The organism is Rothia sp. HMSC062H08 (assembly GCF_001810775.1).
Taxonomy (GTDB): Bacteria; Actinomycetota; Actinomycetes; order Actinomycetales; family Micrococcaceae; genus Rothia.
Window position 1 is genome coordinate 298,421 of record NZ_KV802651.1, and the last position, 57,671, is coordinate 356,091.

51 protein-coding genes and 1 pseudogene (1 of these 52 cut by a window edge) are annotated in these 57,671 nt (G+C 60.6%); 28 read left to right on the forward strand and 24 right to left on the reverse strand.

Features of this window, described 5'->3' with window-relative positions; genetic code table 11:
• The 3 genes and pseudogenes from HMPREF2765_RS01595 to HMPREF2765_RS01600 all read left to right on the forward strand — a co-directional run.
• Window positions 1-501: hypothetical protein (locus HMPREF2765_RS01595; protein ID WP_168163556.1), on the forward strand; the 501-nt coding region annotated here is incomplete at its 5' end.
• Window positions 502-586: 85 nt separating this feature from the next.
• A pseudogene (locus tag HMPREF2765_RS09025) lies at window positions 587-790 on the forward strand (DUF933 domain-containing protein); the annotation flags it as partial.
• A 269-nt stretch (window positions 791-1,059) separates the two neighbouring features.
• Entirely contained in the window at window positions 1,060-2,238 is a 1,179-nt protein-coding gene (locus HMPREF2765_RS01600; RefSeq protein WP_049341835.1) for a hypothetical protein, read from the forward strand.
• Between the two features lie 144 nt (window positions 2,239-2,382).
• Here the strand turns inward: HMPREF2765_RS01600 and HMPREF2765_RS01605 are convergent, their stop codons facing one another.
• On the reverse strand, window positions 2,383-2,595 hold the full coding sequence (locus HMPREF2765_RS01605; RefSeq protein ID WP_005505155.1) for a TOBE domain-containing protein: 213 nt from the start codon (window positions 2,593-2,595) through the stop codon (window positions 2,383-2,385).
• A gap of 339 nt (window positions 2,596-2,934) precedes the next feature.
• Here HMPREF2765_RS01605 and HMPREF2765_RS01610 point away from each other — a divergent pair, with 339 nt between their 5' ends.
• Entirely contained in the window at window positions 2,935-3,303 is a 369-nt protein-coding gene (locus HMPREF2765_RS01610; RefSeq protein WP_012903124.1) for a zinc ribbon domain-containing protein YjdM, read from the forward strand.
• 163 nt (window positions 3,304-3,466) lie between these two features.
• Here the strand turns inward: HMPREF2765_RS01610 and HMPREF2765_RS01615 are convergent, their stop codons facing one another.
• From HMPREF2765_RS01615 to HMPREF2765_RS01625, 3 genes are all read right to left on the reverse strand, one after another.
• Window positions 3,467-3,724 carry a GlsB/YeaQ/YmgE family stress response membrane protein gene (locus HMPREF2765_RS01615; protein ID WP_044150247.1) on the reverse strand — a complete coding sequence of 86 codons (258 nt, stop codon included), beginning with the start codon at window positions 3,722-3,724 and terminating at the stop codon, window positions 3,467-3,469.
• Between the two features lie 199 nt (window positions 3,725-3,923).
• Window positions 3,924-4,316: a DoxX family protein gene (locus tag HMPREF2765_RS01620; protein ID WP_005508469.1), complete on the reverse strand. Its 393-nt coding sequence runs from the start codon at window positions 4,314-4,316 to the stop codon at window positions 3,924-3,926.
• Window positions 4,317-4,780: 464 nt separating this feature from the next.
• Window positions 4,781-5,557 (reverse strand): LppP/LprE family lipoprotein, encoded by a 777-nt coding sequence (locus HMPREF2765_RS01625; RefSeq protein WP_005508470.1) that lies wholly within the window; start codon window positions 5,555-5,557, stop codon window positions 4,781-4,783.
• Window positions 5,558-5,835: 278 nt separating this feature from the next.
• Here HMPREF2765_RS01625 and tpx point away from each other — a divergent pair, with 278 nt between their 5' ends.
• Window positions 5,836-6,336, forward strand: coding sequence for a thiol peroxidase (gene tpx / locus HMPREF2765_RS01630; protein ID WP_049327611.1), 501 nt, complete (start codon window positions 5,836-5,838; stop codon window positions 6,334-6,336).
• Between the two features lie 232 nt (window positions 6,337-6,568).
• On the opposite strand, the gene HMPREF2765_RS01635 is transcribed toward tpx, so the two are convergent.
• From HMPREF2765_RS01635 to HMPREF2765_RS01645, 3 genes are all read right to left on the reverse strand, one after another.
• Window positions 6,569-7,525, reverse strand: coding sequence for an AzlC family ABC transporter permease (locus HMPREF2765_RS01635; protein WP_070604101.1), 957 nt, complete (start codon window positions 7,523-7,525; stop codon window positions 6,569-6,571).
• 9 nt (window positions 7,526-7,534) lie between these two features.
• Entirely contained in the window at window positions 7,535-7,870 is a 336-nt protein-coding gene (locus HMPREF2765_RS01640) for a branched-chain amino acid transporter permease (protein ID WP_005505182.1), read from the reverse strand.
• Between the two features lie 517 nt (window positions 7,871-8,387).
• A complete protein-coding gene (locus HMPREF2765_RS01645; RefSeq protein WP_070604102.1) occupies window positions 8,388-9,215 on the reverse strand; it encodes an AzlC family ABC transporter permease in 828 nt (275 codons plus the stop codon).
• Between the two features lie 223 nt (window positions 9,216-9,438).
• Here HMPREF2765_RS01645 and HMPREF2765_RS01650 point away from each other — a divergent pair, with 223 nt between their 5' ends.
• Window positions 9,439-9,951 (forward strand): OsmC family protein, encoded by a 513-nt coding sequence (locus tag HMPREF2765_RS01650; RefSeq protein ID WP_210390860.1) that lies wholly within the window; start codon window positions 9,439-9,441, stop codon window positions 9,949-9,951.
• A gap of 308 nt (window positions 9,952-10,259) precedes the next feature.
• Window positions 10,260-11,753, forward strand: a complete 1,494-nt coding sequence (locus HMPREF2765_RS01655; protein ID WP_005508477.1) for an amino acid permease — start codon at window positions 10,260-10,262, stop codon at window positions 11,751-11,753.
• 138 nt (window positions 11,754-11,891) lie between these two features.
• On the opposite strand, the gene HMPREF2765_RS01660 is transcribed toward HMPREF2765_RS01655, so the two are convergent.
• Window positions 11,892-13,577, reverse strand: coding sequence for a hypothetical protein (locus HMPREF2765_RS01660; RefSeq protein ID WP_070604103.1), 1,686 nt, complete (start codon window positions 13,575-13,577; stop codon window positions 11,892-11,894).
• A 251-nt stretch (window positions 13,578-13,828) separates the two neighbouring features.
• Between HMPREF2765_RS01660 and HMPREF2765_RS01665 the strand changes: the two genes are divergently transcribed.
• From HMPREF2765_RS01665 to HMPREF2765_RS01675, 3 genes are all read left to right on the forward strand, one after another.
• A complete protein-coding gene (locus tag HMPREF2765_RS01665; RefSeq protein WP_210390862.1) occupies window positions 13,829-14,380 on the forward strand; it encodes an NUDIX hydrolase in 552 nt (183 codons plus the stop codon).
• Window positions 14,381-14,545: 165 nt separating this feature from the next.
• Entirely contained in the window at window positions 14,546-15,148 is a 603-nt protein-coding gene (locus HMPREF2765_RS01670; protein WP_070604104.1) for an LOG family protein, read from the forward strand.
• Window positions 15,149-15,174: 26 nt separating this feature from the next.
• Window positions 15,175-15,879 carry a pyroglutamyl-peptidase I gene (locus HMPREF2765_RS01675; protein WP_070604105.1) on the forward strand — a complete coding sequence of 235 codons (705 nt, stop codon included), beginning with the start codon at window positions 15,175-15,177 and terminating at the stop codon, window positions 15,877-15,879.
• A gap of 129 nt (window positions 15,880-16,008) precedes the next feature.
• On the opposite strand, the gene pgi is transcribed toward HMPREF2765_RS01675, so the two are convergent.
• Complete coding sequence (pgi, locus tag HMPREF2765_RS01680; protein ID WP_049353317.1) at window positions 16,009-17,685, reverse strand: glucose-6-phosphate isomerase; 1,677 nt, start codon at window positions 17,683-17,685, stop codon at window positions 16,009-16,011.
• Window positions 17,686-18,080: 395 nt separating this feature from the next.
• Here pgi and HMPREF2765_RS01685 point away from each other — a divergent pair, with 395 nt between their 5' ends.
• The 6 genes from HMPREF2765_RS01685 (at window position 18,081) to dapC (ending at window position 27,211) form a co-directional block, all read left to right on the forward strand.
• Window positions 18,081-20,252, forward strand: coding sequence for an acyltransferase family protein (locus tag HMPREF2765_RS01685; protein ID WP_070604106.1), 2,172 nt, complete (start codon window positions 18,081-18,083; stop codon window positions 20,250-20,252).
• A 219-nt stretch (window positions 20,253-20,471) separates the two neighbouring features.
• Window positions 20,472-21,404, forward strand: a complete 933-nt coding sequence (locus tag HMPREF2765_RS01690) for an NAD(+) diphosphatase (protein WP_070604107.1) — start codon at window positions 20,472-20,474, stop codon at window positions 21,402-21,404.
• A 210-nt stretch (window positions 21,405-21,614) separates the two neighbouring features.
• Complete coding sequence (gene typA, locus HMPREF2765_RS01695; protein ID WP_070604108.1) at window positions 21,615-23,525, forward strand: translational GTPase TypA; 1,911 nt, start codon at window positions 21,615-21,617, stop codon at window positions 23,523-23,525.
• A 267-nt stretch (window positions 23,526-23,792) separates the two neighbouring features.
• Window positions 23,793-25,181 (forward strand): PIG-L family deacetylase, encoded by a 1,389-nt coding sequence (locus tag HMPREF2765_RS01700; protein ID WP_070604109.1) that lies wholly within the window; start codon window positions 23,793-23,795, stop codon window positions 25,179-25,181.
• 363 nt (window positions 25,182-25,544) lie between these two features.
• A complete protein-coding gene (gene fdxA, locus HMPREF2765_RS01705) occupies window positions 25,545-25,865 on the forward strand; it encodes a ferredoxin (RefSeq protein WP_049332074.1) in 321 nt (106 codons plus the stop codon).
• A 206-nt stretch (window positions 25,866-26,071) separates the two neighbouring features.
• Window positions 26,072-27,211 carry a succinyldiaminopimelate transaminase gene (gene dapC, locus HMPREF2765_RS01710; RefSeq protein ID WP_070604110.1) on the forward strand — a complete coding sequence of 380 codons (1,140 nt, stop codon included), beginning with the start codon at window positions 26,072-26,074 and terminating at the stop codon, window positions 27,209-27,211.
• Window positions 27,212-27,345: 134 nt separating this feature from the next.
• On the opposite strand, the gene HMPREF2765_RS01715 is transcribed toward dapC, so the two are convergent.
• The 6 genes from HMPREF2765_RS01715 to dapD form a co-directional block, all read right to left on the reverse strand.
• Window positions 27,346-28,284 carry an amino acid ABC transporter permease gene (locus tag HMPREF2765_RS01715; protein ID WP_070604111.1) on the reverse strand — a complete coding sequence of 313 codons (939 nt, stop codon included), beginning with the start codon at window positions 28,282-28,284 and terminating at the stop codon, window positions 27,346-27,348.
• Entirely contained in the window at window positions 28,281-28,964 is a 684-nt protein-coding gene (locus tag HMPREF2765_RS01720) for an amino acid ABC transporter permease (protein WP_005505219.1), read from the reverse strand. The genes HMPREF2765_RS01715 and HMPREF2765_RS01720 overlap by 4 nt, the downstream gene beginning before the upstream one ends.
• 20 nt (window positions 28,965-28,984) lie before the next feature.
• The gene (locus tag HMPREF2765_RS01725) at window positions 28,985-29,815 is read right to left on the reverse strand and encodes a glutamate ABC transporter substrate-binding protein (protein ID WP_070604112.1); all 831 of its coding nucleotides are present in this window, start codon (window positions 29,813-29,815) and stop codon (window positions 28,985-28,987) included.
• 15 nt (window positions 29,816-29,830) lie between these two features.
• Window positions 29,831-30,595, reverse strand: coding sequence for an amino acid ABC transporter ATP-binding protein (locus HMPREF2765_RS01730; RefSeq protein WP_070604113.1), 765 nt, complete (start codon window positions 30,593-30,595; stop codon window positions 29,831-29,833).
• Between the two features lie 376 nt (window positions 30,596-30,971).
• Window positions 30,972-31,985, reverse strand: coding sequence for a UDP-glucose 4-epimerase GalE (galE, locus tag HMPREF2765_RS01735; RefSeq protein WP_070604114.1), 1,014 nt, complete (start codon window positions 31,983-31,985; stop codon window positions 30,972-30,974).
• 302 nt (window positions 31,986-32,287) lie between these two features.
• A complete protein-coding gene (dapD, locus tag HMPREF2765_RS01740; protein WP_070604115.1) occupies window positions 32,288-33,253 on the reverse strand; it encodes a 2,3,4,5-tetrahydropyridine-2,6-dicarboxylate N-succinyltransferase in 966 nt (321 codons plus the stop codon).
• 105 nt (window positions 33,254-33,358) lie between these two features.
• On the opposite strand from dapD, the gene dapE reads away from it, so the two are divergent.
• From dapE to HMPREF2765_RS01760, 4 genes are all read left to right on the forward strand, one after another.
• Entirely contained in the window at window positions 33,359-34,513 is a 1,155-nt protein-coding gene (gene dapE / locus HMPREF2765_RS01745; protein WP_070604116.1) for a succinyl-diaminopimelate desuccinylase, read from the forward strand.
• Window positions 34,514-34,722: 209 nt separating this feature from the next.
• Entirely contained in the window at window positions 34,723-35,106 is a 384-nt protein-coding gene (locus HMPREF2765_RS01750) for a hypothetical protein (protein WP_070604117.1), read from the forward strand.
• Window positions 35,103-36,470, forward strand: coding sequence for a hypothetical protein (locus tag HMPREF2765_RS01755; protein ID WP_070604118.1), 1,368 nt, complete (start codon window positions 35,103-35,105; stop codon window positions 36,468-36,470). The genes HMPREF2765_RS01750 and HMPREF2765_RS01755 overlap by 4 nt, the downstream gene beginning before the upstream one ends.
• A gap of 267 nt (window positions 36,471-36,737) precedes the next feature.
• A complete protein-coding gene (locus tag HMPREF2765_RS01760; protein WP_049332091.1) occupies window positions 36,738-37,115 on the forward strand; it encodes a twin-arginine translocase TatA/TatE family subunit in 378 nt (125 codons plus the stop codon).
• A gap of 77 nt (window positions 37,116-37,192) precedes the next feature.
• Here the strand turns inward: HMPREF2765_RS01760 and HMPREF2765_RS01765 are convergent, their stop codons facing one another.
• From HMPREF2765_RS01765 to HMPREF2765_RS01775, 3 genes are read right to left on the reverse strand one after another with little or no spacing between them, the layout of a single operon-like run.
• Window positions 37,193-38,395: a P-loop NTPase gene (locus tag HMPREF2765_RS01765; RefSeq protein WP_070604119.1), complete on the reverse strand. Its 1,203-nt coding sequence runs from the start codon at window positions 38,393-38,395 to the stop codon at window positions 37,193-37,195.
• Complete coding sequence (locus tag HMPREF2765_RS01770; RefSeq protein WP_070604120.1) at window positions 38,385-39,317, reverse strand: DUF1003 domain-containing protein; 933 nt, start codon at window positions 39,315-39,317, stop codon at window positions 38,385-38,387. Before HMPREF2765_RS01770 ends, HMPREF2765_RS01765 begins: the two co-directional genes overlap by 11 nt.
• On the reverse strand, window positions 39,310-40,638 hold the full coding sequence (locus HMPREF2765_RS01775; protein WP_070541581.1) for a magnesium transporter MgtE N-terminal domain-containing protein: 1,329 nt from the start codon (window positions 40,636-40,638) through the stop codon (window positions 39,310-39,312). The genes HMPREF2765_RS01770 and HMPREF2765_RS01775 overlap by 8 nt, the downstream gene beginning before the upstream one ends.
• Before the next feature lie 130 nt (window positions 40,639-40,768).
• Between HMPREF2765_RS01775 and HMPREF2765_RS01780 the strand changes: the two genes are divergently transcribed.
• Complete coding sequence (locus HMPREF2765_RS01780) at window positions 40,769-41,764, forward strand: hypothetical protein (RefSeq protein ID WP_070604121.1); 996 nt, start codon at window positions 40,769-40,771, stop codon at window positions 41,762-41,764.
• A gap of 147 nt (window positions 41,765-41,911) precedes the next feature.
• Here HMPREF2765_RS01780 and HMPREF2765_RS01785 read toward each other — a convergent pair whose 3' ends face one another.
• A complete protein-coding gene (locus HMPREF2765_RS01785) occupies window positions 41,912-43,441 on the reverse strand; it encodes an aminopeptidase P family protein (RefSeq protein WP_070604122.1) in 1,530 nt (509 codons plus the stop codon).
• Between the two features lie 216 nt (window positions 43,442-43,657).
• On the opposite strand from HMPREF2765_RS01785, the gene HMPREF2765_RS01790 reads away from it, so the two are divergent.
• The gene (locus tag HMPREF2765_RS01790) at window positions 43,658-44,626 is read left to right on the forward strand and encodes a PHP domain-containing protein (RefSeq protein WP_083303600.1); all 969 of its coding nucleotides are present in this window, start codon (window positions 43,658-43,660) and stop codon (window positions 44,624-44,626) included.
• 180 nt (window positions 44,627-44,806) lie between these two features.
• On the forward strand, window positions 44,807-45,634 hold the full coding sequence (locus HMPREF2765_RS01795) for an S-layer homology domain-containing protein (protein ID WP_246823834.1): 828 nt from the start codon (window positions 44,807-44,809) through the stop codon (window positions 45,632-45,634).
• 53 nt (window positions 45,635-45,687) lie between these two features.
• Here the strand turns inward: HMPREF2765_RS01795 and HMPREF2765_RS09335 are convergent, their stop codons facing one another.
• Window positions 45,688-46,134 carry a hypothetical protein gene (locus tag HMPREF2765_RS09335; RefSeq protein ID WP_246824795.1) on the reverse strand — a complete coding sequence of 149 codons (447 nt, stop codon included), beginning with the start codon at window positions 46,132-46,134 and terminating at the stop codon, window positions 45,688-45,690.
• Between the two features lie 129 nt (window positions 46,135-46,263).
• Here HMPREF2765_RS09335 and HMPREF2765_RS01805 point away from each other — a divergent pair, with 129 nt between their 5' ends.
• Window positions 46,264-47,103, forward strand: coding sequence for an S-layer homology domain-containing protein (locus HMPREF2765_RS01805; protein WP_246824794.1), 840 nt, complete (start codon window positions 46,264-46,266; stop codon window positions 47,101-47,103).
• Between the two features lie 133 nt (window positions 47,104-47,236).
• Here the strand turns inward: HMPREF2765_RS01805 and HMPREF2765_RS01810 are convergent, their stop codons facing one another.
• From HMPREF2765_RS01810 to HMPREF2765_RS01825, 4 genes are all read right to left on the reverse strand, one after another.
• Window positions 47,237-48,508, reverse strand: coding sequence for a DNA-methyltransferase (locus HMPREF2765_RS01810; RefSeq protein WP_070604124.1), 1,272 nt, complete (start codon window positions 48,506-48,508; stop codon window positions 47,237-47,239).
• Between the two features lie 8 nt (window positions 48,509-48,516).
• Window positions 48,517-50,253: a DEAD/DEAH box helicase gene (locus HMPREF2765_RS01815; RefSeq protein ID WP_070604125.1), complete on the reverse strand. Its 1,737-nt coding sequence runs from the start codon at window positions 50,251-50,253 to the stop codon at window positions 48,517-48,519.
• Between the two features lie 503 nt (window positions 50,254-50,756).
• The gene (locus tag HMPREF2765_RS01820; protein ID WP_005505268.1) at window positions 50,757-50,984 is read right to left on the reverse strand and encodes a DUF3107 domain-containing protein; all 228 of its coding nucleotides are present in this window, start codon (window positions 50,982-50,984) and stop codon (window positions 50,757-50,759) included.
• 298 nt (window positions 50,985-51,282) lie between these two features.
• Window positions 51,283-52,545: a glutamyl-tRNA reductase gene (locus HMPREF2765_RS01825; protein ID WP_070604126.1), complete on the reverse strand. Its 1,263-nt coding sequence runs from the start codon at window positions 52,543-52,545 to the stop codon at window positions 51,283-51,285.
• 222 nt (window positions 52,546-52,767) lie between these two features.
• Between HMPREF2765_RS01825 and hemE the strand changes: the two genes are divergently transcribed.
• The 4 genes from hemE to HMPREF2765_RS01845 all read left to right on the forward strand — a co-directional run.
• Complete coding sequence (gene hemE, locus HMPREF2765_RS01830) at window positions 52,768-53,967, forward strand: uroporphyrinogen decarboxylase (RefSeq protein WP_070604127.1); 1,200 nt, start codon at window positions 52,768-52,770, stop codon at window positions 53,965-53,967.
• A gap of 149 nt (window positions 53,968-54,116) precedes the next feature.
• Window positions 54,117-55,667 (forward strand): protoporphyrinogen oxidase, encoded by a 1,551-nt coding sequence (gene hemG / locus HMPREF2765_RS01835; protein WP_070604128.1) that lies wholly within the window; start codon window positions 54,117-54,119, stop codon window positions 55,665-55,667.
• 117 nt (window positions 55,668-55,784) lie between these two features.
• Window positions 55,785-56,606 (forward strand): hydrogen peroxide-dependent heme synthase, encoded by an 822-nt coding sequence (gene hemQ / locus HMPREF2765_RS01840; protein ID WP_070604129.1) that lies wholly within the window; start codon window positions 55,785-55,787, stop codon window positions 56,604-56,606.
• Window positions 56,603-57,671: the 5' portion of a ferrochelatase gene (locus tag HMPREF2765_RS01845; protein WP_070604130.1), read on the forward strand. Its footprint extends 383 nt past the window's final position; the window shows 1,069 of its 1,452 coding nt (coding positions 1-1,069); its start codon is at window positions 56,603-56,605; its stop codon lies off the right edge, out of view. The genes hemQ and HMPREF2765_RS01845 overlap by 4 nt, the downstream gene beginning before the upstream one ends.

Below are 57,671 nucleotides of genomic sequence, written 5' to 3' on the forward strand. Positions count from 1 at the left end.
GAATGGACTCAAGGGGGGATTAGCCAGATGGAGTCTCAGGGAATTGATGTTTTGCACTTTCCAATGGAACTGTTAGTCGACTCATTTCGGGTCGAAAATATAGACTTTTGGTTTGATGAGAAGACATCTGCGGACCATATGGCGGCTCAAGTTAAGCGTTGGGCGTCGATTGGGGAGGCGGGGCAACAAAATGTTATTTTGTCCCTTCGTGAGAATGCTGAAAATCAATTTAGTAATTTTGCTGGACGATTGCGAGAGCATCTATCCCGTAAAATTGACAGCATATTTATTCTTCCCCTGTATGGCGTAAATTATGTTGCTCAGAATCTTGATGAAGCTCTTGGATTTCTCGCAAGAATGAAAAACTCTAAAGGGATGCCTGATGATCTTAAATTTACGCGGGTCGAGATTCAGATTAGATATTCTAACTCAACTGACATAAATGCATCATTCAATTCGTACATGGAGGCGATTGCCTGGTTGCGACAAAATTATATGTAATAGTAAATGTGGTTTAGATAGTTTCTGGCGTTAGTCTTGTAAAAAAATACCTTTACTGTAGTTGATATGAAGCGAAGGAAAAATCCAGGGTGATACTGCGCCGCAGGCTGCCGGCGTGATTCACTCTGATTTTGAGCGTGGCTTCATTAAGGCTGAGGTTGTGTCTTTCAAGGATCTGGATGAGGCTGGCTCCATGGCGGAGGCGAAAGCTCGCGGTAAGGTCCGTATGGAGGGCAAGGACTACATCATGCAGGACGGCGACGTGGTGGAGTTCCGCTTCAACGTCTAATCTGACGGGTCGATAGGACTTTGAGAATCCGGTGACGGAGGGATGACGAAATTCATCTCACTGTCACCGGATTTTTTGTACCCTTAATGCGTAATGTAAGCCGCTATATCAAAAAGAGATTGTAAAAATTATCGTCAATACATTACTACAACTCGTCGTGCGGGGGAATATCTCACACCTCCGCCGGCAGAAGTAACTGAGGAAACGCAGAATATTGCTGATGCATGATGACTTGGTTGAGCTCGGCTTCAGTGTTTAGGAGGCAAGAAATGATAATCGACTGGTGGAATTCTCTTTCAGCTAAATTGGCGTGGGACGACCCGATGTTTCTCGTGGGCTTAGCGGCCCTCATAATCCCTGTTGTGTTATGGGCGCTAGGATTACGGCAATCAAAACGTGACAGCAAGTCGCAAGCCAAACAAGCAAGACGTGACAGTGAGTTGCAAGCCAAATTCCTCGAGAGTCAAACGTTAGTTTCTCAACGCCAGCGACGCGATGAGCTACCGGGGATTATTAATCGAGCCACAGAACCCCCGCATCTGGTGACGTTATGGGAGGAAGTTAGTGGGTATAAGAAAGAGGACCGGGAATTCCTTCTCACTCTTCTTCGCGACAATCCTGCTCTTCCGCTTCCTGGATCGTCCGACGGCGTGAAGGTGCAAGATAACCTAACTGATGCTGTTGTGAGCCATTATGTTGACGGGTTCGAGCGCCGTTATGCAGAAAGTGACGGACACCAACCCTATCCCGGATTGCTCGAATTTATTAAGGAAGCAATAAGACAGGGAGCAACGATTGAGGACTCGCGTATCGTCGCGCTTGTTACGGGACCGACGGCAGAAAAGCAACGTCCAGGTCACTCCTTCTACCGGGATCTGGTTAATCTCCATCCCCCTGTAGCAAGCGGTCTTCTTGAAGCGGTTGAGAGGATTGATTCCCAGGCTCCTGGAGGTCTTAAACTGAATGTTCTGACAGGTACCCTCCTGGCAGTCAGAGATTTGGAACCGCGGTGCCAAGACGGGAGGTTATTTGAGGAAGAGGTAAGGGCGCTGAAATATGGAATTGCTACAGCTCTTGCTTCTCTGCTACGTCAAGGTGCCCTATGCTCGTTTGATGAGTGGGAACTTGAAGGAGCGACTGAGCGCGTGACTGCTACAGCCGCCTGGCTCATCAGAGCGGTTGGATGGGTTGCCGATGTCGATGACCTTCAATCGAAGTGGATGATTGAGAATCTAGCTTCCGCAATTGAATCGGATTGCATAAGGGACTGGGGAATTGATGACGCCGATGTCCGCCAGGGATTCGAGTGGATCAGTGAAAAGTGCCCCAAATTGTGGGAAACCTATGGGGAAGGGCTGGAAAAGGCAGCCACGGAAATTGGACCCTGGAATGGGGCCTCTCCTCGTAGGTTATCGCTTACCACCCTGAAACGTCGAGTTACACCGTGACGTGGTGGAGTTCCGCTTCAATGTCTAAGCGATAAAAGCATAAAAGCGGAGCCCCGCACTGTACACACAGTGCGGGGCTCCGCCCTATTAACCCTCGCGCGCCGAATAATACAGTCGCCCGGATATAAGTCTTATCGACCGGGATTAGTGGTCAGCACCAACCATAACGTTAGACGCCTTGATGACTGCGTAAGCAGTCTCGCCCACCTTCAGACCCAGTTCCTTGATGGACTCGTTGGTGATGGAAGCAGAGATAACAACCTCCGGGGCAATCTCAATCTTAACGATGCCGTTGGTTGCACCCTCAGTAATCTCAACAACCTTGCCAGCGAACTGGTTACGTGCAGAAAGCTTCATGAAGCCGTGCCTTTCACTCAATAAACGTACAAATGCTCTAGATACTTTACACGCCTTATCTTCTGCATAATGAGCAAAAACCCGAATTTTCGTAAATATTACGCACAAACCAGGCAAATTTTATTTTCGGTTTCACCCACGCCCCGCACCCACCCCAAAAGACCGGCAAAAACCAGCCCCGCACATGCGGTTCACACCCGCCAAATGGTATAGTCAGCACGAACGCGAGAACCCTCGCACCCTCCACCGTCGCACCCCTTGCCTGGCTGACGCGCGCCCACACGCCGCAGCCACACACCGTAGGGGAGCGGCCCATCCGCACAGATCGAAGAAGGAACCATGAGCGAAAATCTCAACGACATCGAAGCACCCGCCTGCCCCGAATGCAGCGAAAACTACACCTACGAAATGGGCGAACTCTGGGCATGCCCCATGTGCGGCCACGAATGGGAACGCACCGCAGCAGGCGAAACCGAAGAAGCGGCAGGCTCCAAGGTTCTCGACTCCGTTGGTAACGAGCTCGTCGACGGCGACTCCGTCACCATCGTTAAGGGCCTGAAGGTCAAGGGCGGCGCAGACATCAAGGCAGGCACCAAGGTGCGCGGCATCCGCCTGCTCGAATCCCCCGTCAACGGCCACGACATTGAGGCGAAGGTCCCCGGCGCAGGCCAGATGTACCTGAAGTCCTCCGTCGTCAAGAAGGCATAAGCGAAGAAGGCATAAGCCAAGGCGATATAAGCCAAGAAGACGTAATGCCTCCTGCGAGGCGCAGAAAAGGCGGCACCTCCCGCACTAGCTCACGCTAGGGGAGGTGCCGCCTTATGCTTTATAAAAATTGCTTAGGTTTTAAAAGAAATTAGCAAATATCTCTTTACTTTTTACCGGTCAAGCCCATGTACAGGGAAATGGTCAGCATTGCAGCAATAATTGAGATAATCCAGCGGATCCAGTCAATGCCGCTAGTGTCTGCAACACCCAGCTGGGTCGCTGCCCAGGTACCGATAGCTGCGCCGACAGCACCGCAGATAATGGTCCAAAGAATCGAAATGTTCTGGCGGCCTCGCATAAAGAAGCGTGCAAGTGCACCAATAATTGCGCCGGTAATAATGGTGCCAATAAAAGTACCCATTGTAATCTCCTTGGGTTTATATATCTGCCACTGTGGCAGATAGTATGTTGTTTTCAATTATACGTAAATATGATATAAGAAGAGCTTATATGAGCTTTTATTAAGCTAAAAGCACCTTAGTGTTTTATCTCTAAAACGCTAAGGTGCTTTTCTCGTCAATGAGATGAGTGTCGAATGTATCGAATGGTGAATGTATTGACTACTTCGACTTACGCCAAATCTTCAGAGCGCTACAAATCAGCGGCAGCTGCAGGGGCAGGCGACCATACGCAATAGCCTTACGCTGAGTGGACTGGTTACGGGCATCCAGAGCCATCTGAATGTTCGCGGGGAACACCGCAACAAACAGCAGAGCCGCAAGCAGACCACCGGCGCGGCGGGTCTTATCATTAGCCAGCAGGGCAGCGGTGCCCAGCTCAGCTACACCCGAACCGTGAGTGTACGCGTGGGCAGGACCCGGCAGGTACTTCGGCACAATCGAGTCGAAGGGATCCGGGATGATGAAGTGCAGCGCACCCATCACAGCGAGGGCGCGAGCCATACGAGTAGCCGAGCGCTCAGCGCTGTACTCTTTCTTCTTAAAAATACTCATGCTCCCATTATGCGCCTGTCAGAGGCGTATTCCTTGGCTCAATGGCACGCTGAACCGCTGCGTGTTTGCGCGTGTTTGACTGTCTAGAATGTGGACTCAGCGCGCCAAACGGAAAAACGTTGTTCAAAAGCAGGTAAGATAGGGAGCAACGGCACCACGTGCGGATGACGCCCCGCCTGCCCTCACCTTTAGGTGAGTCGCCAGATGGGGTGAAACACCGGGTGCCTATCGGAACAATCAAAGGAGTACACCATGAAGAAGATTCTGTTCATCGCTATCCTGGCAGGCGCTGCATACTTCGGTTACAAGAAGTTCGTTGCCTAAATAGCTAGCCCTCGGGCACTCTACATATCCTTAAGCAACGGAAAACCCGCCGTCTCACATATGCACCATATGCGAGACGGCGGGTTTCTCGTATGCCCAACTTCTTGGGCATCAAACACGTAGCCTATAAGGTGAACCGGCTATTCGCTCGGCGGAACCTCACCGGTCATCACAACCTTGTTCTGCGAAGAGCTCCAGCTGAACTCAGCAGTCGTGCGACCGCTCGCGCTGGCGGAACTCTCATCGCCCTTCACGTAACGGTAGGTCACGCTAATCGAGCTGTCCGAGGTACGGGTAATCACCGGAGAGAACGAGTACGGCTCATAGGTTGCGGTACCAATGAACTTGCCGCGGTGGAACAGCAGAATGTGGTGCGCCATCGAGGAGATGCAGCAATCAGACGGGGAAGAACCCGGAATCGCGTCAATCCACGACAGCTCAGCACAGGGATCGTAACCCTCGTACGTGCGCGAAACGTTCGTCCACTGATCCCACTTGCTCTTATTCTTCAGCTCGCGCAGAGCCTTAGACACCACGGTCGATGCAGAATCAGACGCGCAGGTGGAATCCTTCTTAGACTCAGACTTAGCCTCAGACTTGGAATCCGACTTCGACTCGGATGCGGTCGGCTCAGCATGAACCGTAATCGTCACCACCGACGGCACCGGAGCAGGCGACGAAGCACTCGGGGTAGCGCTCGCGGATGCACTCGGGCTCGCCGACGGGGTCGGGAACAGTGCCTGAGTGGAGGTCGCGCTCGCGGAGGCAGAAGCGCTACCAGAAGAAGACACCACGGTACCCGAAACAGCAGAATCAGTGCTTGCCGAGCAGGAAGTGACAACAAGAGCTAGAGCGGCGCCCAACGCAGGTAGAGCCAAAGCGGTACGGCCGGTGAAACGGCGGCGATTAGAAGACATGAATACTCCTGAAGATGCGCGGCAACGCGCATCGGTGCTGGTCAAGAAGTGAATAGTGTGAACTCGTCCAGTATAGGGAAAAAGAGGCGAGCACGCGGTGCGTGCAGTCAGTGCCGTTCGTTACCGTAGAGTCACAGACCAGGATTACCGCTAGACAGCCGCTACAGCAGGGCCAGAAGAAGTGAAGCAACGTAGCAGAAAATCAGCTATGCGGAAACTCTGCCCGCTAGTGCCTGTGTCCCCTTGCACACCCGCCCTATCCGGGGGACAATGAAGGCATGGCTGAAGTAACTCTACAGAACGAACTCGTAATCCACACCAACGGCGACCTGCCCGCAGTCGGCGCAAAGCTGCCCGAATTCTCGGTTCTCGCGGCTGATCTCTCCGAGATTTCCTCCGCAGATTTCGCAGGTAAGAACCTGGTGCTGAACATCTTCCCCTCCGTCGACACCGGTGTCTGCGCAAACAGCGTCCGCACCTTCAACAAGCAGGCTGCAGGCCTGGAGAACACCGTCGTGCTGTGCGTCTCCAACGACCTGCCCTTCGCAATCGGCCGCTTCTGCGCAGCCGAGGGCATTGAGAACGTTGTGACCTCCTCCGCTTTCCGCTCCTCCTTCGGTGAGGACTTCGGCGTGAAGCTCGTGGACGGCCCCCTGGCTGGTCTGCTGGCACGCTCCGTGGTCGTCGTGAACCCCGACGGTGAGGTTGTCTACACCGAGCTGGTTCCCGAAACCACCAACGAGCCCAACTACGAAGCAGCCCTGGCAGCTATCAAGTAAGCCCTAATAGCTATCAACTAGTAGCTATCAAGTAAGCTTAGTACGGGAGCCGGACAAGGTGCCGGCATCCGCATAGTACTTCCGTCAGGGACACCTGGCGGTAAACAGCACAGCAGATACTGAACGTCTACAGTGCATGATCTAGGGTTCACCCACACATGCGGCTGGCGACAGCATAACGCCCCGCCCACCCGGTATTTCGGGTGGGCGGGGCGCTTTACTATATCCAGACTTAGCGCGCGGAGGCGTCGGGATGACCGGGAGCTTCGGAGGCTTCGGTGGGCTCCTCATCCGCGACCAGCATATGCTCCGGCAGGGTGCCGCGGCGCTTAGCCACCACAAAACGCGACACCAGCAGCAGAATGTACACCACCATCGAAATCAGCAGCATCGACTGCGGCGCCAACACCAAGCCAATCACCGCAGACACACCCGCAATAGCGGCAGTCGTGCGGTCCTTAGAACTGCGATACGCATCGATAGCGAGCACCGCAAAGAGCGCCGTCATCACAAAATCCACGCCCTTGAGCTCACTCAAGAAGCTTGCACCCAGCACATAACCGAGCGTAGCGCTCGCCAGAACGCTCAGGTGCAGGCCCGCGTGGATCCACAGGATGCGGGAGGCACGAAGCTTATGGCGGTCCGGTCCGGTGTTCAGCGCGTACGCCTCATCGATGAGCGTGTACACGGTGTAGAACTTTGCCAAACCACCACGCACCCGCTCAATCGGGTAGGACAGGCCGTACATGAGGTGGCGTGAATTAATGAGCAGAGTCATCACCGCGATAGAGAACAGCGAGGCGTGATTCGACACCATATCAATCAGCACAAACTCCACCGAACCGGCAAAAACCAGGAGCGGCAGCAGGGGAGCCACCCAGAACGGCAGGCCGTAACTGTGCACCAGCACGCCCAGACCAATGCCGACAAAGAACAGACCCAGCATAATCACGCCGGCGGTGCGCATCGCCTCGGCGAAGCCGCTCTCGCGCGGCTGCTGAGGCTCCTGTGCATCGGGGGAGGTTGGCGCCTCCACCACGGGAATCATTCCGGTTAGCGGAAGCGCAGAAGCAATGACCTGCTCCACCTGCTCGGGAGAAGCCTGATGGGGCGCGGGTTGGCTCGCCTGCTGAGGTGCGGGCTGAGAAGAAACAGCAGGGGAAGAAACAGAGTTCTTAGAAATGCTCATCATGACCCCCTAGAAAACCCAGTTAGCCAGCACAACGCAGGTGACGGTACCCGCCACCATGCTCAGCACCATATTCTTACGCCACAGGTGCGCCCCCACGGTCACCACCAGACCCGCCAGGTACGGTGCCGCCGTTTCAACGGAAGAATAATTAATCTTCGCCACCGCATAGATGGCAAGTAGCGCAACCGCGCCGAGCGGAATCCAGTGGCTGAGCGCATCCAAAAGTTCGGAGCCAGCCAGAGCCTTCTTCAGGCCGAAGGGAAGCAAACGAAGCAGGAACGTAATACCTGCAGCCACAAGAATTGCGGCAAGAATATAGCCGGTGGTCACTTCACTGTTCATGAAGATTTTCTCTTTCTGCACATACTCAGCGAAAGACTCCGAAAGAGTGCCCCGAAAGGGGGGGAAGAGTCCCCGAAAGAGGGGCGCGGGTGAAGCCGTGAAAGCATCCGCGAAAAAGGGTAGGGAGAGCCCAACCGAAGAAGAGGCTGGGGGCTAAGTAGTGCGGTAGGTACGTGAGTTGATGAAAGCCGCGAAACATGGAGGCGGAGGGTTGTTCCTCCTGCACGAGTTTTCTGCGTGGATAGTTCAGCGCGGGTAGTTGCGCGCGACAGTAGTTCTCGTGTGTGACCTCGGGTGATGCCGCTCCCGGTGCGGTGTTACTCCGGGGCGGCACAGCGTTCTGCGTCGCTAGTTTCCTTAGCGGTGTCTTTCATCTGAGTCATGGGGTACCTTCACCTCTGGGAGCCTCCGTGCAGGTTCGCGCGGGAGGCATCTTAGTAATCCTAGAAATAGAAAGAGGGGAGAGCGAAGCTCCACTCATCTATCCTAACCGGTTTCGAACACGTATGTAACGTTCTTACCGCTGTGTGGAAGCGGGAGCATCAGCGGTAGCGGCGGTGCCTGAGGTCTCCGCGGCGCTTTCAGCCTCAGCCGCTACCTCATGCACAGCACGATGCGGCAGCGTACCACGGCGCTTCGCCACCGGGAAACGCGCCAGCAGCAGCATCACATACGAACCCAGAGCCACCACCAGGAACGAGGACGGCGCAAAAATCAGCGCAACCGCTGCCGAAACCGCCACAAAGAGCGCCGTCACACGATCCGGGTTGGCGCGGTAGCCGTCCATCGCAAGAACCGTGAAGATAGCCACCATCACGAAGTCCACACCCTTCAGGCTGCTGAGGAAGCTCGCGCCCAGCACATACCCGAGGACTACGCTCAGAACCCACGACACGTAAATCAGCACGTTCACCCACAGAATGCGCGCCCCCGAACGCTCATTACGATCGGGACCGGAGTTAACCGCGAACGCCTCATCGCAAAGAGTGTGAATCGCCAGAGCCTTAGCCCAGAAACCCTTCACACTATGCAGTGGGTAGGAGAGCCCGTACACCAGGTGGCGCGCATTCACCAGGAACACCGTCAACGCAATCGACGCTAGGGGCGCGCCACCACTGACCATGCCCACCATGAGGAACTCCACCGAACCGGCAAAAACTAGGGCAGATAGCAGCGACGCAGACCAGATCGGCAGGCCGTGAGCGTTGAGGATAATACCCAAACCCAAACCCAGCACAGTGATACCGAGCATCACCACGGAAGAATCCGCAACAGCCAAGCGGAAATCATTCTGCGTGCTCGTACGCCCAGTGCCGGGACGCCCAGTGCCGGGGGTCTGTGCCATAAAAGAGTTCCTTGTGTATGTTGTGCTCTTCAAAAAATCTACTGTGTGCGTGAGGGACTTCGAAGCTCCGCCGCGGTTTTCCAGTGTATAGGAGCAAGCGGTTGACCGACGAGAAAAAGAGTCCGGGAATAAAATAATGAGAAACACGCTTATAGTGAATGACGCTAAACAACGCGGCGCTGAATAACCTAGTGACCGCGCAGACAACTCGAAAGGAACCTCAATGGCTGAACAGAACAACGCTGAGCAGAACAACAGTGTGCAGACTGCTGAAGAGCAGAAGAAGGTGTACTCGCGCCAGCAGGAACGCCGCGAACTCGACAACTACCGCCAGACCAAGATCGAGCGCATCGACCGTCTGCGCTACCGTGCCTACGGTGCCAATGGCGCAACCCTCGACTTCGGTGTGGGCGAGGGCCTGCTGACCCCCGTCGAGCTGCTGCTCGCCGCGATTGCCGGCTGCTCCTCCGTGGATGTGGACGCGGGCACCTCCCGCCGCTCCACCCCCGAGGTGTTCGAGGTGCTCGCCTCGGCGCTGAAGCAGACCGAAGACGGCGCGGTGCGCCTCGACGACGTTGAGGTGGACTTTGACGTGCGATTCCCCGAGGATGAGCAGGGCGCCAAGGCACAGAAGATGGTGGACCGTCTGATTCAGCTCAGCGAGCAGAAGGACTGCACCGTCTCCCGTACCGTGGAGCACCCCACGAACGTTTCGTTCCACAACCTGGCTGACTAAAGCCGGGCGAGCTAAATAACCTGGGCGAACTCGCCTGATATGGAACCCTCCCGTACCGCATATACATGAGCGGTGCGGGAGGGTTTTTCTGTGTTTTTGTGGTTTTGGGTGGAAAAGAGCCTTAAAAGCGAGTAGGATTGACCCTCAGATTAGGAAAACTTACGGTACGTAAGAAATCCTTATGATTAAAGAATTTCTTGACCCAGGCACAAACCTTCGGCGGCACCACCAGCAGCAGGACTAGACTGGACACCAGACTAGAGCGCTAGCAAACGCACGAAGCAATAGCCTCAGAAAGAAGACCTGACATGGCACAGCCTACAGAGACTTCCGGCGCTGCATCGGAAGCCACCCCCGCAGAGGGTGAACTGAAGCGAGGCCTCTCCGCCCGCCACATGCAGATGATCGCAATCGGCGGCGCAATCGGCACCGGCCTCTTCGTCGCCTCCGGTAAGACCATCTCCACCGCAGGCCCCGGCGGCGCAATCCTCGCCTACGCCCTCATCGGCATCATGGTGCTCTTCCTCATGCAGTCCCTCGGCGAGATGGCTGCGCACCTGCCCGTCCCCGGCGCATTCCAGACCTACGCGGCACGCTACGTGTCCCCGTCCTTCGGCTTCGCCATGGGCTGGAACTACTGGTTCAACTGGGCGATTACCGTCGCCGCCGAGCTCGTCGCCGTCGGCGAGGTGATGAGGTACTGGTTCCCGGACATCCCATCCTGGGTGTGGGCGGCAGGATTCCTCGTGCTGCTGACCGGCATCAACGCCCTCTCGGCACGCTCCTACGGTGAAAGCGAGTTCTGGCTCGCAACCATCAAGGTCGTTACCGTGGTCGTCTTCCTCATCGCTGGTATCGCCATGATTTTCGGCATCCTGGGCGGTAGCTCCCCGGGCGTCTCCAACTGGACCGTCGGTGAGGCACCCTTCGTCGGCGGCGCACCCGCCGTACTCGCCATCTTCATGGTGGCAGGCTTCTCCTTCCAGGGCACCGAAATGATCGGTGTGGCTGCCGGCGAATCTGAGAACCCCCGCCGCGACGTGCCCCGCGCACTGACCAGCGTGTTCTGGCGCATCATGCTCTTCTACATCGGCGCAATGGTCGTCATTGGCTTCCTGATTCCTTACTCCGACCCGAACCTGCTCACCGCAGCGGACGGCAACATCAATATCTCCCCGTTCACCCTCATCTTTGAGCGTGCGGGTATCGCCTTCGCGGCAGCCATCATGAACGCCGTGATTCTCTCCGCAGTGCTTTCTGCGGGTAACTCGGGCCTGTACGTTTCGGCTCGTATGCTCTTCGCGCTCGCGCAGGAGGGTAAGGCGCCGAAGATGTTCACCCGCATCAACTCCGGTGGTGTGCCCATGAACGCACTGCTGGCAACCGCAGCAATCGGCGCGGTCGGCTTCATCGCCGCACTGCTCTCCCCCGATGGTGCGTACCTGTGGCTGGTGAACGTGTCCGGTCTGGCTGGCTTCATCACCTGGGTGGGTATCGCCGTGGCGCACTACCGTTTCCGCCGCGCATACCTGAAGCAGGGTAACAGCCTGAAGGACCTGCCCTACGTGGCGCCGTTCTTCCCTGCAGGCCCGATTATCGCCTTCCTCATGTGCCTGGTTGTTATTGGTGGCCAGAACTACGAGGCGTTCCTGAGCGGTGACTGGGCTGGTGTGCTCAGCTCCTACATTGGTCTGCCCGTGATTATCGCGGTCTGGCTGGTACACCGCGTGGTCACTCGTGACCGCCTGATTCCGCTGGAACAGATTGACGTGAGCGGCATCGAGGTTAAGGCTTCGAAGTAACGCGAACGATTGCGCCAGCTGATTGAATGAGCTGATACGTGATGAGCCGCCGGTTCCCCTGACTGAGGGGAGCCGGCGGCTCTTTGCTATCTGCAGTTTATTCCGCACGGGAGAGCTAGGCTGTATGCCCTGCAGCTCTTAGGAGTGGCGGCGCGAGCGCAGAACGCTCAACCCCAGACCCGCGCAAATCGCGACAACGCCAATACCAACAATCACGCCAACACTGGATGCGCCGGTGTTCGCCAGGGTAGCCTTCTTGGGGCTGCTCTCCTTAGCAAGGCTGTCCTTTGCCGGGGTGTTCTTTGCCAGGGTGTCCTTAGCCGAGCGGGCGGCGGTCACCGGAGCCTCCTGAGAGGGCTTGCTCTGAGCTGGCTTACTCTTGGGATGCGCCACGGTTGCGTCCTCCAGCTTGTCAGCGTTCGAGGTCTTATCGGCAACCGGCGCCTCCGGTAGCGCAGGCACCGTGGGTGCGTCGGTCGGGTTCACGCCCACGGTTGCTTCCGGCAGAGCGGGAACCGTCGGTGCGTCAGTGGGGTTCACGCCGACTGTTGCTTCCGGCAGAGCGGGAACCGTCGGGGCGTCGGTCGGGTTAACGCCAACGGTGGCTTCCGGCAGTGCGGGGACAGTGGGTGCGTCGGTCGGGTTTACACCGATGGTTGCTTCCGGCAGTGCAGGAACGGTCGGTGCGTCGGTCGGGTTTACGCCAACGGTTGCCTCGGGCAGGGGAGCCACGGTCGGTGCGTCAGTGGGATTTACACCAATGGTTGCTTCCGGCAGGGGTGCCACGGTGGGTGCGTCGGTCGGGTTCACACCAACGGTTGCCTCGGGCAGGGGAGCTACGGTGGGTGCATCGGTGGGGTTTACACCGATAGTTGCCTCGGGCAGGGGTGCTACGGTGGGTGCGTCGGTCGGGTTTACGCCCACGGTTGCCTCCGGCAGAGGAGCCACCGTCGGAGCATAGGTCGGAACCGCAGAAACCACGGGCTCCTGTGCGAAAAGCTCAAGAGGCTTCTGAGCATCAAACGAGCCGTACTCAGCACCCTCAACGCCAGCCGCCATGGTGCCCGCAATGTACTTGTGAGAGGTATTCAGTGTCGCCGCAACATCCGCCGGAACCTTCACCTCCGTCTCAAAGACACCGTTGTGAATCTGCGAAGCAGGCACCGTCACCTCAGCCACGAAACGCATACCCTGCTGAGGAAAACGACCGGGAACCCACACATTCGTATCAGACACCACCACGCGCACACCGTGCGGGGTCGCCTCACCGGTGTAGCCGGTACCGCGCACCTTCAACACGGTCTCACCCTTGGTGTTCAGACGCGGCGAATCCACGTGCAGAACCGGTGCGGCGCTATCCTTCACAACGTCCATGCGCAGAACCTGACCGCCCCCGTAACCATCAACGATGATATTAGCGACGAAGCTGTAGTTCTTCGCCGGGTCAATCAGGCTACCGGGAACGTAATGGGTCGCAGTCGCCGTGCCGTCCTTGAACGGGCCCTCAACGCGCACCGTCTGAATCGGGTTCAGAAACGGGAAACCCCTATGGTTTGCCTCGTGCAATGCCGGGGCGAAAGCGGTAGTTTTCGCGGGCAGTTTCGATGCCTTGAACGTAATCTTGTTCAGACGCAGGGCGGTCTTCAACTCACGGGTGTTGGTTTCAACCTTGTAGTTGTAGACCGTAATAACCGGTGGGTTATCCGGATTCGGGGTATTAGCCGCTGCAACAGAAGGCAGAGCGCACAAGCTCAAGGATGCGGCAAGAAGAACAGAAGCGCCGGCGCTACCGTAGCGGCGGGCACGAGAAGAGTTAGCCATCATGAAGTTCCTTCTACATGGGTGATTGAGTGATCCGCACTCTTCCTGTATCGCGCCAAGTCGAGTGCGTATACGGTACCGCGACATCGCGGTTAATTACACCGTAACACGCACCTAAACGCATGAACCGGACATAAGATAACTCGCCGAAATATTACGTAAAACCAACGCCTGCAGGGCGCACAATAGGGCGGATGAATAAGACAAACATGCACAGCGCCTGCTGGAGGATACGGAAATGCTAGGGTAGAAAGATGCCCACGCAGAAGAACCCGCAGAACCGAGTAGAAGCAGTCCCCCCGCCCGCCCCGCCCGCCGAACCCAACGCTAGTGAGTACAGCGCTACTGAGCACAGCGCCATCGACAGCACGCACCGCGTCGTCAACGTGTGCGCCGTGGCAATCCGCAACCGGGACGGGCTCGTACTCACCGTGCGCAAACGGGGCAGTGACGGGTTCATGATGCCCGGCGGCAAACCCGAACCGGGGGAGACCCCGCTACAGACCGCCTGCCGCGAAGTGAGCGAAGAAATCGGGCTCACCCCCGACCCCGACCGGATGCACCATCTCGGACTGCTAGAGGCCGCCGCACTGAACGAGGCAGGCTTTACGGTGCGCGCCGAAACCTTCGAATACGCCCCCACCGATGAGCAACACGAGCAGCTGGCTACGCTGGTGCCGCACGCTGAAATCGCTGAGCTGCGCTGGGTCAACCCCGCCATGAGCAGCCCCTCCGATTCTGCATTGCAGGCACCCCTGAATACCGAGCAGATTTTCCCGCTGTTGGCACGTACCCCGCTACCGTAACCACCGCGCTACCCTAACCACTGCGCCCAACGTGCCCCTGAACTGGCGGGCGCACACATGAGGTACACAGGGGCATCCGGTACCCTCAACACAGAAACATCTATCGTGGGTAGAACGCATAGAGGCGCTCCACCCCGGAAACCCCCATACACCCCAAGGAGAACCATGAAGAAGACTGACTACAACCTCGCCGTCTACTGCGGCGCACGCTCCGGCAACGACCCGCTCTTCACCACCCGCGCCCAGGAGCTCGGCACCCTCTGCGCCCAGAACAATATTGGCGTGGTGTACGGAGGTGGCCGCACCGGCCTCATGGGCACCGTCGCGGGCGCAACCCTGGACGCCGGCGGCGTGGTCTACGGCGTGGTCACCCACAAGCTGGTCGGCCTGGAGGGCGTGTACCCCGGCCAGACCACCCTCGACATTGTGGACACCATGCACCAGCGCAAAATCGCCATGATTGAGAAGGCTGACGCGTTCGTCGCCATGCCCGGCGGCCCCGGCACCCTCGAAGAGTTCTTTGAAGTTTTCAGCTGGCAGTTCCTCGATATTCACTCCAAGCCGGTTGCCCTGCTGAACGTCAACGGCTACTGGGACAAGCTCATCGACGCCATGCACTACATGGCGTCCACCGGCCTGCTCAACGAACGCTACCTGGACGAGCTCATCATCGCCACCACCCCCGAAGAGTTGCTGGAGGCGCTTGCCAAGGACCTGGAGCGCCGCGCCGCCGAAAAGAACGCCGCCGAAAAGAACACTGCCGAATAAAACCAACGCAGAAAACGAGAACGACTATGGCAACCACCCCCAATCAGGCACGCACCCTGCTACTGACCTACTTCGGACCGTTCCCCGGCGTGCCCGTCAACCCCACCGTGGCGCTCGCAGAAGGCGCCGTGCGGGCGCTGAATACCGCCCGCCCGGACCTGCGCGTCGTGGCCCGCGAGCTGCCCGTCAGCTACGACGGATCCAGCGCCGCCCTGCGCGCCGCCCTGCAGGATGTGCAACCCGACGCGCTCATCAGCCTGGGCGTGGCGGTCGGCCGCGATGTGGTGAGCCTCGAGCAGGTCGCCATCAATCTGGACTCCGCGGGCATTGAGGATAACGACGGCGACCGACGCTGCGATGAGCCGATTGCTCCGGGCGGTCAGGAGGCGTACTTCTCCTCCCTGCCGGTGCGCGCCAGCTTTGAGCGTCTGCGTGCGGCGGGGGAGCCGGTCGAGATTTCGTACACCGCCGGAACCTACGTGTGCAACCACGTGTTCTATGAGGGCCAGCGCATCAGCCGTGAGCTGGGGCTGAGCATCCCCGCCGGGTTCGTGCACGTGCCCGCAACCCGAGCCGACGGTGACGAGGCGACCGAAGGTGTAGAACTGACCGCCCACCGTGACGCCGGTGGCGTGGTACGCGACGAGCAGGGCATCCCGCAGCTGCCCGAATCCACCGTGGTGCGCATTATTGCGGAGGTCGCCTCCGACACCCTGCCCGCGCTGGACTAACAGCACGGGGTATTAGCTAGAACCCATATAGCAAAACCGCCGGATAGCCTCCCAATACGGGAGCCTATCCGGCGGTTTGTGCATCCTACACCTGCAGGCTATAAAGCCCTCGGGTGTAGGTCTGAGCTACTACTTGGTGCGGTTCTTCAGGTAGTAGTCAATCAGCGAAGCGGTCGAAGAATCCTGACGAGCCAGAACCTCACGGTCACCCTCAATAGCGGGAACCAGATCCAGCGCCAGCTTCTTACCGAGCTCAACGCCCCACTGGTCGAAGGAGTCAATGCCCCAAACAACACCCTGAACGAAAGTGATGTGCTCGTACAGGGCAATCAGGGAGCCCAGAACGCGCGGGGTCAGGCGCGGCGCCATGATGGAGGTGGAGGGGCGGTTACCGCTGAAGATACGTGCGTTGACCACGTGCTCTGCGGTGCCCTCTGCACGAACCTCTTCCTCGGTCTTGCCGAACGCCAGAGCCTGAGACTGCGCGAAGAAGTTAGCCAGGAACAGCTCGTGAACGTCCTGCTCGCCGTCCTTGGTCGGGTGGACCGGGTTAGCGAATGCCAGGAAGTCCGCGGGAATCAGGCGGGTGCCCTGGTGGATCAGCTGGTAGAAAGCGTGCTGGCCGTTGGTGCCGGGCTCGCCCCAGAAGACTTCACCGGTTGCGTAGTTGACGAAGGAGCCGTCTGCGCGAACGGACTTGCCGTTGGACTCCATGGTCAGCTGCTGCAGGTATGCGGGGAAGCGGTGCAGGTACTGGTCGTAGGGCAGAACTGCGTGGGTTTCTGCGCCGAGGAAGTTCACGTTCCAGATGTTCAGCAGACCCATCAGAACGGGTACGTTCTGAGCCAGGGGAGCGGTGCGGAAGTGCTCATCCATTGCGTGGAAGCCGGCAAGGAAGTCAGCGAAAACCTTCGGACCGAAAACGATAGCCAGGGAGGTACCAATCGCGGAGTCTACGGAGTAGCGGCCGCCAACCCAGTCCCAGAAGCCGAAAGCGTTCTCGGGGTCAATGCCGAATGCTGCGACCTTATCCAGTGCGGTGGAGACAGCCACGAAGTGCTTAGCCACAGCCTCGGATGCTTCCTTACCTTCCAGAGCGCCAGCCTCAGCCAGTGCGGACAGCAGCCACTCGCGTGCCACACGCGCGTTGGTCAGGGTCTCGAGGGTGCCGAAAGTCTTGGACGCGACGATGAACAGGGTGGTCTCGGGGTCCAGGTCGGAGACCTTCTCTGCCACGTCGGTCGGGTCAATGTTGGAGATGAAGCGTGCGGTGATACCTGCGTCTGCGTAGGGCTTGAGAGCCTCGTACACCATGACCGGGCCCAGGTCGGAGCCACCGATACCGATGTTCACAACGGTCTTGATGCGCTTGCCGGTGATGCCGGTCCACTCGCCGTTGCGCACGCGCTCAGCGAACGCGTAGATCTTCTTCAGCACGGCGTGAACGTCTGCGTCTACGTCCTGGCCGTCAACGATCAGTGCCGGGGTGTAACCCTCGGGGCGGCGCAGCGCGGTGTGCAGTACGGCGCGGTCCTCGGTGACGTTAATGTGCTCACCGGAGAACATTGCCTCGCGAGCCTGCTCCAGCTTGACCTCTTCAGCGAGCTTGAGCAGCAGCTCAACGGTTTCGGAGGTAATCAGGTTCTTGGACAGGTCGACGTGCAGTTCGTCGGCGGTGAAGCTGAACTTCTGCGCGCGTTCCGGGTCAGCGGCAAACCATTCGCTCAGGTTCGGAGTGAGGGACTTGTGGTGAGCAGACAGAGCGGACCATGCGGAGGTGGTCGTAGGGTCAATAGAAGTAGTCATGGTTCCATTCTCTTATTTTCGGGTGCCTCTGTCATCTCTTTCGAAGGTGATATGGAACGATACGGCGAAAAAATCGAAACCTGGCACTGCTGTGAGCGGCACAGAAAAGAAGTGAGCAATTCGAAGAAATCGAAGATGGTGACATGCCTTGTCGGGTGTGTATCCACCGGCAGAGGGAATGAGCCGCAGAGGGACTGGGAGAAAGCCCACAATCTTTGAAGTTTCACTTTAAAGAACATTAGACTATATAGTTCAAAGAATCTTAGACCAGGGCTCAAAGTATCTGGGGTCATGAAACACCCCAAGAAATATCCACTAGATGCTCATATACAGCGTTCTACCCGGTACGACTTTTGGGGTAGAGGCTAAGCCTTTAACACTCAGGACAACCAAACATGGCATTTAATCTTTTCAAGGGGATTCGTGTGTCCAAAACCGACCAGAATCCTCCCTACGAATCTTTCCTGGAAAGTCGCGGCTTCCGCCCTGAAATCCAGGGTCTTCGTGCGTTCGCAGTACTGCTTGTCGTGATCTACCATGTGTGGGTGGGTAAGGTGTCCGGCGGAGTGGATGTCTTTCTCTTCATTTCCGCATTCCTGCTTTCGCTTTCCTTCATGCGGAAAATCAATGAGGGTAAGCCCCTCAAGCTCCTGAACTACTGGACCCACGTGTTCACCCGTCTGCTGCCCGCAGCGTCGGTCGTGATTCTGCTGACCCTCGCCGGTAGCTTCCTGGTGCTCTCGCCGACCATCTGGAGCGCACGTGCCGTGGACGCGCAGGCGTCCCTGTTCTACTGGCAGAACTGGAACCTGGCGAATAACTCGGTGAATTACTTTGCCTCTAACACCGGCGGCAAGTCGCCCTTCCTGCACTTCTGGTCCCTGTCCATTCAGGGTCAGATCTTCCTGCTGTGGCCGGTGCTCTTCGCAATCGCCGCTCTGCTGGTGAAGAAGACTCGTATCAAGCCGGTACCCGCTGCCGTGCTGGTCTTCGGCCTAGTCTTCTGCGCATCCTTCGCGTTCTCCGTCTGGGAGACCAAGAACTTCGCGGCATACGCCTACTTTGACACCCGCACCCGCCTCTGGGAGTTCGCGGTCGGTACCCTGCTCGCCATCATGACCCTCAAGTGGAAGCCCGCGCACATGGGCACCCGCGTGGCCATGGGCTGGATCGGTACCATCGGTCTGATTACCTGCGGTGCCGTGCTGCCCGTGGAGAAGGCATTCCCCGGCTTCCTGGCGCTGTGGCCGATTCTCTCCGGCGCGCTGGTCATTATTGCCGGCCGCACCGACCACAAGTTCGCAATTGACCGCCTGCTGGTGTCCAAGCCGCTGCTGAACCTGGGCAACATTTCCTACGCCCTGTACCTGGTGCACTGGCCCATGCTCGTGCTGTACAGCGCCGCCGTGGGTAAGCCGCGCGTCTCCTTCCTCGAAGGCACCGTACTGATCGCTGCATCGATTGGCCTGGCGTGGGTTCTGAACCGCTTCGTGGAGAAGCCCCTGCGCTCGGCATCCGATAACTTCCTACCGGCACTCGCCTCCAAGCTGAAGTTCAAGCGCCCCGTGACCTCCTACGCAGCGTGGGCTGGCAATATTGCGTTCGTCGCAGCAATTCTTGCCCTGGTCGCACCGACCGTGCTCGGTACCCGCGCACTGGCTGAGCAGCGTGACGCGCAGGTCATCAGCAATGCGATGGCTAGCGTCCAGAATGATGTCGACACCTACCCCGGTGCGCGTGCGCTCTCACCCGATAAGGAACTCGTTGAGGCTGATCCTATACCGAAGAATGCGACTATTACTAGTCTATTCGTTCCCTGGGATACCGGCTGTAAGGGCTCTTATGTTCTGACTAATGAACAATTGGATATTAGCTGCGGCTACACGAAGAACGCTTCCGATGATGCGCCTCTCTTTGCCGTGGTGGGTAGCTCTCATGCCTTGCAGAAGACAGAAGCTCTGAAAGGCATTTCTAAGCAGGTGGGTGCTAATCAGCTGAACCTGTTGCTAACCGGCTGCCCGTATCCTTTCACCCAGCCTGCGAATACGGTGAATGGGTTCATGAAGCGTTGCATCCCGTTCAGTGAGAATGCGACCGCTGAAATTCTGGCGGCCAAGCCCTCTACTGTATTTATTATTTCGACCACCACAGCAGCAACCGCTGAGGGCGAAACCGTAGACCCCGGTCTAGACGAGACTTTGCGCAAGCTAACCGACGCAGGTATTCAGGTTATTGGTATTCGCGATAACCCGCGTTTCGCCTCTGACATGTACATGTGTGCTATGAAAGCGAAGAATATCGATGACTGCTCTGAACCGGTGGAAGCAAAGTACGGTGATGATCCTGCCGCCCCGATTTTCGCCAAGTACGCTGATCGTGGCGCCTACCAGATCGATCTGAAGGATGTGTACTGCCCCGACGGCAAGTGCTCCGTGATTCAGGGCAACGTCTACATGTACGCTGACTCGAACCACCTGACGAATGTCTATGAGGCAACCCTGACCGATATTATCTACGAGCGTGCCCTTGCCGCTGGTTGGGACCCGAAGGGAACCACCGCAAAGTAACGCACCTGATAAGATTGTGAAGAGTGCAGTGCCCCCTTCCGTTGCGTGCGGGAGGGGGCTTTGCTGTGCTTTGTCGGCTTTTCTACACCTCGTGGACTGTTGGGTAACGAGGGTAGTTTAGTTGGGAGGGGAGTCGGCTTTTGGTTTTGCCAGGCAAACGGTTGCCACGCGCGCGGGCTGTTTGAACGGAATGGAGGTGAGCGGAGTAGAGTAAAACCTATGACTTCTTCATCTGAACACACTCCCGCTGATACTCATACACCGCGCTACCTGCTCCTTTCTCGCGAAGGGGAAACCCCTCTCAACGCTGACGGAACCGTGCACTACCTGACCGGTAACGATGCTGCCGAGCCGCTGACCGAAGACGTGATCCTTGCACGCAGTGTCATCCGCCCCGCCGCTTACGGCGCTGACGCCCAGAAGAATAGTGGCGCGGAGGTGCACGTGCTCTACTGCGAGGATGAAACCCTCGCGCAGGTCGCCGTCAACCTGAACAACCCTCGGGTGCGCGCCTCCAGCAGTGGCTTCTGGTACTACCCGGTCCACGAGGACCCGGAAGGCCGCGCCCACTACGCAACCGCCCTTGCACGCCGCGACTACCTCATCGACATGAGCTACTCCGCCTACAGCGGCGAAGAGGCGCCCCTCGGCTCCAAGGGAATCCGCCGCACCGCCTCCGGCGAGATGGTGTTCCCCCGCATCGAACCCGCCGTCATGGCGCTGGTGACCAGCCGCGACGGCGAGCGCGTGCTACTGGCGAATAACCGCCAGTGGCACCCCAACCGCTTCGCCCTCATTGCCGGTTTCGTTGACCCTGGCGAGAACCTCGAAGAGGCAATCGCCCGCGAAGTCTACGAAGAAACCGGCCTGCACGCCCTCAGCACCGAGTACCGTATGAGCGATGTGTGGCCTTTCCCGCGTTCGCTCATGATTTGCTACCGGGTGCGCGTGGATGAGAACGAAACCATCATCCACCACGACGGTGAGATTCGTGCCGCACGCTGGTTCACCGCCGCTGAGCTGCGTGAGGCGATTGCTATTTCGGAGGAACGTGGCAACAGTGACGAGGATGACCCCGCCAAGCTGGAGCTGCCCGGCACGAACGCCGTCGCTCGCCGCATGATTGATGAGTGGCTCGCAGAAAAGCCCTAGTGATACACTGGTAGCTAAGCCCAACGGAGGGGGGTCCGTTTTGGCGTGCCCGGAAACGTTCTCATCGCAGAGCGGGTCCATCGGCAAACACCCAAACCGGCAACGACCACCAGATACCTATCTGTGGGTACTGCCCTGTGACCCCCTGCGCTGTCTAGAGCGCACCCGTTGGCAAGACTATCCCCTAGATTTAAGCGAGAAACTTAACGCATGTCTGAAAACACCGCTTCGCGCCCCGACCTTCGCAATGTGGCTATCGTGGCACACGTTGACCACGGCAAGACCACCATCGTCGACGCGATGCTGCAGCAGACCCACGCCTTCTCTGCCCACGCAGATGTTGAAGACCGAGTCATGGACTCCGGCGACCTCGAAAAGGAAAAGGGCATCACCATTCTGGCGAAGAACACCACCGTGTTCTACAACGGCCCTTCCGCCAACGGTGAGACCATCACCATTAACGTTATTGACACCCCCGGCCACGCCGACTTCGGTGGCGAGGTGGAGCGCGGCCTGTCCATGGTTGACGGCGTTGTGCTGCTCGTGGACGCATCCGAAGGTCCGCTGCCCCAGACCCGCTTCGTGCTGCGTAAGGCACTGGCTGCTAAGCTGCCCGTGATCCTCGTGGTGAACAAGGTGGACCGCCCCGACTCCCGTATCGACGAGGTCGTTGGCGAGTCCATGGACCTGCTGCTTGGCCTGGCATCCGATTTGGCGGAGGAAGTCCCCGACCTGGACCTGGACGCTGTGCTGAACGTTCCGGTGGTGTACGCATCCGGTAAGGCTGGCGCTGCATCCCTGAACCAGCCCGCAGACGGCCAGCTGCCCGACAACGACGACCTTGAGCCGCTGTTCAAGACCATCATCGAGCACGTGCCCGCCCCCACCTACGATCCCAACGAGGTTCTGCAGGCACACGTGACCAACCTGGACTCCTCCCCGTTCCTGGGTCGTCTGGCACTGGTCCGTATCTTCAACGGCACCCTGAAGAAGGGTCAGACCGTTGCGTGGGCACGTCACGACGGTGAAATCAAGAACGTCCGCATCTCCGAGCTGCTGGCGACTAAGGCTCTCGAGCGCGTTCCCGCAGAGTCCGCTGGTCCCGGCGAGATCGTCGCAGTGGCAGGTATTGAGGACATCACCATCGGTGAGACCCTGACCGACGCCGAGAACCCCAAGCCCCTGCCGCTAATCAAGGTGGACGACCCCGCGATCTCCATGACCATCGGTATCAACACCTCCCCGCTGGCCGGCCGCGTCAAGGGCGCAAAGGTCACCGCGCGTCAGGTGAAGGACCGCCTGGACCGCGAGCTTATCGGTAACGTGTCCATCAAGGTTCTGCCCACCCAGCGTCCGGACGCCTGGGAGGTTCAGGGCCGTGGCGAGCTCGCCCTGGCAATCCTTGTGGAGCAGATGCGCCGCGAGGGCTTCGAGCTGACCGTGGGTAAGCCCCAGGTGGTCACCAAGACCATCGACGGCAAGGTGTACGAGCCCATGGAGCACATGATCATCGACGTGCCCGAGGAGTACCTGGGCGCCGTCACCCAGCTGATGGCATCTCGTAAGGGCCGCATGGAGAACATGGCAAACCACGGTACCGGTTGGGTCCGTATGGAGTTCGCCGTTCCCGCCCGTGGCCTGATCGGCTTCCGCACCCAGTTCCTGACCGAGACCCGCGGTGCCGGCATTTCCTCCTCGTACTCGATTGATCCCGAGCCCTGGGCCGGCGAGATTGAGTACCGCACCAACGGTTCGCTGATTGCTGACCGCGCCGGCGTGGTGACCCCCTACGCGATGATTAACCTGCAGGAGCGCGGCACCTTCTTCGTGGAGCCCACCTCCGAGGTGTACGAGGGCATGATCGTGGGTATGAACTCCCGTGCCGACGACATGGAAGTGAACATCACCAAGGAAAAGAAGCTGACCAACATGCGTTCTTCGACCGCGGACAACTTCGAAAACCTGACTCCGCCGAAGAAGCTGACCCTCGAGGAATCCCTCGAATTCGCCCGCGAGGACGAGTGCGTTGAGGTGACCCCCGAGGCCATCCGTATCCGCAAGGTCATCTTGGATTCCAACGAGCGTGTCCGCGAGTTCCGCCGCCGCGCCCGCGCCAACTAATTGCGCTGACGGTACGACCATCGGGCCGTAGCGTTTCGAAGAGCCGCCGCCACCTTCCGGAAGGAAGAGGGCGGCGGCTCGGCGTATTCGGGCAGGTCGGGGAGCGAAACCGGGACCGCTCAATACTGAGGTGAGCCTACCCCCGCCGCCGTGTAAGATAAGACCGTGTGCTGAGACAGCGTGCACCCCCGCAGACGCCCTGCGCGCGGGGTGAGGCGTGAGCCCTACAGGCACATCCCAGTCCGTGCGTTATGAGAGGGAATTCCCGTGTCCGCATCCGACAACAGCCCGCAGGAAGCCGAGCAGCAGAAGCCGCAGGAAGCCGCGACCCCCAGTTACCCCACGCAGGGTGAGCGCATCGCATCCGGGGCCAAGCGCGACCTGCTGCCCACAAACTACGATCCGGAGCAGGCGCGCATCCTCTTCGTGCACGCGCACCCCGACGACGAGACCTCCTCGACCGGCGCGACGATGGCATACTACGCGCAGAAGGGCGCCGAGGTGTACCTCATCACCGCAACCCGCGGTGAGCTGGGCGAGGTCATCCCGCCGCAGCTACAGCACCTGGAGGTCGGTAAGCCCGGATGCACCGACAACGGCGAGGCGCTGGGGGAGTACCGCGTGGGCGAGCTGAACGGTGCCCTCGAGGCCCTGGGCGTGCACCGCCACCTCTTCCTCGGTCAGGAGCCGGCCACCGCCGAGGGCGTGCCGGCCCTCTACCGCGACTCCGGCATGGCCTGGGGCCCGAACGGTAAGCCCATCGCCAACCCCGTCTCGAGCGATGCCTCGCTGACCGCCCAGCCCCTCGAACCGCAGGCGCAGGCCCTGGTCGCCGCAATTCACGAGATTCAGCCGGATGTGCTGGTCACCTACGACGCCGACGGCGGCTACGGTCACCCCGACCACGTGCGCGTGCACCAAATCGTGAAGCGTGCCCTGGAGATTCTGGGGGATGACGAGGACCGACCGCTGCTTACCTGGGGCATTGAGGGCGAGTACAACCCCGAGGACACCCGCGTGCAGGCCGCCATCTTCGGCGACGGCACCGCCAAGCGAAAGGCTATGGAGGCGCACCGCACCCAGATTACGGTGCTGGACGATAAGACCTTCGAGTACTCGAATAAGGTGCCGCAGAAGATTTCTGCCGTTGAGACCTACCGCGTGCTCGACGGCGACCCCACCCGCACGGTCAACCCGAAGCCGCAGGAGGCGGGGCTCGTCTCCACGGTGCTGACCGGCGTGATTCTGGGCACCGTGGCGGCCGTCGCCGGTTCCATCTACCACGCCTGGGTTGTGTACGCAGGCGATGTTGCCCTGCCCGTGGGTTTGGTCATCGCCTACCTGACGATTTTCTTCGCCTCCCTGTGGAGCGCGCTTGCCCTGCGCCGCGGCATGACGGCGGCTATCGTGGGCGGCGTGGCCTTCGTGACCGTGTACTGGCTGGCCTACGGCCGCCCGGATTCGCCCTTCGTGCTCGTGAACCCGGGGCACTCGGCCATCGGCCTGTACGGTGCTCTGTGGTGGTTCGGCGCGCCGGTGGCGGCGATGCTGGGTATGTTCGCGTACACGCGCAACCGGGTGAAGGATGCGCGCTACTTCTCGGCCCGTTCGGCGCATCAGCGTGCGCGTGCCAAGGCCGAGGGTCGGGATAAATAGCGAAGAAAAAGTATGCGTTATTGCGTGTTTTTCCTCGGTGGGAAAAGGGTTGTGCCCACCCACAAATTAATGTGACGAAAATTTCATTTATATAATTTGGGTATTTTTATAATTCACTGACTAGGTGAAATAATGAACGGCGGCAGGGCAGGCTTGCCTAAAAAATAGGCCCCCACCCGCCGCCGTTCGCTGTCTAATACACCACGAAAATACGATAAAACACCGAGCGCGCGATAGACTATACAAAGACTTCCCCGCCGAGCACCACACGCTCGGCGGTTTACTCTGCAGACCCTGCCCTGGAGAAGGCGACCCGCAGACCGGCGGGCACAGGGCGCACAGCATCGAGAAAGGCACCGACCCATGACCTACGTTATCGCGCTTCCCTGCGTGGACGTCAAAGACCGCGCCTGCGTTGAAGAATGCCCCGTGGACTGCATCTACGAAGGTGACCGCACCCTGTACATCCACCCCGACGAGTGCGTGGACTGCGGCGCCTGCGAGCCCGTCTGCCCCGTCGAGGCCATCTACTACGAAGACGACGTTCCCGAAGAGTGGAGCGAATACGTGAGCGCCAACGCCGACTTCTTCGACGACCTGGGTTCCCCCGGTGGCGCCGCAAAGCTCGGCCCCACCGGCAAGGACGTGCCTTTCATCGCGGCACTGCCCCCGCAGAGCAACTAACCCCATACCTGAAGCATCCGCGCCCGCAGAGTAATTGCGCGAGTGACCGGATGCACGAGCCCCCACCCCGGCCGATGCGCACCGCACGCGGTGTGCCCCTGGACAAACTGTCTAGGCGCTGGGATGGGGGCTCTTCCTCTAGTCAGCCCCAAAGCCCGGGCGATAGACTGAAGTGACGAAAAATCCCCAAGCGACCAGGTGACACAATGACTTACGGCCTGAACCTGCCCGAATACCCCTGGGAGGCGCTCGCCCCCTACCGCGCCACCGCCGGGGCTCACCCCGACGGCCCGGTGGACCTGTCCATCGGCACCCCCGTGGACCCCACCCCCGAGCTCATCCGCAACGCGCTCGCCGAGGCATCCGACGCCCCCGGCTACCCGACCACCCACGGCACCCCCGCCCTGCGCGAGGCCATCGCCGAATGGTTTGAGCGCCGCCGCGGCGTGAAGGGCCTGGACCCGCAGGCCATCATGCCCACGATCGGCTCGAAGGAGCTCGTGGCCTGGCTGCCCTTCCTGCTGGGCCTGGGCCCCGGCGACGTGGTCGTGTACCCGCGCATCGCCTACCCCACCTACGATATGGGTGCCCGCTTCGCCCGCGCCGAGTCCGTGCCCGCCGACAGCCTGGATGAGCTGGATGCAGACACCCGTAGCCGCGTGAAGCTGATCTGGGTGAATTCTCCGGCCAACCCGAACGGCACGGTCCGCACCGTGGAGCGGCTGCGCGAAATCGTGGCGCAGGCCCGCGAAATCGGTGCCGTGGTGGCCTCTGACGAGTGCTACGCGGAGCTCGGCTGGGGTGCCTGGGACGAGGCCCGCGGCGGTAAGCCTGTGCCCTCCATCCTGGATCCGCGAGTGTGCGACGGCGACTTCACCGGCCTGCTGGCCGTCTACTCGCTGTCCAAGCAGTCGAACCTGGCCGGCTACCGCGCCGCCTTCGTGGCCGGCGCCCCCGAGCTCATGCCGAACATTATCAACAGCCGCAAGCACGCCGGCATGATCGTGCCCGCGCCAGTGCAGGCCGCCATGATTGCCGCCCTGGGCGATGAGGCGCACGTTGCGGCGCAGAAGGACCGCTACCGTGCCCGCCGCGAGGTGCTGGAGGACGCCATCACCGCCGCCGGCGGACGCATCGAGGGCTCCGAGGCGGGCCTGTACCTGTGGACCACCTTCGGCGAGTCCACCTGGGACTCCATCGGCCGCCTGACCGAGCTGGGCATCATTGCCGGACCCGGCGTGTTCTACGGCGAGGACGGCGAGGGCTACGTGCGCATCGCCCTGACCGCCTCCGACGAGGCCGTGGCCAAGGCCGCCGAGCGTCTGAAGGCCTCCGCGGCTAAGTAGACTGGCCACCCCATCCGCGCGGCGCTACCGAGCCGCTCGCCGGGAACTGACCTGCATAGCAGAGAAGCCCCCGCACCCTTCCGAAAGGAGAGTGCGGGGGCTTTGCTGTACCTAGTGCTGTACCTCGGCTGTGGCTACTTGCGGCCGCCGGGGAGCACGAACATCTGAATCGTCGGCGGGTTCGGGTTATCCAGAGCGTCCGGAATCAGGTTTCGGGTCACCTTCGCGGAGGTGCGCGACGCCAGCTTGTCCGTAATGCCGGTTGCTACAGCCGTCAGCACGAAGTTCACCGTCACGAAGAGTGCCGCCGCCAGAATCAGGGTCTGCAGTACGTTGCCGTCACCGGAACCGATGCGGCGCGCCGAGGCGAGCAGCTCCGGGTAGGAGATGATGTAACCCAGGGCGGTATCCTTCAGAATCACCACGAACTGGCTGAGCATCGAGGGCATCATTGCGGTGAACGCCTGCGGAAGCAGGATCCGAATCAGCGTTTGGGTCGGGGTCAGACCAATCGCAAGACCCGCCTCGCCCTGACCGCGAGGAAGCTGCTTCACGCCCGAACGCAGCAGCTCAGCAATCACCGAACCGTTGTACAGGGTCAGACCAATGACCACGGCGATGAAGGGCAGCTGAGCAGGCGGAAGACCGCTGTACTTGCCCAAGAACAGCCAGAAGAAGATCATCATGATCAGCACGGGCACGGCGCGGAAGAACTCCACGACCACGGTGCCGAACCAGCGGATAACGCGGTACTGGGAGAGTCGAGCAATACCGAAGACCACACCGAACGCAACCGAGGTAACCACCGAAACCGCTGCCGCCGACAGGGTCGAGGCGAGGCCCGGCAGGTAGTAGGAGCTCCAGGCGCGGGCGGTGAACAGATCAGTCCACTTCTCCGGCTCCATCTGGCCCTTCTCACCCATCACGGTCAGCACATACACCGCAAATAGCGCGAAAAGGACTACCGCAGCAATGTTGAAGATGCGGATACGACGCTGCGCAATAGGACCCGGCTCATCGAAAAGCACCGAAGAAGCGGCGCGGGTGTCATTACTGATAAAAGGGTTTTTCATCGCTTCACCGCCAGCTTACGGGATGACCAGGTGGTCAACGCACCAATGGGAACAACAATGATGACGAAGCCCATCGCAAACATGATGAAGATAGCGAGCACCATGTTCGCGTCGAACTCAATCATGGATTTCATCAGCCCGGAGGCCTCAGCCACCGACGCGACCGAGGCGACAGTGCTGTTCTTCGTCAACGCAATCAGAGTATTGCCGAGCGGGGTAATGGCACCGCGTAGAGCCTGAGGGAAAATCACCAGGCGGGCGGTGTCGAAGAAACCCAGACCGATAGCGCGTGCCGCCTCAGCCTGACCCTTAGGCACGGTGTTCACACCCGAACGGATCGCCTCGCAGATAAACGCCGAATGGTAAATCGACAGGGCAATGACCGCGTACACGAAGAAGTTCGTGTCGAAATCGTGCGAGAAGGAGAGCTGGAACTGCGTCCACACACCCAAAATGGCGAAAGTCATCATGATGGTGAGCGGAGTATTACGGACAGTGTGCACATAGGCGGTGCCCACCCAGCGCAGGGACGGGACGGGGCTGATGCGCATGAGCGCCAGCACGGTACCGAGAACGAACGAGCCAATAGCCGCCCAGAAGGTCAGCTGAATATTGGTCATGAAGGCGCCAACCACATCGTACTTGGACAGGAGGGTGCCGAGTTGGTCAAAGAATGACATTCGTGAACCTCTCTAGAGGCCTAGGCGCAGGAGGTGCCCAGGTGCGGCGGGTTGGTTTCGGTGTTGTAGTGGTAGCCGGTGCCTTCGGTGTACTTGGTGATGAGCTTCTCCCAGGTACCGTCGGCAACCATCTCGTTGATGGCGTTGTTCACGGCTTCGCACTTGTCGGTGCCCTTGGGCAGACCCACGCCGTAGCGTTCGGTCGTGAAGGGGGAGCCGACCACTTTCAGCTTGCCCTTGTTCGCTTTGGTGGCTGCCAGACCGGCGAGGGTTATGTCGTCGGTGGTGACGGCGTCCACCACGCCGCCGTTGAGGGCGACCACGCAGTCGGAGTAGCTGTTCTGCTTGACCAGGTTCACGTTCTTGGCGAACTTGTCCTGCACCTTCTGGGCGCTGGTGGAGCCGGTGACGGAGCAGAGGTTCTTGCCGTTGAGGTCGTCCGGGCCGTGAATATCGGTGTTATCGGCACGCACGAGCAGGTCCTGACCAGCCGTGTAGTAGGGGCCGGCGAAGTCCACGGTCTTCTTGCGGCTTTCAGAGATGGAGTAGGTCGCAAAAATCATGTCTACCTGACCGGTGTTGAGCATGTTTTCGCGATTAGCGGCGGGGGATTCGACGAACTCAATCTGCTCTTCGGAGTAGCCAAGCTTACCGGCGACGTAGCGTGCCACCTCCACGTCGAAGCCGGTGTAGGTGTTGCCGTCCTGGTAACCGAGGCCGGGCTGGTCTACTTTGATGCCGATGCGGATCTTGTGGTCGCTGTCTGCGCTGGAGCATCCGGCGAGGACGCCGGTCAGAGCGAGGGATGCTGCTGCGGCGAGTGCCGCGAGCTTGCGTGAATATTTTTGCATGTTGGTCCCTCTGCTTTAGTGGTTGATGATCTTGGAGAGGAAGTCCTTGGCGCGCTCGCTCTTCGGGTTTGTGAAGAACTCGTCCGGGTGCGCCTCTTCGACGATCTCGCCGTCGGCAAGGAAGACGATGCGGTCTGCTGCCTTGCGGGCGAAGCCCATCTCGTGGGTCACCACGATCATGGTCATGCCTTCCCGTGCGAGGGAGACCATGGTGTCGAGCACTTCGTTGACCATTTCGGGGTCGAGCGCGCTGGTGGGTTCGTCGAAGAGCATGACCTTGGGCTTCATGGCGAGTGCGCGGGCGATGGCGACGCGCTGCTGCTGACCGCCGGAAAGCTCTGCGGGCATCTTGTGCACTTGGGAATCCACGCCGACTTTCGCGAGCAGGTTCATGGCTTCTGCATCTGCCTCTGACTTGGACATTTTGCGGATTCGACGGGGTCCGAGGGTCACGTTGTCCAGGATGGTCTTGTGCGCGAAGAGGTTGTAGGACTGGAACACCATGCCGACCTCTGCGCGGAGCTTGGCGAGGGCGCGGCCCTCCTTGGGCAGTTCCTGCCCGTCAATCTTGATGGAACCGCTGGAGATGGTTTCGAGGCGGTTGATGGTTCGGCAGAGGGTGGATTTGCCGGAACCGGAGGGGCCGAGGAGGACGACGACCTCACCTTTTCCCACGGAAAGATTGATGTTCTTCAGAACGTGGTTGGTGCCGTAGTACTTGTTGACGTTGGCGATTTCGATGAGGTTTTTCTGCGCTTCGGGAGCTGCCTGTGCGGACATGATGAACCCTTTCACGTGAGGTGCGTCTATGATGCGGGTTGTCTGTATGCTGAGTTTTCAGCTTACGCCTCATGCGGTTTCCTGTCTGCAAAATATTCACTTTACTGTGTAAGCAATGTGAATTTTTAAGCATGAATGCATAGTTATAGTATTTTTGACGTAAAAATATGGGTAAAAAACACCCCATCTTCACAAAAGGCTCTGACTAGGGAATATATTCTTCCCTATCTCTACTCACTCACGAGGTGTCAAACGCCTTTGGGGAGGTAGTCACGACTTGGTAAAAATTTCGAAAAAAGCGCAGAAAAGTGCCCGATAGGTGAGACAACACCTATCGGGCATCCTGTAACACCCCCGCAGGAGGGGCTAAAACTGTTTAGGCTTCGTAACCGTTGGGGTTATTCTTCTGCCAGTTCCAGTGGTCGCGAACCATGGTCTTGATATCACGGGTAGCGCTCCAACCCAGGTCAGCCAGGGCGGAGGAGGGGTCGGCGTACGAGACCGCAACGTCACCGGGGCGACGATCCACAATCTTGTACGGCAGCTCCTTACCGCACGCCTCCTCGAATGCGTGCAGAACCTGCAGAACCGAGTAGCCGTTACCGGTACCCAGGTTCCAGGTGTGCAGGCCGCCGTGCTCAGCAATGTAGTTCAGCGCCTTCAGGTGGCCGTCGGCCAGGTCGACCACGTGGATATAGTCGCGCACACCGGTACCGTCAACGGTCGGGTAGTCGTTGCCGAAGACGTTCAGGTGGTCGCGGCGACCCACTGCAACCTGGGCGATGAAGGGCACCAGGTTGTTCGGGATACCCGCCGGGTCCTCGCCGATACGGCCGGACTCGTGTGCACCAACGGGGTTGAAGTAGCGCAGCAGAGCAATGTTCCACTTGGAGTCGGAAGCGGCCAGGTCGACCAGCATGTCCTCGATGTGCTCCTTGGTACGGCCGTAGCAGGACTGCGCATCCATGTTCATCTTCTCGATGAGCGGCATGGACTCGGGCTCGCCGTACACGGTAGCGGAGGAGGAGAACACGATGGAGTGGCAGTCGGCCTCGTCCATGGCGTAGAGCAGGTTCAGGGTGCCGGCCACGTTGGTCTGGTAGTACCACAGCGGCTTCTCAGCGGACTCACCCACAGCCTTCAGACCCGCAAAGTGAATCACGGCGTCGGGGCGAACCTGCTTGAAGAGGGCCTTCATGCCCTCGAGGTCGAGCAGATCAACCTTGTGGAATTCGGGAGCGCGGCCGGCCAGCTCGGTGACGCGCTTGAGGGACTCTTCGGAGGAGTTGGCGAGGTTATCCATGACGACGACGTCGTGGCCTGCCTTGAGCAATTCAAGTACGGTGTGCGAGCCAATGTAGCCGGCACCGCCGGTAACGAGTACCTTCATGATGTCCTTTCGAGCAAAAATTCCGGTGTGAACCGGACGGAGCATGTGCTGTTGAGCTGTATCTAATGGTACAGGGGTCGGGGCAACAGAATGGTTTTATGCACTGTGCGCTTGTGCACTCCGGTGTGAGCATGTGGGAGGCGCGTAAAGGGCTACGGACGGTGAAGTTATCGAGGATGGGATGCGAGCCCCGCGCACAACGTAGAAAAAAGGGGCGGGATGCTTCACGCATCCCGACCCCTAAAGTTCACGGGCCGACCCCCAACGTTTGCAAGGGCAACCAGCGCTAGTCCAGGTACAGACTAGTTCAGGTGCAGCGCCTCGTTCAGCTCCACGGTGTTCTTCGCACGCGGCAGAACCTCAATCGCGCCGCTGATCGAATTGCGGCGGAACAGCAGGTTCGACACGCCGGACAGCTCCGCAGCCTTCACCACGCGCGCCTCCTGACCGGGCAGCAGAACGCTCACGCGCGAACCGGCGGTCACGTACAGACCAGCCTCAACCACGCAGTCATCACCCAGGGCAATACCGATACCGGACTCCGCGCCCAGCAGGGAACGCTCACCAATGGATACGCGCTTCTTGCCGCCGCCGGAGAGGGTGCCCATCGTGGAGGCGCCGCCGCCCACATCCGAGCCGTCGCCGACCACAACGCCCTGCGAGATACGGCCCTCAACCATGGAGGTGCCCAGGGTGCCGGCGTTGAAGTTCACGAAGCCCTCGTGCATCACGGTCGTTCCGGAGGCCAGGTGCGCGCCCAGGCGCAGGCGGTCGCCGTCGCCAATACGCACGCCGGTGGGAACCACGTAATCCACCAGGCGCGGGAACTTATCAATGTGGCTCACACTCAGGTGGCCCAGCTTGCGCAGACCAATTGCGAGCTTCTGGAACTCGGCGGCGAGCACCGGGCCGTGGTTAGTCCACGCCACGTTCGCGAGGGTACCGAACAGGCCGTCCAGGTTCAGCTCGTTGGGGCGAACCAGAGTGTGGGAGAGCAGGTGCAGACGCAGGTACGCGTCGACCGCGTCTTCGGGTGCTTCATCCAGGTTGATGGAGGCGGTACGCACCTCGGTGCGGGCGTTGCGCGCCGGGTGCTCAGCGGCCAGCTCCTCCAGCTCGTCCGCGATGGACAGGTCGGGGGTCTGGGTGAGGGAGGGGGCGGGGAACCAAGCATCCAGGACGGTGCCGGCGTGCTCGCCAGAGACAACAACATTGACCAGTGCGACGCCGGAGGCGTAACGGGGAGTGTTTTCAGACATGCACACCATTATATGGGCTGTAGCACACCGAGCATCAGGATCGTCGGCGTTCGTCTCACGAACAGATGCGCGCGCCCCGGGATGCGGGGCGCCCACAGCCTGTATCGTGGAGGGATGACTGTGAATCACCACGCACCCCTGGACCTGAACGTATCCATGCCCGAGCTGACCCGCGCCCTGCTCGACTACGAATCGGTATCCGACCACGAGAAGGACCTGGCCGACGCCGTGTACGCGGCGCTCGCGGCCTACCCGCACCTGCATCTGACCCGCGACGGGGACGCCATCATCGCCCGCACCGAATTCCCGCCGATGCCCGGTGAAGAGGGGGAACGCACCCGCATTATCCTGGCCGGTCACCTGGACACCGTGCCCCTGCCCACCGTCGAGGGTTCCCTCGGCACCGTGCCGGCCACCGTTCGCGAGGAAGACGGCGAGTACGTGCTCTACGGACGCGGCGCGACCGATATGAAGGGTGGCGTGGCCGTCCAGCTGAAGCTTGCCGCCGAGCTGACCGCGCGGGACACCGACTACAACCTGACCTACATCTTCTACGACCACGAGGAGGTCGCGAGCGAGCTCTCCGGCCTGGCGCGCCTGATTCGCAACCACGGCGAGCTCATCACCGACGCCGACTTCGGTGTGCTACTCGAACCGACCAACGGCACGATTGAGGGCGGCTGCAACGGCACCATGCGTTTCTTCGTGCGCACCCGCGGCCTGGCCGCCCACTCGGGCCGGGCCTGGCGCGGCGAGAACGCGATCCACGCCCTGGCGCCCGCGCTGGCGGCGCTCGCCTCCTACGAGCCGAAGACCATCGCTGTGGAGGGGCTGGACTACCGCGAGGGCCTGAACGCGGTGCAGATCTCTGGCGGCGTGGCCGGAAACGTGATTCCCGACGCGGCGGCAATGCACGTGAACTACCGCTTCGCCCCGGACAAGACCCTGGACGAGGCTGTTGCCCACGTTCGCGAGGTGTTCGCCGGGTACGAGCTGGACTTCGTGGACCTCTCCCCGGCGGCCCGACCCGGCCTGGACACCCCGCTGGCCGCCTCCCTGATTGAGGCGGTGGGGCAGGAGCCCCAGCCGAAGTACGGTTGGACGGACGTGGCGCGCCTGAGTGAAATCGGAATCCCGGCCGTGAACTTCGGCCCCGGTGACGCCCTGCTGGCCCATACCGATAACGAGCACGTACGCTTCAGCCAGCTGACCCGCTGCCACGCGGACCTGCGCGCCTGTCTACTCAGCGACCGCGACGACGAGGACTAGGAGGCGCTTCCCGGCCCGGTTGCGTGCCGAACGGCGGCATGGGCCCCGTGCGCGAACCCCGTGCGCGAACCCGGACCAAAGCCCTCCGTCTGCCGGCCACCGCGTTGTCGCCCCGGCCGGCCGGCATCTCACAGCGTCATAGAAGGGGAGACAACGCATCTCTCTTCTAAGATGGAGAGTATCCATACACGTTATTCGAGAGGACAGAGTTGAACATTCTTCTGATTCTGCTCGCCCTGATCCTGCTGGTCATCGCCTCGTTCACGGTGATTGCGCTCGGCGGCCACCGCGCCGTGCCCGGCGCAGCGTTCTTCAACGCCGTGGGCCGTGACGGCCTGGGAGTCTTCGACACGGTCGACGACCTGGACGTCATCGCCAAGCCCTTCAGGGCCCCCGCATCGCAGGCCGTGCCCGCCGAGGGCCCCCGGGCCGTGCAAGAAGAGCCGGAACCCCTTCCTCTGGCCGTGCCGCATACCGGTAACGTTGAGCGGACCCTGAGCGCCCACGACTTCGTGGATCACCACGTGGACAAGCCCTCGGGCGCCTCCGCGGTATCCTCCGCCGAGAAGCCGCAGAGCGGGGAGGCCCGATGAGCGCACGCGCCGGGCTCACCGAATCGAGCGAGCCGGCGGAGCATACCGCATCCCGCGTCGAGCAGAACCGGTCCGAGTCCTTCGACGAGGCCCTGACATGGATGTACACCTCCTCCGCCGAGCGTCTGCGCCGCGTGGGGGAGCGTCTGCGCGCCCTGCCGGCCTGGCTTTCGGTGCTGCTCATCTACGGGATTTCGCGTGTGTGGGGCTTCGTGGTGTTCGCCGTGGTCGGCCAGCAGCAGCTGCGCGGCCCCTGGGGCGAGCACCTGAGCTACCTCTCCTTCATCAGCACCTGGGATGCCGGCTGGTACGAGCAGATTGCGCTCAACGGCTACCCGAGCGAGCTGCCGGTCAACGCGATGGGTGTCGTCCAGCAGAATCAGTGGGCGTTTTACCCCATCTTTCCGCTACTCTCGCAGGGAATCAGCCGCCTGACGGGCATCGCCTACTACCCGGTGGCCGCCACCGTCGCGTTGTTGGCCGGTTTCGCGGCGGCCTGGATCATCTACCTGCTCTTTGACGCCTCGGTGAAGGCGGCCCGCCTCGCGCGTTCCGGATCTGACTCCGCCGATGCTGAGCCCGCCTCCTCGCTGGCCCTGTGGGGCACGGCCCTGGTGTCGTTCCTGCCGGTGGCTCCCGTGCTTCAGGTGCCTTACGCCGAGTCACTGAACCTGGTGTTCCTGGCCGGTGCGCTGCTGTGCCTCGTGAAGGGGCGTTACGGCTGGCTGGTGCCGGTTGCGGCCCTGGCCTGCCTTTCCCGCCCGGTGGGCGTTCCGCTGGGTGCAGCGGCGGGCCTGTGGTGGTTCGCCTGCTGGGTTCGGTCGAGTCGCGCTATGGGCATTGGCACGGCGTTTGTGCGCCGTGCGGGGCAGCTGGTGAGCGCCCTGCTGGTGTGTGCGTGCGCGCTGGTGTGGCCCGCGATTGCGTGGTCGGCTACGGGCCGTGTGGATGCGTACACCGCCACGGAGACGGCGTGGCGCGGTACCCATTTGGCACCGATTCAGCCGTGGCTGACACAGGGGTACCTGTACTTTGGGTATGCGGCCCCGATCCTGCTGGTTCTGCTGATCCTGGGTTTCGCCGCGCTGTGCCTGAGCCCGGTTGCGCGAAGCGTTTTGGCGGCCCCGCTGAATCTGTGGTGCGTCTGCTACTTCGCCTACCTGATTCTGTTCCTCAACCCGCAGTCGTCGACGTTCCGTCTGCTACTACCGCTGTTCCCGCTGGTCGTGGTGGCGGCGGCGCTGAGCCGTTCGCGAGCTTACCGCTGGGCGTTGCTGGTTGCGGGCGCGTGCGCGCAGTGGGGCTGGGTGGGCTGGCTGTGGCATTGGAAACAGCTCCCCGGCGGTGGAGATTATCCGCCGTAAACCGAATACTGTTTTGCGAGACCGCCGGTGTGCTGCCGGCGGTCTTTTGCGTTCGGGAGGCGGGCGTGTCTGCGGTAGGAGCCGCAGCGTTTTACCCGGCGGTGGAGATTATCCGCCGTAAACCGCTGTTGTGGCGTTCTTAGCCGAGGGCGCAATACTTTCGGCGGGGCTTTAGCTCGCGCATCCCGCAGGTCCAGAGCTTAAAGACACGTTCGTATGGGCCCTTTTGGTCGGCGGCACCGGCCCGGAGCTGATAATCTATATTCTGTGTTTGGTATTAGTGGCACCGAGTTGATTATTCTGGCCATCATCACGTTCGTGGTGATTGGCCCCGAACGCATGCCCGAATACGCCCGTCAGATTCGCGAGTTCGTCAAGACCGTGCGCCGCATGGCCTTCGACGCTAAGGACGACTTCAAAGAGGCCCTGGGCGAGACGGGCCTGGAGGACATCAACTGGCGCCAGTACGACCCCCGCCAGTACGACCCCCGCGTGATCGTGCGTCAGGCATTCGCCGAGGACGACGCCGAGCGCGAGCGCGAGGCGAAGGCCCGCGAGGAGGCGCTGCTGAAGGAGCAGGAGAAGGCCGAGAGCCACTCCCTCCCGCGAGGCGCGTACGCCCCCTTCGACGTGGACGCCACCTAAGATTTTGAAACGAAAGAACCCCGCACCGGTCACGGCGCGGGGTTCTTTCTGTATCAGCTTTTGTAGAGGCTCTAGCCCTAGACGAAGAGCGGCAGGCTCTGCCCCGCCCTCGACTCGCCAGAGTGCAGAAGCTTCGAAGCGATGGACTGGATCTCTTCGGCGGTTGCGGAGTCGGGGCGACCCCACACGACGGGCATGCCCTCGTCACCGCCGGTGCGCAGGTTCACGTCCAGGGGGACCGAGCCGAGCAGCGGGACGGGGTAGGAGAGCGCCTCCGAGAGACGCTCAGCGAGCACCTGACCGCCACCGGAACCGAACATGTCGAGCACGGTGCCGTCCGGCAGGGTCATGGCAGCCATGTTCTCCACCACACCCACGACCTTCTGACCGGTCTGCAGGCTCAGGGTGCCGGCGCGTTCGGCCACATCCACGGCGGCGTGCTGCGGGGTGGAGATGAGCACAAGCTCCGCGTTGGGCAGCAGCTGCGCCATGGAGATAGCGATGTCGCCGGTGCCCGGAGGCAAATCGAGTAGCAACACATCCAGGGCACCGAAGTGCACGTCCATGATGAACTGCTCCAGGGCACGGTGCAGCATGGGGCCGCGCCACGCCACCGGCTCGTTGCCCTTGAGGAACATGCCGATAGAAATCACGCGAATAAAGCCGCCGCTGACCTTCTGCTCACCCCAACGCTGGGCGGGGGCGGGCACGTCCACGGTCGGCGGAAGAATCAGGTCATCCAGGCGGGTCGGGGCGTCGGTAATGCCCAACAGACCGGGGATGGAGAAGCCGTGCACATCCGCGTCAATAATGCCCACCGCAAGCCCGCGCGAAGCGAACGCGGCGGCAAGATTCGCGGTCATGGAGGACTTACCCACGCCGCCCTTACCGGACACCACACCGAACACGCGGGTCAGCGAACCGGGTGCGGTAAACGGGTTGGAACGCTCCGGCTTGAGCATCGAACGCAGGGCGGAACGCTGCTGCGGGTTCATCGCACCCACCTGCAGTTGCACACGGTCGATACCCTCAACGGTGGCGGCGGCGTCACGAACCTGCTGCTCGATGGTGTTCTTCAGCGGGCAACCCTCAATGGTGAGTAGCACCGTGACCTCAGCCCAGTGGCGGCCGGGAATCGGCTCACCGTGCTCATCCAGTTCAGGATGCACGAGTGCAGTCTCCACCATGCCCAGCTCCGTAATGGGGCGGCGCAGTTCGGGATCCTCGACGCGGGCGAGCGCCGCGTAGAGCGCATCCTGCAGGGGCGAATTAGCGGTCACGGGCGCCTCCCTCACGGGTGCGCTCTGCCTGCTGCTGTGCCTGCTGGGATTCGCGGCTCTGAGGCTGGCTCAAATCGCCTCGGTGGGAATCCTGTGGGGAGTCCTTCGCAGGGCGTTCAGCCTTGTCAGGTGCCTGCTCGGTACCGTTCTCCGTGTTATTAGAGTCCGTGCCCTCAGAGTTCTGGCTATCAGAGCCCTGCTCCTCAGCGTCCTTCTCCTCACCCTCGGAAGTGTCGATATCGTCGATAGCCTCCTCCAGGTCCTCAATGTCCTCACTGATGTCCTGCAGCTGCTCGGCGTGACGCTCCTGCTCCTGCGCAATGTTCTGCAGTTCCTCAAGAATGTCGCGCAGCTCGCTACGGACAAAGTCACGGGTCGCAACCTCACGCAGAGCAATACGCAGCGAAGCAATCTCGCGGGTCAGGTACTGGGTCTCCTCCAGGTTCTGCTGGTCACGCTTACGGTCCTCAGAGGCCACCACGCGGTCGCGGTCGTCCTGACGGTTCTGCGCCAACAGCAGCAGGGGAGCAGCGTAAGAAGCCTGCAGGGACAGCATCAGGGTCAGCAGGGTGAAGTTCAGGCTACGCGGGTCGAACTGCATCTCCTCCGGCGCCAGGGAGTTCCACGCCAGCCACACGCCACAGAAAATAGTCATCCACATCAGGAACTGCGGGGTACCCATGTAGCGCGCAAAACCCTCGGTCATGCGGCCGAAAGCGTCCGGGTTGGGGCTCGAGAACAGCTTCGGCTTGCGGGTGCCGGGGGTGCTCAGCTGCGAGTCGCTACGCTGCGGGCGGGAGTCGCCGCGCTCGCGGTTGCGTTCAGCGTACTTCTTCTCCAGGCGGTCCTTGAGGATGCGCGCCTTATCGATGCGGGGGTTCTCTTCGGTACGGTTTGCGTCGCGGCGGTTCGATTCAGGCAAAGCGTCGTCCTACCTTTCGTACGGGAGTTCCATCATCGTAAGTGCGCCAGTCTTCGGGCAGGAGCGCATCGAGCACGTCGTCGATGGTCACTGCGCCTACCAGGCGGTGCGATTCGTTCACAATGGGAACGATGGTCAGGTCATAGGTCGCCAGCACGCGTGCTAGCTCTTCCAAACTTGCCTGGTCAGAGACAGGCTCAGTGTCGGTATCGAGGATGTGACCAATCGGCTCGCTCGGCGGCACACGCAGCAGCTTCTGCATGTGCACCAGACCCAGGTACTTGCCGGTCGGGGTTTCCAGGGGCGGGCGGGTCACCATGACGGCAGCCGCCATCGCCGGAGGGATCTCCTCGGCGCGGATGTGCGCGAGCGCCTCCGCGACGGTCGCCTCGGGGGAGAGGATGATCGGCACCGGGTTCATGAGCGAACCGGCGGTACCCTCGTCGTATTCGAGAAGTCGACGCACGTCGTCTGCTTCGTCGGGTTCCATGAGTTCGAGCAGCTTTTCACGCTGGGCGTCGTCCAGCTCGATGAGCAGGTCGGCGGCGTCGTCCGGTTCCATCTCTTCGAGGACCTGCGCGGCACGCTCGTCGTCCAGGTGCGAGAGAATCTGCACCTGGTCCTCGGCGGGCAGCTCCTGCAGAACGTCCGCGAGGCGTTCATCCTGCAGCTCGGCGGCGATTTCGACCATGCGCTTATCGCTCATCTCGTGGATGGCGTCCGCAAGGTCGGCGGGCTTGGAGTTCTCATGGTTCGCCACGAACGCGGTTGCCGCCTGCGGCTCCACGTCGGTGGAGAGCAGAGCCTCGTCCCAGTCGACGATGAGGGTCTCCTTGGAGCGGCGGCGCCACGTGCTGGAGGAGGAGCTGACGCGGGAAACGAACAGTTCGGTCACGCCCCAGTCGCCGTTGCGGCGCTGCTCAATGGCGACGTCCTCAATGACGGCGTCGCCGCTGCCGTCGAGCAGACGCACGCGGCGGTCGAAGAGCTCACCGACGATGAGAGTCTCAGAGTTGCGCTGTTCGAAGCGGCGCAGGTTCACCAGGCCGGTTGAAATAATCTGGGAGGCGTCGATGCTACGCACTCGGGTCATGGGCATGAACACGCGTTTCTTGCCGAGCACCTCAACGATGATGCCGACAACAATGGGTTCGCTGCCCTTGGCGGGGCGGGCGCCCGCAATGGATGCGCCCAGGCCGCGTTTGAGCACGACGACGTCTCGGAGACGGCCGAGGCGGTCACCGAAGGGGTCAAAAACGTCGAGGCCCAAAAGGCGGGCAATGTAAATCTTGCTGGGGGTGCTGAACTTCGAATTGCTCACCTCTCTAGGGTACGCTCCGCCGCGGGGATTCGCACTTTGAGAAGCCTAATTGAACAGGTGTTCGCTACGCCTGTAGAGGAGCTGACTGCCCACCGGGTCCAGGGTTAGGGTGGGCGGTAGAATAGGAGCCATGACTTCTAACCTGCCGAATATTCCCTCGACCCCGACTTCTTCTTTCGTTGCCTCGCGCCTGGCGCAGGCTCAGGGCAAGCCCCTGCCCGCCGGTGAGGCGATCGCCTCCTTCGTTCGTCACGATGATGCGCTCGCCGCTTTTGACGTGCTTAGCGAGCAGGATTATCCGGTCACGGCGCTGTACCTGGTCAATGACGGTATCCGCCAGGTGGAGTACCCGGTGCCGTTGCCGTATGGTCGTATCTTGACTTTTGCAGCGCTTCGAGGTGCAGGATTCGGCGCGTTTTTTTCATTGCTGGTTATGACCTCGACTAATGATTCCTCTGCTATTGAGGCAATAAAGTATGTGCTGCTGTCGGTGGCTATGTTTGTGCTGTGGCAAATGTACGTTCTGCGTCGCTCCCACGGCAGTCGCCACCCGATACGTACTGAATCAATCCCCTCGCGTACCGTGATGTACGCTCTGCCGGAGTACGCTCAGGATGCGCGCCGCGTGCTGGGTGCGCACCCTCGCTTCTCGGCGGCGGTTGCGGCTGCGCGTGCGGCGGCTGCCCCGGAAGCTTCGCAGGCTCGTGCCGCTCAGAGCACCGTTTCGATGAATGGTGCACCGGTTCCGACCGGCGCCCCGAAGGCACCCTCGTACCGTGCGCAGGCGGGTAGCCAGCCGGCACCGAATCAGAACCTGCCCGAGCGTGATACGACCGCGCAGAACGCGGTGGCTCAGAGCGCGGCGCAGAACATGCCCGCACCGGTTGCCCCCGCACAGTCCGCACAATCCGCACAGTCTGCCGAACAGGAACAGGCAAGTACTGACCGTGCGACCGGTCAGAAGTCAGATGTGCAGAAGCGCCCGGCACAGCGGTACGGTCTGCGCGTGGACGACCCGGAAGAATACGCGAAGCTGATTCAGCCCAAGCCGCAGCGTCCGACCCCGCGCCCGCAGGGCCTGCACGATAAGTCCTCGCACGATAACTCCTCGCAGGACTCCGAATAACCGAACCTGCAATGGCGGTAGCCACCCACAACGGCGGGAAACCGGCATAGAAGACAGCACTTAGAAGACACGCGAAAGCCCCTCACCGAACGAATCGGTGAGGGGCTTTCCCTATAAAACGTTACTAACGTAACTGGGAGCTAGACGTTACTTCGCCAGCTTCGCCATCCACTCCTCAATGCCCTCAACGGTGCGGGGCAGTGCAGCAGACAGGTTCACGTTGCCGTCCTCGGTGCAGAGCACGTCGTCCTCAAGGCGGATACCGATACCGCGGTACTCCTCGGGAACCGACAGGTCCTCGTCCTTGAAGTACAGGGCCGGCTCAATGGTGAAGACCATGCCCGGCTCCAGCTCAGCCCACATGTACAGTTCAGCCTTCGCCTGCGCGCAGTCGTGCACGTCCAGGCCCAGGTGGTGGCTGGTGCCGTGCGGCATCCAGCGGCGGTGCTGACCGCCCTCAATGGTGAGGGAAACCTCGGCAGAAACCGGCAGCAGACCCCACTCTTCCAGACGGTGAGCCAGAACCTCCATCGCGGCGTCGTGAAGTTCGTGGAACTTACGGCCCGGCTTCGCCACAGCGAATGCGGCGTCAGCAGCCTCCAGCACAGCGTTGTAGACCTTCGCCTGAACCTCGGTGAACTTACCGTTCACGGGGAAGGTGCGGGTCACGTCTGCGGTGTACAGGGTGTCGTCCTCAACGCCTGCGTCCAGCAGCAGCAGCTTGCCGTCATCGACGGTGCCGTTGTTACGGATCCAGTGCAGGATGGTTGCGTTGTTACCGCACGCTGCGATGGTGTCGTAGCCCAGGTCGTTACCGTCGGTACGTGCCACGGAGAAGAACGCAGTCTCAACGACGCGCTCACCGCGGTGGTGCTCCTTAGCCTTCGGCAGTTCACGAATGACCTCTTCGAAGCCCTTGACGGTCATGTCAACGGAACGCTGCAGGTTCTCAACCTCGATAGCGTCCTTAATCAGGCGAGCCTCGGAGAGAGCCACGGCCAGTTCGGAGTCCAACTTGTCAGCCTGCTCCAGCTCCACGCCGGTGTTGTAGCGGGAGGTGTCAACCAGCGCGTCAACAGCCGGGTCAACATTGCGGACCAGGCGGATGTTCACGCCGCCCAGGCCCTGATTGCCGGCGTTCTTAGTGATAGCAACCTCAAGCTCGGACAGGTCGCGGGTACGCAGACCGTAACGCTCGGAGAATTCCTTCAGGGTGGGGCGGGGGCCAACCCAGAACTCGCCGTAGCGTGCATCCGCGTAGAACTCTGCGGTGTCGCGGCCAGCCAGCGGGCGGAAGTACAGGGTTACTTCGTGGTTGGAACCGTTGTCGCCGGTGCCCTCTTCGACGGGCTCGAAGACCAGCACGGCGTCGGGCTCGTGGTCGATGCCCAGACCGGTCTGGTGCGCAAACGCCGAGTGGGGGCGGAAGCGGTAGTCGCAGTCGTTGGAGCGGACCTTCAGCGGGCCTGCGGGCAGGACGAGGCGCTCGCCGGGGAATGCCTTGGAGATCTTGGCGCGGCGCTCAGCTGCGTAGTCTGCTACGGGCTCGCGGGTGTAGCCGTCATCTTCGGCAGGTGCCCAGTCCTTAGCAATGAATTCGGTGAACGCAGACGCCTTGGGGGTGCTGCGGTGGTCAGTCTTCTGAGCTTCGGTGCTCTTCTCGTTGTTCTCAGTCATGGGTTAATCATATCGCCTTCACCACAGGTGGGCAGGTGTTTTAGCGCTTTTGACCATAAGAGAGGGTGCGGTGGGTCAGAATATATCTTTGACCTGCGACCGGGTGCCCGATATTGCGCCGCCGATATTGGTAGGGTTGAATCAGAAGAGTAGATGACATGCCTTAAAACCCCGCTGAGGTGGCGACGAACTAGCAGGGGCGGGGAAGGAGAGAATATGACGCACACAGAACACCGGAACAGTGCACCTCATGCGAAGCAGGCACCGCAGCCCGCTGAATTGGGCGCGCCTGAAAACCAGAACCCTGCCGGGCGCTACGACCTGCATATTCACTCCGCTATTTCTGACGGCACGCAGAGCCTGACTGAGCTGGTGCCGCTGATTGCTCGCACCGGGTTGGCGGGATTCGCGCTGACTGATCACGATACGACGGCTGGGTGGGCACAGGCGGCTCAGCTGGCGGATGAGCACGGTCTGGATTTTCTGCCGGGTGCCGAGTTCTCCTGCCGTTACCGTTACACCGACGGTGAGGGTCGCTCACGCACGAAGACCATTCACCTGCTCGCTTATGGTTTTGACCCGGTGGGTTCAGAGTTGGCGCGCCGTGTGGAGGCGATTCGCGCCAGCCGTAAGGGCCGCGCGCAGGCTATTGTGCAGCGTCTTGCCGCCGACTACCCGCTAACCTGGGACGACGTGTTGGCGCAGGTGGGGGAGGGGAACACGGCGGTGGGCCGCCCCCATATTGCTGACGCGCTGGTTGCCGCTGGCGTGGTTGCTGACCGTTCTGAGGCTTTCGCGAAGCTGCTGTACACGGGCAGCCCCTACTATGTGCCGCAGGATGCGCTGGACCCGTTGGAGGCGGTGCGTCTGGTGCGTGAGGCTGGGGGCGTGCCGGTGATTGCGCATCCGATGAGTACGATGCGTGGACCCGCGTTGAGCCTGGAGTACCTGGGTTTGATGGTGGATGCTGGCCTGGCGGGCGTGGAGGTGTATCACCGTGAGAACTCCCCGGAGGACCGGGCGCGTCTGCTGGAGTTCATTGAGCGTCAGCGTGCGGCGGGCCGTGAGGTGCTGGTGACGGGTTCGAGTGATTATCACGGTGCGGGTAAGCCGAACCTGCTGGGTGAGAATACGACGGATGCGGTGACGGTGGCGCGTATCCGCGAGCAGCTGGCGGCCCAGTAGTAAGACGAAAGAGTGTGGGGCGGGTTCCCGGTAAAGGAACCCGCCCCACACTCTTTTGTTTTCACCTCATTGCATATTCTCTAAATCTCTACCTGAAGGTTAGGATTTTTGATACGCTGAGAACGTTCTACTCATGAGGGTGCACAAAGATTGTGCCTCCCCTCTTATTTTGAAGGAGCTATGATGCTTCGACAATTATTCGCCCGTCCTACGAAGCGGGCTATCCAGGCTGGCGGCACGGTACTGCTGGCTGGCGCCATGGTGTGCGGCAGTGTTCCGGCGTATGCCACCGGGCATTTGAAGCCTCACGAGGTGACCCCTATTGTGCAACCGGACGAACCGGCAGTGACCTGTAACGACCGCGCAGAATATGAGTATTATCGGCAAGATGGCGAGTTGGGGCGTCGCGTTATCTTTAGTTGGGCACAGTGTGTTGGTCTGATTTCTGAGCGTCAGAAGTACAAAATGGTCAAGAAAGATAGTGTTATTTCTCGCGGCCAGTTTGTGGAGTATCTATACCGTCTGTCAGGTTCTCCCGAAGTGAAGAATCTTCCGGCTCAGTCTCCGTATGGTGATATTAAGACTGATGATCCGCGTTTTCCCGTGGTGATGTGGGCTCGTCAGCGGGGCATTACCTGGGGTTGGAGTGATGGGAATTTCCATTACGATACCCCTGCTAGTGAGGCTGCTACTGCCTTGATGGTGTATCGATTGGCGGGTAGTCCAAACGTAACGGTAGAAGTAGACGATCCTAATGCCTATTTCCTATATACTCCTTGGAAGGAAAAATGGCCGAATATGCCCTATAATTCGGAGCTTCATAAGGCATACACCTGGTTATACTATGGTCTTCAGAATCCAAATAATAAAGATTCTGTCGAGAACGTATCGTATCGACAGCATGGTATCGTATCACCTAATGATGAATTTGAGTGGTTGACTTACGCTACGTATGAGCAGGCCTTTGAAGTGATTCGTCTGGCAGATAAATCTTTCAAATTTAAATAAGAAACGTATCCCCGCTTATGTATCAATACATAAGCGGGGATACGTTTATGAATTTATTCCACAACTATATATTCTTTTTTATTGGAAGTTCCCACTGGGGTCTCAGTAGATTTATAGACATACTGATTAATTTCAATCTTGTAGGGTGGGTTCAGGGAATTTTTAATAGAAAACTTCCATTTATCGTTCAGAACCTTGGGTTTAGGTTTGTTATTGTCTTCGTAGTCCATGTGGCATTCGTCGTATGCGTTTGCTCCAATAATATTCAAACGCCTAACACTACCTTCAAGATAGAAGCCCCACAGTGAAGCAAGGATTGTTTCTAGGGGTACTTCTTTGCTTGGCCCGTAGGGGTTGTCTGAGCGTACTCCTGTAAAGGTGCAGTCGCTAGCCCATGAGCTGATATACCAGTTTGCTGCCTCGTGGTTATGTGCTGGCTTTGAGACTGCGTCATGCCAGCTGGAGGATTCACCGATACAGCCCTCATATTTATATAACACTCTTTTACTTTCGTATCATTACATGTTCCCTAAATCTCTACCTGAAGGTTAGGATTTTTGATACGCTGAGAACGTTCTACTCATTGGGGTGCACAAAGATTGTGCCTCCCCTCTGTTCGTGAAGGAGCTATGATGCTTCGACAATTATTTGCTCGCCCTACGAGGCGGGTTATCCAGGCTGGTGGCACGGTACTGTTGGCTGGTGCCATGGTGTGCGGTAGCGTGCCGGCATATTCTCTTGGTGTTCTGAAACCTCGCCAAGTGACCCCTATTGTGCAGCCCAATGAACCGGCGGTGACCTGTAACGACCGCGCAATCTACGAATATAAGTACCTTCCGAATGCTTATGTGACTTACGGTCGCAAGATTATCTACGACTGGGCTGAGTGCGTTGGTCTAATTTCTGAATACCAGAAGTATCAGCTAATCGAAGAAAACACCGTAATTTCCCGTGGGCAGTTTGTGGAGTATTTGTATCGCCTGTCGGGTTCTCCTGAGGTGAAGAATCTTCCGGCTCAGTCTCCTTATGGTGATATTAAGACTGATGATCCGCGTTTTCCCGTGGTGATGTGGGCTCGTCAGCGGGGCATTACCTGGGGTTGGAGTGATGGGAATTTCCATTACGATGCCCCCGCGAATGAAACGACGACAGTAATCATGGCATACCGCCTAGCTGGTAGTCCGGCGGTCAAGCTACCCGATATGAATCCTCCGAATGAGGAAGAGCCCTGGACCAAGCGGAACCCCAACCTTCCTTACGGCTCAGAGTTGCATCGGGCCTATGTTTGGTTGAAATACACTGGAGCCGGCTCTGATAAGAAGTACACTGGCTTCCACGAATCGATTAGACACCATGACGTAGCGAGCATGGACTATGAAGGTCGACGAGTGAGCCAATGGACTTTCCAAGCAACATATGAACAGGCTTTTGAAGTATTGCGCATGGCAGATACTCGAGGTGCATTCTAAAAACATTTATAAAGAGAAGGCACCTTAGAACAGAACACTAGGGCAACGCAAAAGAGTGTGGGGCGGGTTCCCAGTAAAGGAACCCGCCCCACACTCTTAACACGTGCTCTTATGAACGCGCAGACAAGACCGCCTAGACGCTCTCACGCGACGCATGATGCTGCAACACCGCACCCGCAGCTACTGCATCCAGCTGCGCAGCCGCACGCGCCGCACGAGCCTTAGCCCGCGCCTGATGCTGACGCTGACGACGCAACTCATCACGACCATCAATACGCATCTTCTTATCCACCGCATCCATCGACCGGTGACGCACAAACCGGCAGGACGCACCCTCAACCGGTTGCGTAGTCTCCGTGAGCGTATCCAACACGGCCTTCAACGCATGACGGCTCGCCGCCGTCAACGCATCACGACTCGTACCGCCACGAACACCCACCGTACGCTTCGGCGTGAACAGCACACTCGCCCCACGCGGAACACCACGATACTCAGCGAACGACACCGGATCCACACCCAGGCGCTTAGCCATCACCTCAATAGCCGGCGGATTCTGATCCACACACACGAACTTACGACCCAGCTGAGCCGCCGCCGCACCCGTAGAACCAGAACCAGCGAAGAAATCCAACACCCAATCACCCGGACGGGAACTCGCCGCAATCATACGACGCAACAGACCCGTAGGCTTCTGCGTAGGATAACCCGTCTTCTCCTTACCCGTAGGCGACACAATCGTATGCCACCACACATCCGTAGGGAGCTTACCGCGAGAAGCCTTCTCCTCAGTCACCAGACCCGGAGCCATATACGGTTCACGATCAACCTCCGCAGTATTGAAGTAATAGCTACGGTGATCCTTCGCATACACCAGAATATTGTCGTGCTTCGTCGGCCAGCGGCGCGTAGACTTCGCACCGTAGTCATACGCCCAAATCAGCTCATTAATGAAGTTCTCACGACCAAAAATCATGTCGCACATAATCTTCACATAATGAACCTCACGCCAATCCAGGTGCAGGTACAGGGTGCCGTCCTGCGCAAGCAGACGATGCGCCTGCTCAATACGCGGCGCTAGGAACGCCCAATAATCCTCGAACGAGTCGTTATAGCTCGCCAGAGTCTGCAGGGTGCTCGAATAGCTCTTGCCCTTAAAACCGGTGCGGTCACCCTTCTCAGAAGCCTCCGCGCTCAACGTGCGGCGCGTCTGCTTCTTACCCGTATTGAACGGCGGGTCAATATAAATCACGGTGAACGCACCATCGGGTAGTTCACGCAGATACTCCAGGTTATCTGCCTGCACCAGCAGCGACGGGCCCTGCGGATCGAAAACCGTCGAATCCGTGCGGTTCGCCTCAGCGGCAGGGGAGGGCGCGGCGGGCGCCGGGGATGCTGAAATACCCAACCCCGGCCCTAGCCTTCAGAACCAGCACGGTCAGCGCCACGGCCCTTACCGCGAGAACCCTCAGAACGAGAACCCCCAGCACGAGAACCTTCAGAACGCGAGCCTTCAGAGCGGCGGCGGGTACGGCGGCGACCCTCACCCTCCACGGGCTGACCCTCAACACGGCGGGTACGGCGACGCTGACGAGGTGCACGCTCAGAACGCTCAGCAGAACGTTCGGTACGCTCGGATGCGGCCTGCTCGTTACGCTCGGAAGAACGCTCAGTGCGCTTGCGGCCCTCGGAACGGCTACGGCGCTCGCCGCGGCCCTCACCAGAACGACCCTCGCGGCCACCGTCACGACCACCGCGAGAACGGCGCGAACCCTTCTCGCCATTACGGCCACCCTCACGGGAACCGTCGCGGCCACCGCGAGAACGAGCCGGACGGCCATCACGCGAGTCACGGGCGCTCTCAAAGAACTCGTCGCCCATGCCCTCAGCCACACGCTCCTCGCGCGGCAGACGGCCCTTAGTACCAGCCGGAATGTTCAGGTCGTAGAACAGATGCTCAGAGGAAGAATAGGTCTCAACCGGCTCGGGAACACCCAGCTCCAGGGCGTCGTTAATGACCTTCCAACGCGGCAGGTCATCCCAGTCAACCAGGGTCACAGCGGTACCCTCATTGCCGGCACGACCGGTACGGCCGGTACGGTGCAGGTAAGTCTTCTCATCCTCGGGCACGCGGTGGTTAATCACGTGGGTCACGTCTTCAACGTCAATACCGCGAGCCGCCACGTCGGTCGCAACCAGAATGTCGACCTTGCCGGTGCGGAACGCCTTCAGCGCCTGCTCACGCGCAACCTGGTTCAGGTCACCGTGCAGGGGAGCGGCAGCGAAGCCACGGTTCACCAGCTCCTCCGCCACGCGGGCAGCGTCACGCTTGGTCTTGGTGAAGATGACGGTGCGGCCGCGGCCGGTAGCGCGCAGAATGCGGCCAATCATCTCGTCCTTGTCCAGGTGGTGCGCACGGTAGACGACCTGGCGGATCGAAGCCTTAGTCTTCGAGGCGTCCTCGGGGTCAGCGGCGCTAATGCGCATGGGCTTGGTCATGTACTGGCGTGCCATTGCAATGACCGGGCCGGGCATGGTTGCGGAGAACAGCATGCTCTGGCGGTCCTCCGGCAGGTAGCTGAGGATCTTCTCAACCGACGGCTGGAAACCCAAATCCAGCATCTCGTCAGCCTCATCGAGGACCACAATCTTAACCTGCTTCAGGTTCAGGAAGCCCTGCTGGTACAGGTCGATAATGCGGCCGGGGGTGCCCACCGCAACCTCCAGGCCGCGGCGCAGCAGCTCAGCCTGAGGCTCAATCGGCACACCACCGTACAGGGTGGCGACGCGGGCGTTGCGCAGCTTCGCGGCAATCGCCAGGTCCTCACCCACCTGAATAGCAAGCTCACGGGTCGGAACCAGAATCAGTGCCTGAGGTGCACCGGGGTACTCCAAATCAGCCCACCCCTCATCGTCGCGGCCGACCACACGCTGAATGGTGGGCAGACCGAAGCCGAGGGTCTTACCGGTACCGGTCTTCGCCTGACCAATGATGTCCTGGCCAGACAGAGCCACGGGAAGAGTCAGCTCCTGGATGGGGAAGGGGGAGGTAATGCCAACCGCCGCGAGGGCGTCGCTAATATCCTGGCGAACGCCGAAGTCGGCGAAGGACTTTGCAGTCTGAGTGGTTTCCTGCGTGTTCGTTTCAGTCACTGGACCGTATCTTTCTACCCCTGCTCGGGGTGTGTTTCTCCCCGTAACGGGGTGTACCAGCCAGCACCTCAACGGTGGAGGCGGTGACGGGCGGGCGTCGAAAGCCGGCCGCGGGAAATTCTTACACGGGAAATTCTTACCGAGACGCCGCCTGCACGCATGGTTATTACTCATGGTTCATTCATGATGAGAAGGCGGTGCAGCCTCGGGGTCTTGAAAGGGGTACGACCGGTCATTCACTTAACCCCTCAATATTAACCTGGATTTGCTTTCGGCGCACCCCCGACCGGTTGTGGTGTGCGCCCGTGATGGGCGATATACCGCCCCAAAACCGGGTGCCGTGAGGTTTTTGTGTAGGCGGTTTAAAACGCAAAACCCCGCATTCGGCACGGCGTAACCACGTGGCGCATACAGCGCACGCACACAGCGCATAAAGCGCGGTTACGCATCGTGACGGATGCGGGGGAAAGCTCAAGCTAAAGGGTAAACAGCTGCCGAACTAATTAGGCGCCGATACCGAAACCAACGTGACGCTTAGCGTCGGAACCCAGCTCAACGTAGCCAATCTGAGCGCCAGAAATCAGGGTGGTGTTGCCCTTATCATCCATAATCTGCAGCAGCGAGCCATCCTCAATAGCCTTCGAGACCTTTTCCATGAGGATTTCCTTAGCCTCACTGGTCTCAACAACGATTTCGCGGGCGATGTGGCGAATGCCAATCTTGATTTCCATGAGTCTCCTCGCAGAATAGTCCGGCGCAACTAAACGTGCGCCGGGTATGGGAACTGTCTTATCTAGCATCTACTCTAGCGTGAATGCGCCCATCGGCACCGTGAACGGGCGGTACTTCGCCGGGGGCTAATAAAATACTCGCCGCCGGATGCGCGAAAACCTACGTGAAAACCCGCGCGAAACCCGTATGCAACACACGTAAAACCCGTGCGAAAACGGGGGTGGGCATGCGAAAAACGCCGGAAAAATACCGAAAAACGCCGAAGAAATACCGGGAAGAGCGCGGGAGAGGAGACTCTTATGAGTCCTCCACCTGAATACCGTAGAGAGTCTCCAGGGCCTGCACGTAATCCTCTGCGCGACCCTCCGACGCCAGCTTCTTGGCGCGCACCGTCGGGGTGTGCAGAAGAGACTTCACCATGCGGCGCATCGCCAGCTCAAACTGCTCCGTCGCCGCACCGCAACCAAACTGGTTACGTACCTTCTCCAGCTCAGAATCCAGCACATCCATAGTGTGCGAGCGCAGCGCAACAATCGCGGAGTCAATCGTGCGGGAACGCTGACGAGACACAAACGCCGCCAGCTCAGACTCCACAATGCGCGTAGCCGTCGCCACGGATTCCTCGGTCTCCTCGGGGGCGGCAAGGCGCACCGACTCGAGCGTAATCAGCTCAACATTCGGCAGGTCAGCGACCGAGGGGTCAAAGTCACGTGAAAGAGCAAGGTCAAGAATCGTGTGGTGACCAGCCGGAATCTGCTCGGGAAGCAGCGGATCTGAGCCGCCGGAGCAACCAATAATGACGTCGGCAGAAGCCATGGCCTGTTCCATGCCGTCCTCGGGCACTGCGAAGACGTCGCGCTTCGCCGCGAACTCCGGGGCGCGACCAGAACGGGAATTGACCCAAATATCGGTGCAACCGCGCTCGCGCAGCGCCGCAATGGTTGCACCCGCATAAGCACCCGTACCAAAAATTAGGGCGCGTCGGGTCGACCAATCCTTCTCGGCAACCTCATCCGCAAGATCCAGGGCAACAGACACAATCGAGCGGCCCTGGGCGCCAAGCGCCGTGTGCTGACCCACCTGACGAGCCGTATGCGCCGCATGCTCAAACAGCTGCACCAGCTCACCGGGAAGAGTCACGCCCTCCTCCTGAGCCTTCGCCTGTGCGGCAGCCAGGGCGCGGCGTACCTGACCGGCGATTTCGCGCTCGCCAACCACTGCAGACTCCAGGCCGGAGGCGACCGTCAGCAGGTGGCGTGCCGCCTCCTCGTCTGCGTACACGTCGAAACTGGTATTGACCAGTTCCTTGTCCAGGCCGGAGGTTTGCGCAATCGAATCAACAATCAGCTCACGAACCATGTGCACATGCGCAGAGACGTGCAGCTGAACATACATTTCAAGACGGTTACAGGTGGCAAGAACTACTGCACCCTTAACACCGAGTTGACGTGCGATATCCGCCGCCAGAACATCGGGTACGCCAGAGGCACCGGCGCTCAACGCAGCGACGGTGGTCAAATCAACGGTGTGGTGCGATGCCACAAATGCATAAGTACTCACTAGAGACTAATCATAACCACGCCGACTAAGCCCCTGTAAAGCTCATAGAACCTAAGTTCCATCATCGTAGGGGGCAAGAAAATCTGCGCGGTGGGGGATGCGGGCACGAAGAGTAGGCACGAACTAAGGTGTCCCTCACTGCTAAGAAAGTCATCATTAGGTAAGAGTCACCATGACATAGTGTCGCAAAAACGCCCACATAAACCTGTCACACTAGAGACTATGAGCGAAAACCAGCACACCACCCCCGCATCGGAAAAGGGCCCCGCGTCGGCACAGGGCACCGCACAGGCACCCTCCCTGCCCGCACACCCCACTGACACCCAGCGACCCCTGCTCACCGACGAACAGCTCGCACACCTACCCGCAAACCACCCCCTGCGCGCAGGCACCACCGCCGACTCGCCCATGCTCCGCGCCCTCACCGGCCGCCCCTCCAGCCACCGACCCGTCTGGTTCATGCGCCAGGCAGGCCGCTCCCTACCCGAATACCGCCAGGTACGCGAAGGCATCCCCATGCTGGATGCATGCCTCACCCCCGACCTCGCCGCAGAAATCACCGTGCAGCCCGTCCGCCGCCACAAGGTCGACGCCGGCATCTTCTTCTCCGACATCGTCATCCCCATGAAGCTCGCGGGCGTCAACGTCGACATCGTGCCCGGTAAGGGCCCCGTACTCGACCAGCCCGTACGCACCCTCGACGAGGTGCGCGCCCTGCCCGAACTCAAAGACAGCGACCTCGACCCCATCCGCGAAGCCGTCGCCGCAACCGTAGAAATGCTCGGCGACACCCCGCTCATCGGCTTCGCCGGAGCCCCCTTCACCGTCGCCGCCTACATGGTCGAAGGCGGTCCCTCCCGCGACCACCTGCGCCCGCGCACCATGATGCACGCCGACCCCGCCGCCTGGCACGAACTCGCCGCCTGGGCGGCCCGCACCGCAGGCCAGTTCCTCCGCGCACAGATTGAGGCGGGCGCATCCGCCGTGCAGCTCTTCGACTCCTGGGCAGGATCCCTCGGCGAAAGCGACTACCGCCGCTACGTGCAGGCACACTCCGCAACCGCCCTCGATATGGTGCGCGAATACGGTGTGCCGCGCATCCACTTCGGCACCGGCACCACCGCCCTGCTACCCGCCATGCACGAAGCCGGCGCAGACGTCATCGGCGTAGACTACCGCCTGCCGCTGTCCGCAGCGAATACCCTGCTCAACGGCACCGTACCCCTGCAGGGCAACATAGACCCGGCACTGCTCGCCGCAGGCAGCGAAAACCTCTACGCACACGTAGACGAGGTCCTCGCAGAAGGCAACGCCGCCCCCTCGCACGTGGTCAACCTCGGCCACGGCGTACCCCCGACCACCGACCCGCAGGTGCTCACCGACCTCGTGGCGTATATTCACGAACGCACCGCGCAGGCATAGGATAAATAACGATAAATAGACGGCGCAGATGCTGGAAACCCTCCGGCATCTGCACCGAACATCTGCACCCCGAACCAACCACCACACCCGTTACCCCCCCCCCAAAAAAAAGGGCAACTCCACCGCAGACAGACCGAAGGAGAACCACCATGGGCCACACCAACCAGGCACCGCACCGCACCGCACAGGTCAGTTCCTCCGCCGCGCCCCAGAACGCACGAGCTTTCACCCGCAAAGAGAAGGCACCCACCGCCATCGTTATCGGTGGCGGCCCCTCCGGCCTGATCTCCGCACGCCGCCTCGCCGCAGCCGGTATGCGCGTCACCCTGCTCGAACAGCGCCACCACCTCGGCGGTGCCGTTGGTGCCCATGAAGTTGGCGGCCTTCTGCTGGACTCCGGCGCAGAATCCTTCGCAACCCGCAGCCCCATTGTCAGCGACCTCGTCAAGGAACTCGGCCTGGGCGACCAGATCGTCACCCCCAACTCCTACGGCTCCTGGCTGTACCTGCCGCAGGGCGCCCGTCGCACCCCCAGCACCGGCATCATGGGCATCCCCGGCAACGTGAACGATAAGTCGCTGATCCCCGTCATCGGTAAGAACGGTCTGCGCCGCGCCCAGGTGGACAAGTTCCTGCCCGTCTCCGCAGGCGAAAACGCGAAGACCCTCGGTGAGCTCGTGCGCATCCGCATGGGCCAGAAAGTGCTCGACAACCTCGTCGCACCCGTAGTCTCCGGCGTGTACTCCACCCACCCCGATAAGCTCGACGTCGATGCGACCATCCCCGGTCTGCGCGAAGCCTTCCGCAAGCACCGCTCCCTCGCCGCCGCAGCGCACGCTTTCCGCTCGGCAGCCCCCGCAGGCTCACAGGTCGCCGGTATTGTGGGCGGCATGAACCAGCTGTCCGAACGTCTCGTCGAAGACCTGTACGCCTCCGGTGTTCGCATCGTCACCGGATTCGATGTCATCGCCGTTGACCGCGACGAATCCACCGGCCAGTGGTTCATCATCCAGCGCCACACCACCGACGGCGAAAACACCCCCCTCTACGCCGACTACCTGGTGCTCGCCACCGACGGCCCGACCGTGGCACGACTCATCGGCCCGCACGTCTCCACCGCCCTACCCGCCATGGAACCCGGCCCCGAAGTCGCCCTCGTCACCCTCGTCGTTGATGCCCCCGCCCTGGACAAGCACCCCCGCGGTACCGGCCTGCTCGTCTCCGAAGAAGCCACCGCCGTACGCGCCAAGGCACTCACCCACGCCACCGCCAAATGGCAGTGGGTCGCCGAGGCCGCAGGCCCCGGACGCCACGTGGTACGCCTGTCCTACGGCCGCGGCGGCGAAGACTCCCGCTTCTCCGAAGTCGCCCTCGCAGACGAGCAGCTCATCACCCTCGCCCTGCGCGACGCAAGCCGCATGATGGACGTAGCCCTCACCCACAACAACCTCGTTGACGCGGACGTCGTACGCTGGCGCGGTGTACTACCCGCCTCCACCCCCGGCCACCGCGACCGAGTCAAGGAATTCCGTGAACGCGCCAGCGAACTCGGAACCCTCAGCACCGTTGGCTCCTGGGCGGCAGGCTCCGGCCTGGTCTTAACCGTCAAAGACACCTACGAGCAGATCGACCGCCTCATCTACCACGCGGCACAGGACTGGGAAGGCGTCACCGCACCCAAGGCCGCAACCGCCAAGTAGACGGCGCAGCGGCGGCAGAAGCTCAGCCAGTAACTAGACCAAAAAATTGAGAAAACGCGCAGCTACGGAAGCCGCGCCTCCAGCACAGCGAACCCTCGCTGAAGAAAGGAACACACAATGTCTCACGATCACGCAGCACACGGCCACGGCGGCGCACACGGCGCAGGTCAGGGCGGCTACACCCACGCAGGCCACGGCTACGGCGGCGCACCCAAGGGCTACGCAGTCCAGCACTCCGCAGCTGACGAGAACCGCCGCGGTCGCGAAGAAGGCGAAACCCTGCACTACGCCCTGTACACCGTGTTCGCACGCTCCGGCGCACGCCCCGCAGAGTCCAACACCGACGAGGCACGCGCCGAATTCGAGCAGGTCGTTGAAGCACTGGCAGCAGACGGCGTGACCCTGCGCGGCATCTACGACGTCTCCGCAATGCGCGACAACGCAGACGTCATGATCTGGACCCACGGCGCAACCCCCGAAAAGCTGCAGGCAGCCGTCCGCAAGATCCGCCGCACCGCGCTCTTCGCAGGCACCACCATCGTCTGGTCCACCATGGGTGTACACCGCGAAGCAGAATTCACCCGCAACCATGCACCCGCCTACGCACGCGGCAAGGCACCCGAAGCATGGGTCTGCGTCTACCCCTTCGTACGCTCCTACGACTGGTACTACATGAACCCCGAACGCCGCGCAGAAATGCTCAAGAACCACGGCATGAAGGCAATCGACTTCCCGCAGATTCTGGCAAACACCGTCGCAACCTTCGGCATGAACGACTACGAGTGGGTCCTCGCCCTCGAAGCACCCCAGCTCGTTGACCTCGTCGACATGATGCGCCACTTCCGCAACACCGAAGCACGCCTGCACGTACGTGAGGAAACCCCCTTCTACACCGGCCGCCGCATCGGCGCAGACGAAGTAGCAGAGGTTCTGGCGTGAGCCATCAGCCGAACAACGGCGTAACCCTCAACGGCACGCTCCTGCCGGACGACGTGGTACCCAGCCGCACCGACCCGGCGAACACCGCCTCCAACGGCCCTGCCGCGCTCAACGAGCAGACCCTCGGCGACTACCGAAGCGAACGCAGCATCACCCGTGAGCGCGCCGAAGAGGCGCGCCCCTACGACCTGGTGATTCTCTCCTCCTTCGGTGGCCCCGAGGGGCAGGAGGACGTCATCCCGTTCCTGCGCAATGTAACCGCTGGCCGCGGCATCCCGGATGAGCGCCTCGAAGAGGTCGCCACCCACTACCGCGCCAACGGCGGCGTCTCGCCGATTAACGAGCAGAACCGTGCCCTGCTCGCCGCACTGCAGCAGGCGCTCGCCGAGCGCGGCCCGCACATCCCGATCACCTGGGCGAACCGCAACTGGAAGCCCTACGTGAAGGACGTGCTCGCCGAAGCCTACGAGAACGGCCACCGCAACGTGCTCGTGCTGGCGACCAGCGCCTACCCGGGCTACTCGAGCTGCCGCCAGTACCGTGAGGACTACGGCATGGCGATTGAGCAGCTCGGCCTGGAAGGTCGCGTGCACGTGGGTAAGATTCGTCAGTTCTTTGACGTGCCCGGCTTCTCCCGCGCTTTCGCTGACGGGCTGAAGGACGGTCTGGCAACGGTGCGTGAGCAGCTTGCCGCACGCGATAGCGGTTCGCTGAACCCGCGCCTGCGCATCATGTTCTGCACCCACTCGGTGCCGACCTCCGCGGCGAACGAGGCTGGCCCGCGCGGTGTGAACTACGAGGGCGGCTCCGCCTACGTGGAGAAGCACCTGCAGGTCGCTCGCGCCGTGCTTTCGTTGGTTCGCGATGAGGCCCCGCAGCTTCTGCAGAACGTCGAATGGGAGCTGGTGTACCAGTCCCGTTCCGGCCCGCCGTCCATGCCGTGGCTGGAACCGGACGTCAACGACGCCCTGGAGGCGCTGCCCACCCCCGCCAACCCGGCGGAGGACGGCGAAGCCCCCGTGGAAGGCGTCGTGCTGGTGCCCCTCGGCTTCGTCTCCGACCACA

Coding starts and splice junctions, on each gene's coding strand:
- HMPREF2765_RS01600 (WP_049341835.1), top strand. CDS start 1,060: ATGATAATCGACTGGTGGAATTCTCTTTCAGCTAAATTGGCGTGGGAC.
- HMPREF2765_RS01605 (WP_005505155.1), bottom strand. CDS start 2,595: ATGAAGCTTTCTGCACGTAACCAGTTCGCTGGCAAGGTTGTTGAGATT.
- HMPREF2765_RS01610 (WP_012903124.1), top strand. CDS start 2,935: ATGAGCGAAAATCTCAACGACATCGAAGCACCCGCCTGCCCCGAATGC.
- HMPREF2765_RS01615 (WP_044150247.1), bottom strand. CDS start 3,724: ATGGGTACTTTTATTGGCACCATTATTACCGGCGCAATTATTGGTGCA.
- HMPREF2765_RS01620 (WP_005508469.1), bottom strand. CDS start 4,316: ATGAGTATTTTTAAGAAGAAAGAGTACAGCGCTGAGCGCTCGGCTACT.
- HMPREF2765_RS01625 (WP_005508470.1), bottom strand. CDS start 5,557: ATGTCTTCTAATCGCCGCCGTTTCACCGGCCGTACCGCTTTGGCTCTA.
- tpx (WP_049327611.1), top strand. CDS start 5,836: ATGGCTGAAGTAACTCTACAGAACGAACTCGTAATCCACACCAACGGC.
- HMPREF2765_RS01635 (WP_070604101.1), bottom strand. CDS start 7,525: ATGAGCATTTCTAAGAACTCTGTTTCTTCCCCTGCTGTTTCTTCTCAG.
- HMPREF2765_RS01640 (WP_005505182.1), bottom strand. CDS start 7,870: ATGAACAGTGAAGTGACCACCGGCTATATTCTTGCCGCAATTCTTGTG.
- HMPREF2765_RS01645 (WP_070604102.1), bottom strand. CDS start 9,215: ATGGCACAGACCCCCGGCACTGGGCGTCCCGGCACTGGGCGTACGAGC.
- HMPREF2765_RS01650 (WP_210390860.1), top strand. CDS start 9,439: ATGGCTGAACAGAACAACGCTGAGCAGAACAACAGTGTGCAGACTGCT.
- HMPREF2765_RS01655 (WP_005508477.1), top strand. CDS start 10,260: ATGGCACAGCCTACAGAGACTTCCGGCGCTGCATCGGAAGCCACCCCC.
- HMPREF2765_RS01660 (WP_070604103.1), bottom strand. CDS start 13,577: ATGATGGCTAACTCTTCTCGTGCCCGCCGCTACGGTAGCGCCGGCGCT.
- HMPREF2765_RS01665 (WP_210390862.1), top strand. CDS start 13,829: ATGCCCACGCAGAAGAACCCGCAGAACCGAGTAGAAGCAGTCCCCCCG.
- HMPREF2765_RS01670 (WP_070604104.1), top strand. CDS start 14,546: ATGAAGAAGACTGACTACAACCTCGCCGTCTACTGCGGCGCACGCTCC.
- HMPREF2765_RS01675 (WP_070604105.1), top strand. CDS start 15,175: ATGGCAACCACCCCCAATCAGGCACGCACCCTGCTACTGACCTACTTC.
- pgi (WP_049353317.1), bottom strand. CDS start 17,685: ATGACTACTTCTATTGACCCTACGACCACCTCCGCATGGTCCGCTCTG.
- HMPREF2765_RS01685 (WP_070604106.1), top strand. CDS start 18,081: ATGGCATTTAATCTTTTCAAGGGGATTCGTGTGTCCAAAACCGACCAG.
- HMPREF2765_RS01690 (WP_070604107.1), top strand. CDS start 20,472: ATGACTTCTTCATCTGAACACACTCCCGCTGATACTCATACACCGCGC.
- typA (WP_070604108.1), top strand. CDS start 21,615: ATGTCTGAAAACACCGCTTCGCGCCCCGACCTTCGCAATGTGGCTATC.
- fdxA (WP_049332074.1), top strand. CDS start 25,545: ATGACCTACGTTATCGCGCTTCCCTGCGTGGACGTCAAAGACCGCGCC.
- dapC (WP_070604110.1), top strand. CDS start 26,072: ATGACTTACGGCCTGAACCTGCCCGAATACCCCTGGGAGGCGCTCGCC.
- HMPREF2765_RS01715 (WP_070604111.1), bottom strand. CDS start 28,284: ATGAAAAACCCTTTTATCAGTAATGACACCCGCGCCGCTTCTTCGGTG.
- HMPREF2765_RS01720 (WP_005505219.1), bottom strand. CDS start 28,964: ATGTCATTCTTTGACCAACTCGGCACCCTCCTGTCCAAGTACGATGTG.
- HMPREF2765_RS01725 (WP_070604112.1), bottom strand. CDS start 29,815: ATGCAAAAATATTCACGCAAGCTCGCGGCACTCGCCGCAGCAGCATCC.
- HMPREF2765_RS01730 (WP_070604113.1), bottom strand. CDS start 30,595: ATGTCCGCACAGGCAGCTCCCGAAGCGCAGAAAAACCTCATCGAAATC.
- galE (WP_070604114.1), bottom strand. CDS start 31,985: ATGAAGGTACTCGTTACCGGCGGTGCCGGCTACATTGGCTCGCACACC.
- dapD (WP_070604115.1), bottom strand. CDS start 33,253: ATGGTGTGCATGTCTGAAAACACTCCCCGTTACGCCTCCGGCGTCGCA.
- dapE (WP_070604116.1), top strand. CDS start 33,359: ATGACTGTGAATCACCACGCACCCCTGGACCTGAACGTATCCATGCCC.
- HMPREF2765_RS01755 (WP_070604118.1), top strand. CDS start 35,103: ATGAGCGCACGCGCCGGGCTCACCGAATCGAGCGAGCCGGCGGAGCAT.
- HMPREF2765_RS01780 (WP_070604121.1), top strand. CDS start 40,769: ATGACTTCTAACCTGCCGAATATTCCCTCGACCCCGACTTCTTCTTTC.
- HMPREF2765_RS01785 (WP_070604122.1), bottom strand. CDS start 43,441: ATGACTGAGAACAACGAGAAGAGCACCGAAGCTCAGAAGACTGACCAC.
- HMPREF2765_RS01790 (WP_083303600.1), top strand. CDS start 43,658: ATGACGCACACAGAACACCGGAACAGTGCACCTCATGCGAAGCAGGCA.
- HMPREF2765_RS01795 (WP_246823834.1), top strand. CDS start 44,807: ATGATGCTTCGACAATTATTCGCCCGTCCTACGAAGCGGGCTATCCAG.
- HMPREF2765_RS01805 (WP_246824794.1), top strand. CDS start 46,264: ATGATGCTTCGACAATTATTTGCTCGCCCTACGAGGCGGGTTATCCAG.
- HMPREF2765_RS01820 (WP_005505268.1), bottom strand. CDS start 50,984: ATGGAAATCAAGATTGGCATTCGCCACATCGCCCGCGAAATCGTTGTT.
- hemE (WP_070604127.1), top strand. CDS start 52,768: ATGAGCGAAAACCAGCACACCACCCCCGCATCGGAAAAGGGCCCCGCG.
- hemG (WP_070604128.1), top strand. CDS start 54,117: ATGGGCCACACCAACCAGGCACCGCACCGCACCGCACAGGTCAGTTCC.
- hemQ (WP_070604129.1), top strand. CDS start 55,785: ATGTCTCACGATCACGCAGCACACGGCCACGGCGGCGCACACGGCGCA.